Here is a 56313-nt window from a genome sequence, read left to right as displayed (position 1 = left end):
CTAATAATCCTCCTAAATATTGTCTGAAGCCGTTTTTTTGCGCTTCGTTTTTGAAGCAATTGTCAAACCGCCGACACCATCGGTCAAAGCATGGGGGCATCGCGGCTGGGGTTGTCTCTTTCATCGCTGATCTTTCAACGTAAAGTGCTTACTCTTTAACGATTATACTCGATTTGATCTTTATTTGGCGTTTAAGTCCCACTAAAGCCTTGAGTAACCCCGCAATGGCTGTTTCCGAGCCAATTTCACCCAAAGCGAAGGCTGCGTTGCTACGAACATCCTCATCAGAGTCTTCTAAAGCCTTGAGTAATCCCGGAATGGCTGTTTCTGAGCCAATTTCACCCAAAGCGAAGGCTGCGTTGCTACGAACATACTGATTAGAGTCTTCTAAAGCCTTGAGTAACCCCGCAATGGCTGTTTCCGAGCCAATTTCACCCAAAGCGAAGGCTGCGTTGCTACGAACATCCTCATCAGAGTCTTCTAAAGCCTTGAGTAATCCCGGAATGGCTGTTTCTGAGCCAATTTCACCCAAAGCGAAGGCTGCGTTGCTACGAACATACTGATTAGAGTCTTCTAAAGCCTTGAGTAATCCCGGAATGGCTGTTTCTGAACCAATCTTACCCAAAGCGAAGGCTGCGTTGCTACGAACATACTGATTAGAGTCTTCTAAAGCCTTGAGTAATCCCGGAATGGCTGTTTCTGAACCAATCTTACCCAAAGCGAAGGCTGCCTTCCTACGAACAAACACATCAGAGTCTTCTAAAGCCTTGAGTAATCCCGGAATGGCTGTTTCTGTGCCAATCTCAGCCAAAGCCTCGGCTGCCTCCCCACGAACATCATCATCAGAGTGTTCTAAAGCCTTGAGTAACTCCGGAATAGCTGTTTCTGAGCCAATCTTACCCAAAGCGAATGCTGCCTGGAAACGAACATCCCCATCAGAGTGTTCTAAAGCCTTGATTAATCCCGCAATGGCTGTTTCTGTGCCAATTTTACCCAAAGCCGCGGCGGCTCTCCTACGAACATACCTACTACGAACAAACCTATCAGAGTCTTCTAAAGCCTTGATTAATCCCGCAATGGCTGTTTCTGAGCCAATCTCAGCCAAAACCTCGGCTGCACTCCTACGAACATACCTATCAGAGTCTTTTAAAGCCTTGAGTAACCCCGGAATGGCTGTTTCTGAGCCAATCTCAGCCAAAGCCTCGGCTGCCTTCCTACGAACATCATCATCAGAGTCTTCTAAAGCCTTGATTAATCCCGGAATGGCTTTTTCCGAGCCAATTTCACCCAAAGCCTCGGCTGCGTTCCGACGAACATCCTCATCAGAGTCTTTTAAAGCTTGACTTAACTCATTAACAACTTCATTAGACTTTGTTAATCCCAATAACTCCACCTTAAACCGTTTTGGTACATCCAACCGCAGCACTAACCCCACTGTCTGCTTTTGAAACTTAAAGTTGACTTCTCCTGCTAACCTCGCTCCTAATTTTAAATCAATCTCTAACCCTAATTTAACCACCCGTTTTGCTTGGGTTTCATTATCCAATAACCCCAGCAGCAACGCCATAGGTTCCGTCCATTTGAGATAATTTAAATAGTCCCACTGTAACTGCTCATCCCTGAGATGGGGTAACTTTTTCTTTAATTCCTCAGCCGTGTAATATTCTTGAATCAGTTGGTGGCGAAAAGCAATTTTATCATTACCTTCTAGGTGAATTAGATGATATTTCAATAAATCTTCTAACCACTGCTTACTGTAATATTCTGGGAATCCTTTATTTTTTATAAATTTGCTTAATTCTTCCTCTGCTTCTGTTCGGGAAATAGCCACCTGAATCTCAGTTTTTGACTCCCCTTGGTTCATTTTCCAAGCTAACACTTGCAGCAATTCTCGCCACCAATCCCGCGATTCTTGGTAAGTAGGAACATCTGCTTTTAATTTCTTGTCATAAATTCCTGTAAAAATCTGGAAAACTAAGCCTAAATTAGCAGGAATTTTGTTCTGATTATTATCAAAAACTGAACAAAGCATCCACAAAAGCAGAGGAGTCTGGCCAAATTCCTTGAGACGATTTCCCAACTGTTTAAGCATTTCTTCGCCTTTTTCGGGCAAATAGACCTTGACAAAATCCCGCATCTGTGCTTCGCTCAGGGGGAGCATTTCCAGCTTTTTTTCAATATCTAAGTCGTCGCTGCCTAAATCCCTTGTGGTGAAAATCATCGAAATTTCTGCATACTGCTGGCGAAAGTTTTTTAAATTCTGTCGCGCAGCTTCCGAGGGCAATTCATTGATACCATCAAATAATAATAATGGTCTAAAATTCTGATTTTCTAACAGCCAACTTTCTAGGGTATTACTATCAATAATTAATTTATGGCGTTTCAGGAATTGTAAAATTAAATCAAGAATTGAGGTTTCATACAAGCGTAATTCGATGAGAATGGGAATTTGAATGATTTTAGCCTGATTTTGTTGATTTAGGCGCAAGCTTTGCACCGCTACGGATTCTTCTAATAATAATCTGGCTAAAGCGGTCGATTTTCCTGAACCGGGACGACCTTTTAAAAGAACGTGATTAGTTGCATACTTGCGTAAACCATCTAAAACCGTGAATCTTTCGGTTTTTTCTGGTCTTTCTGGTCTTTCTTGTCGGTTTTGTGGTTCTTTTTCAATCGTCTGTACCCACAAATCCCTTAGCAAAGGTGCAGTTTTCGCTGGGCGTGTTTTTCCCTCTACGTCCGTGAGGGTGTAAAATGTCTCCCACTGGGCGTACTTTTCCGAGTCCGAGATTGATTTGAGATAGGGAGTCCAGTCAATCATTGATGCTGTCAAGTATTTAAATTACCTGTTGAGACGAGGAAAAAGGCAACCCCCCAACCCCTAGCAGGGGTAGGGTTGATTCATGAATCAACCCTACTATGAATCAACCCTACCTTGCTTATTTTTAATTGTAGGCTAAGAAGATTTGGTCATGACTTACAAGATAGAATCGGAGTTTCTGCATCCCTCTCTCCTGTCAGACCGGGAAAACCCCATCCGAATATAAACACTCACGCTGCTGTCGTACCTTGTTCCAAGCACTTTAGCGTATATCTGGCACGAGTTTTAAGAATTGTTAATTGATCTGTTTTTGCCAACAACTCATCTAACTCAGCTACTTCATCAGCGCAGAGTAAAGATTCTGCATTTCTCGTCACTAAATCATCTAAACGGGTTTGCTCTACGAGGGACAATTGACAACTTGCCAGCGCTTTTAATTCATCCACACTCAAACCAATCAAACAATCTTCATCGAGTCCTAATGAATTGGCAAATCGAGAATAGGTGTTCCAGTCTAATAAAACCCCAACTCGTTCCCCTTGCTCATTTGTTAAGTATTCTACCGGCTTGGACATATTAGAAACACTCACAATACAATATAATCCTATTTTAGTAATTAATTCCAGAAAATGCCATCGATCGCCGATAAGGTTATCTTATTTTTGTTTTCCTAATTGTTGGGTTTTCTAAAAAGTTGAAAAAGTACGGGCGAAGCATTCGGATAGAAAATCTCTGGTTTCAGCGATAGGTTATTGTCCGAATGCTTCGCCCCTACAGGACGCAATTGCCGATAAGGTTATCTTATTTTTGTTTTCCTAATTGTTGGGCTTTATAAAAAGTTTCTAAACTGTGACTATCCCCGACAAAACGCCAGTGCCAGGGTTCATAATTAATACCCTGGAGATTATTTTCAGGGAAAGATAACTCGAAACTATACTGGGCAGCGTTATTTTGCAACCAACGAAAAGCGGCAGTATTAGCAAAACTGCTACTTAAATTTGTTGCGGGAGCGCGACCATCGCCAATATCGATCGCATAACCGGTATGATGTTCGCTGTAACCCGGAGGTGCGCTCACTTCTGCTCGTTTGCGGGTTTCCTGATTGCGTTGTTCTTTAACTTCAAAAAAGAGCTTGTCTTGGGTTGCTTTCGATCGAAATGCGGAAATCGGCATTAAAATCACCCCCGACCTCCTCGCGTCACTCTGCATCTGGATAAAAGCTTTGGCTGCCGGTTTCCTTAAACGCATAGCACCATCCCCAGTAATGGGGGCTAATTCCGTCTCTGGAGCCTCTTCATAGGGTAAATGACCTAGAATGTTCTCAATGGGGCTAGGAGTGGCTTTAATCAGGGGGGAGGGGTTAATAACCGGTTTTTTTACGGTAGCAGGGGGACGATTCAAGACTGCTAGGGCAATTATGCCGGTTCCCACCAGAGCGAGTAAACCGCTTGCGATCGCTATTAGACCATTAGGATTAGTAGTTTTTCTGTACTGGCTGTCCCGCAAAGCTTCGGGAATATCATCGATCGGTTTCACGGTTTACTTACCCTCCTGCAAGATAATTACATTATTCCCCGGCCACTCCATCTTGACGAGCAGCGTGTTGAACGGCGGCGGCCACAGCCGTAACTACACGACTATCAAAAACCGAGGGAATAATATTCTCTCGATTGAGATTAGCAGGAGTGATCAAAGAAGCGATCGCTTTGGCCGCTTCCAGATACATATTATCGGTGATTGCCCTAGCGCGACAGTCCAAGGCCCCGCGAAATAATCCGGGGAAAGCGAGAACATTATTGATCTGATTGGGATAATCGCTGCGTCCGGTAGCCACCACTGCCACCAAATCATTGATTAATTCCGGTTGAATTTCGGGAATCGGATTAGCCATGGCAAACACGATCGCATCTTTAGCCATTCCCTTGACCATTTCGGGAGTCAATACCCCCGGTACACTCACCCCCAGGAAGACATCAGCGCCTTTAAGAGCATCACCTAGCTTACCACTGGCGGCTACGGCCCAAGCTTGTTTTTCTGGGGTTAAATCGTCCCGTTTTTGGGAGAGGATACCAAGGGAATCACAGAGGATTATATTTGTAGCTCCTGCGGTTTTAAAGAGAGTAGCGATGGCGATTCCCGCTGCACCCGCACCATTAATGACGATTTTGACTGTATCAAGCGATTTTTTGACAAATTTGAGGGCATTAATCAGGGCAGCCAGGGAAACGATCGCTGTACCGTGTTGATCATCGTGGAAAACGGGAATATTTAATTCCGCTCGCAGACGTTTCTCGATTTCAAAACAGCGTGGAGCGCCGATATCCTCTAGGTTAATACCCCCAAAAACCGGAGCGATTCTTTTGACGGTTGCGATGATTTCTTCGGGGTCTTGGGTGGCTAAACAGATGGGAAAAGCATCAATTCCGGCGAATTCCTTGAATAACATTGCCTTCCCTTCCATTACTGGTAGGGCAGCCTCTGGCCCGAGATTTCCTAATCCTAATACCGCGCTACCATCGGTAACTACAGCGACGGTGTTGCCCTTGATGGTCAATGAGTACACTTGTTCGGGGTCGTGGGCGATAGCGGTGCAGATGCGACCAACTCCGGGGGTGTAGGCCATGGCCAGGTCATCTTGGGAGGTGAGGGGAATACGACTCTCAATGGAGATTTTACCCCGACGATGGAGATCGAAGGTGCGATCGGAAACTTTCAGGAGTTTAACATCCGGTAGAGCTTTAACCGCGGCGATAATCTGTTCCGCTTGGTCGGTACTAGCGGCATCAACCATCACTTCTCTGGTGCTAATCTTTAAATTGCGTTCGATCAGAGAAATTTGCCCTAAATTACCCCCGACATCGGCGATCGCATTGAGGACAGAAGCGAAGGTTCCCGCTTGATTGGGGATTTCTATCTTGAGACTTAAACTATAGCTAGGATTGGGCGTTAAATGAACCATGCTGAAGGCTTCCAATACTGATAAATATTGATTATCTTCTATCTGTGAAGGACTTTGGTATCTAATCGCGCAGTTTCTTTAGCTATTAGGGTCTCTCTGGGCCTAACACCAGGGGAGCGGGGTGTGGGGTGTGGGGAGAAGGTAGGAAGGCTGCATCTCACATTTGCAAAAATACCGACAATCAGCAATTATCAGTCACTCTCAAATGCGTACAAAAGTATTAACAACTACCTGTAAGCAGCCCACCGAAAAACTAATGCGCTCCGGGGTTTGGGGGCGGCGCCACGCCCCCAACGGGGGGTTTGGGTAGGGTTGATTCATGAATCAACCCTACTATGAATCAACCCTAGGGGTTTGGGGGGTAGAACCCCCCAAAAGCTTGGATTGAGCGATAAAATCGGAAGTAAAGCCCAATTTTAAAAGAGAGTTTTCCCTTAAAAATCCCAACTTAGTAGATTGACAAAAATGAGATGCACCCTAAATATTCCACATTTGTTGATAAGCAGTTTCTAAATCTCTGGTAAATTGTTTGGCATTCCAGAGGGGAGATGTATGACGAGATTGACGTAATTGATAACGGACTTCTTCCCTTAAATTTTCATCTAATCCTAACTTAATTCCCCACTGCACATATTCTTCATCACTCCAAGCTATACCCTGACTAATGCCGGCATTTTTCATAAAAGTATAGCTATTGCGGGCTGCAAATTGTTCACCAACCCTAGTGACTAAAGGAATCCCCATCCAGAGGGTTTCTAGGGTTGTGGTAGCACCACTATAGGGATAGGTATCGAGAACTATATCAGCAATTCCTAGATTAGCGCGATGGGTTTCCTCATTGAAATCATTGGGCAAAAATCTTAATCTATCTTGACTAATTCCCAATTCGTCGGCACTTTTGAGAAATAATTCTCGAATGGTTTCTTTGTCGGCAAAACCTTTGATTAAGATATAGCTATTAGGAACCTGTTGGAGAATCTGCAATTGCAGACAAATCATGTTTAAGGTGCGTTTTAATCCCGATTGCACGGTCAGATAAATAATAGCGTCATCGGGAATATTTAAATCAGTTCTTCTCCTAGTGGGAACACCCACTTCAAAACCATCCACGGATAAATAAGAGTTAGGAAGTCGGATGATTTTTTCTGAATAAATTTCTTCAGCATTTTCGGGTAAAACGTAGTTATCGGCAATAAAATAATCAATCGCAGGGATTCCCGACGCATCTAATCCTAACCAAGTTACCTGTATCGGTGCTGGTTTTAAGGCCATTACTAGATAAGTTGTATTATTGGTTAAGCTATCAATAGAACTCTTGCAAATTAATTATATGTTATAATGATGGGTTAACTAATTTTCCCCAAAAAATTAGTTAATCAGTACATTTGTCCTGAATGAAAACTTGAAGTTTAACTTTTAACTCAAAACTCTTTAGAGCTGCTTTAATTTGGTTATCAAAACCTCTTTATTTAAGCGGCACAAACTATCTCAATTATAAAAATTGAGAATAAATTCTCCTTGACTTGATTAATCTTTAGGCAACTTTTAAGAAGCTGCTATACCTATCCCTAACTCACAGTTATAAATAGCCGCCAACAAGTTAACTCTTAAACTATATCTTCGACGACGATTCCGATATTTACAGGATAAGATTTTAAAGATTTTGAGTTTCCTATTTATATGTTCAATGATAATCCTTTCTTTGGCTAAAGCCTTGTTATACTCTTTTTCTAACTCTGTTAATTTTCTATTTTTCGATTTCTTTTTCGGTGTATAACTATTACTATGGTATGCAGCTATTCCCTGATAACCACTGTCTTCTATGCTGGTAGTTAAAGGATGAAAACGAACTCGACTTTTTTTAAATAAACTAAAATCATGACCTCTACCTTTCCCACAAAAGACACAGATAATTTCCTTTGTATTTTGATCAGCTACTAATTGGGATTTTAAAGTATGATAACCTCTTTTACCCGAAAAAAAATCTTTCTGTTTCTTTTGGGGGCGTTCAATGGGAGTTTCCGTTACATCCATTACCGTTATGACCGGTATCTCTGCTTGATTGAGTAAAGCTTTTTTTCCTTTTAAACGGAAGTTTCCCGATTGTAAAAGCATTTTTTCCGTCTTATTTACAATCCGACATATAGTTGATTCTGATAGTTCCCAGCTTGTACCAATGTGAAAATATGTTCTATATTCTCGCCAATATTCTAACGTTACTAAAACTTGTTCTTCTATAGATAGTTTAGGTTTCGGTCCCCTTTTAGATGGTGAATTAGAGTCGGCTTCAACACTTTTTACTGATTCTACCATCTTTCTATAGGTTTGTTTATACACACCGAAACGGCGTTTGAATTGTTCATCTGATAAGTTTTGATAATCCATAATTTTGCTAATAAACATAGCAAAATTATAGATGATTTCCTGACCTAAGATCACATTTTATTCTTTTTTCCACTTCAATCTAAGAATTGAGAAAAAAGCAAAACCTTATATTATACCATAAAAAAATTATGCAAGAGGTCTAATATCCACTAAAATATCTAATTTGTCTTGACGAATTTGGGCAGTTATTTGTTCAATTTTTGCTGGCAAGTTATAGCTATAATCTGAGTTATTCTTAAACCATTTTTGAGTAATTTCGTCTGCTGCTTGGGTGACAAAATAGGTGTAAATTTCAAATTTATCTCGATTATGATAGTGAAATAACCAGCGACTTAACCAACCCACAGAATGACGACGGAGAGTATGGGCAATATAACCAATTTTTATTTTTCTTGCTGGAGATTTTGGATAATAAACAGGAGCAATATAGTTATAGCGGGTTCTTACATCTGCTTGAAAAATTTCCGCTAGTTTACTTTGTAAATAGCGATTAATTTTGGGATTATCTTGATAGTAGGGAAGACAGCTAGTAACTCCCAAAATAGAGTCGATAATAAAGGGAAGTGCATTAAATTGTTCGGCATTAATTTGTCCCTCGATTAGTTGTATTAATTCATCGATAAATTTAGGTAAATTTCCCCAGTCTCCCTTAGCTTGTAAAATACCAATCACTAGAGAAATTCCCAAGAGCTTTTCAGTAGTTGTCTGGCAATTTTTATAAAAATTTTCGGCAATTTCTAGAGATTTTTTATAGTCAACAGTGGTGGTTTTATAAAGATTAAACAAACTATTTTGTAAGTATAAATCCTCTGGTAGAAAGCGCAAACAAAGTTCTACTAAATTAATGGCAAATACACTTTGCTTTTGTTGATAAGCATAATTGACAATTGCTGAGATAACTTTGGCCGCAATTATTTCTGGATTATTGATATGTAAGGCTGCTAATTCTAAAAAGTGGATGGTATTAGTGCAGGGGTAGATTAAAACTTTTTCTGTCACTCCCAGCAGTAAATCAAGATTAATTGCTGCTGTAGCTGTATTCTCTAACAGTTCAAATACACACCAATCATTGCACTTTTCCATAGCAAAATTTTGGAATTGTATTTCTAATTCCATCAGATGCAGGAGATTATTTAAAAAACTAGGATTAAGGTTTTGTAGATGCAATCGAATTAGATAGCTTGTCTCTAGTCTTTGGGAATTTTCTTGTCTGGTTGCCTCTGCATCTAAGATTTGAGTTAAAGTTTCTATCCACCCCGATAATTCTGATTCGGCTGCTTGACTCAACACCAGTAACCAAGTAGCTTGCGCGTCTTCTTCTCTATCTTGTAAAAGATAGGCTAATCCTAGATAAAAATAATCCTCAATTGCTGGAGAATTGTTTTCAATTAATTGTTCATAAAACTGCACCACCAGTTGATAATTGTTGTCGTTTAAGTTGGTTTGTGTGTCTTGATGCCATTGCATAGTTTTTATCCGCTAAGATTGACAATAAATATTCCACATTTGCCGATAAGCAGTTTCTAAATCTCTGGTAAATTGTTTGGCATTCCAGAGGGGAGATGTATGACGAGACTTTCGGAGTTTCCAACGGACTTCTTCTCTTAAATTTCTATCCAATCCTAACTTAATTCCCCACTGCACATATTCCTCATCACTCCAAGATATACCCTCAGTTATTCCCGCATTCATCATTAAAGTATAACCGTTGCGTGATGACCATTGTTGCCCCACTTTAACCACCAGAGGAATTCCCATCCAGAGGGTTTCTAGGGTGGTTGTACCACCGTTAAAGGGATAGGTGTCCAAAACCACATCAGCGATGGCTAAATTTGCCCTGTAGGTTTCCGTCTGATAGAGAGGAAGCATCTTAATTCGATTAGTTTCTACCCCAACTTCTGCGGCAATTTGACAGAATAAATCCCAGAGGGAATTATCATCAGCAACTCCTTGAATCAGGAAATAACTATTAGGTACGGATTTGATGATTTGCATTTGTAAGCGAATCATCGCAGGATTACGCTTAATTGCCGTTTGAGAACTTAGATAAATAACCGCATCATTATTAATACCTAAATCTTCTCTTCGCAGGGTAGGAACGGCTATTTCAAAACCATCCACAGCAACAAAAGCATCAGGTAAACGCCAGATTTTTTCTTGATAATATTCTTGGGCATTTTCTGGTAGTACATAAGGATCCGCTAAAAGATAATCTACTGCGGGTAAACCGGAACCATCAAAACCTAACCAGTTAACTTGAATAGGAGCAGGTTTTAAGGCAATAACTTTGGCAACGATTGCCCCAGTACCACTATCTAAATCCACAAGAATATCGATGTTATCTTCTTTAATTTTGCGATAGGTTACTAAGGAATCAGCAGTAGCATGATAGATTTTATCTGCGGGATTAGAAAACCATTGTTTAGTGATTTCATCCACAGGTTGACTCACCATATAAAGGTGAATATCAAACTGCTCACGATTGTGATAATTAATAGTCCAACGACTCAATAAACCCACGGGATGACGTTTTAAGCTTTGGGCAATGTAACCAATTTTAAGTTTTTTATTGGCATTATCTTCTCTCGGTTTGTCAAAACTTTCCTCTTGAAAACCCAGCATTTCTTTGTAGGTTGTTTGAAAAAAACTGCCAATCTGACTTAAAAGCGGTCGATTCTCTTTCGGGTTATCTTCATAGTAGGAAATCGGATTCATAACTGTTAGTAAATTTTCTCTAACTAAGGGATGTATATCTTGGGGGTTTTGTTCTAGAAATTCTCTAATTAAGTGTTTATACTCTTGACAAATACTAGGAATGTCATTCCATTTTGAGGCTCGTAAAGAGCCATTAAAGAGGAGAGATTGACTAAACATTTTCAAATCAATTGTCTGACTTTTCTTTTTCAACTTATTTGCTAAATTTATTGCTTTGTCATAGTCATCTGAAGAGATATAAAACCAAAATAAATTAACTTGTAAGTACCAACTTTCGGGATAAAGTGGTAAAAAAGCTTCCGCCAAATCTACCGAATAAAGAGGTAGTTTTTTTTGAAACGCTACCTGACGAGTAATTTTTAAAATATGATCCAGAAGTTTTAAAGAATTCGACAGATAGGGTAAACTTAGCCGAACTAATTCTATGGTATATTTATGGGTGTAAGGTATGAGGGCAATTACTACCCGTTCCAATAATTGAGAGTTAACTGAACCCTGAGTAATTAATTCTAGTATTTGCCATTCTTGCAGTTGTTGAGGATCAAATCTATTTAATTTAATTTCAACGAGGGTTAAGTGCAGTAAATTATCGAGATAACTGGGATTAATTTCCTGTAGATGTTTACGAATTAACCAAGAGATTTCTAGATTTTTTAACTCTATTTGTCGGTTAGCTTCGGTAGTTAAAATATTGCTTAATTCTAGCAGCCATGACTCGGTTTCCTGTTCATCTCCTTGAGTGAAGACAAATAACCAAGTAGCTTGTGCTTCTTCTTCTCTTCCTTGCAAAAGATAGGATAATCCTAAATACCAATAATAACTAATTTCTGTGGTTTCTCTTTCTATCAGTTCTTCGTAAAACTGACTAACAATATCGTATTGATTGTTTTCTAAAGCGGTTTTAACTTCATTTTGCCAAGACATGGTTTAATTCTCCCTGATTAACTTTCACAATAGATTTGCCACATTTGACGATAGGCATTTTCCATATCTTTAGTAAACTGACGTGCATTCCAAATCGGGGAAGTTTGTCTAGATTCATCTAATTTAGCGATAACTTTGCGTCTCAGGTTTTCATCCTTACCTAACTTAATCCCCCAGTCGATATACTCCTCATCACTCCAAGCAATACCCTCACTAATTCCCGCATTAACCATTAAAGTATAACTATTTCTCGATGACCATTGTTGACCAACTTTTGTAACTAAAGGTATCCCCATCCACAGCACATCTAAAGTCGTCATTCCTCCCGTAAAAGGATAGGTATCTAAAACCACATCAGCTATCCTTAAATTTGCTCGATAAATTCCCGTGGGATAGAGAGGGAAGATTTTTAATCTCTCATAATTAATTCCTTCTTCCTCGGCAACTTTGAAAAATAATTTTTCTACTGATTTAGCATCACTTAACCCTTGAATACTCAAATAACTATGAGGAACTGCCTTTAAAACTTGTAGCTGAAGTCGAATAGTTTCAGGGTTACGTTTAACCCCCGTTTGTACGGTTAAGTAATTAATTGCATCCTCTGGAATCCCTAAATCATCTCTTCGGAGAGAGGGGTAAGCAACCTCGACACCATCCACACAAATATAGGAATTAGGTAAGCGCCAAATTTTTTCTCGGTAATATTCCTGTGCATCTGCTGGTAAAACGTAATTATCAGCAAGATAGTAATCAATTGCAGGAATTCCTGACGCATCAAAACCTAACCAAGTCACTTGTACTGGTGCGGGTTTTAGTGCCATGACTTGGCAAGTTGTGTTATTAGTGATACTGTCTAAATCTACCAAAATATCAATATTATCTTCACTAATTTTTTCAGCAATCATTTGAGGATCAATCGGTAAGTTATAGCAAGCATTTACCTGATTTTTAAAAAAATTTTCAGTGATATAATCTTCTTGTTGAGATACTAAGTATAAAGAGACATGAAACTCATTATAGTCATGATACTTCATTAACCACCTAGAAATTAATCCGATAGAATGATTATATAAAGTATGGGCAATATAGCCAATTTTTAGAACTTTATTGGTATCTTTAATGGTCGATTTGTGAAGAAAATTACCCTTATAATTATTGCAAACATATTCCTGAAAAAGTTGACCAACACAATTACTAATGTAACGGTTTTTTCGTGGGTTATCTTCTAGGTAAACTAGAGGGGATAAAATTGCTAGGGATGGTGCATCCAATAATCGTGGACATTCTCGATTAGTGATACTTTTTTGCAAGGATTCTGTATATTCTTCAACATCTGCCTTAATATCGACCCAATTACCACTAAATAATTTGACATAAAGAGCAAGAAAATCAGCTACAGCTTGAGAAGGCAACCCTTGACAACTTGTTTTTAATTGACTAGCTACTTGCATAGCAGCAGCAAAATCTCGATTATAAAAATAACATTGATACAGTTCAGCTAACAGATAAATTTGCCCTGGTTCTACTGCTAAACAAGTATTAATAATATCAATAGCCAATGGTATGGCTAGAGAAGGTAATTTAGCTTCTACTACTTTGATGAAAGTTTTTCGCTGACAGTTAGATTGAAATATTGCCTCTAAGTAAGGGACAGTTTCTGGTATCTGATAATCGAGAAATTTTTCTAAAACTTCTGCTAATAAACTTAACTCTAGACTCTGGAAATCATTGATTTTTAACACATCGACAAATAACCAAGTTTTTAACTGCTCTTTTTCAAAATAATTCAAATTAATTGCTAATAAAATAAACCGCAGTAAATTATCAATATTATCGGGACTAATCTCGCGAATATGTCCTCGAATTAACCAACTGGTTTCTAAATTGCCTAACTCTAATTGTCTGCGCGCTTCCCCATCCAAAATATTGACTAAATCTGCTGTCCACGCAGTCATTTCCCCTTCATCCCCTTGACTGAGGACGAATAACCATGTGGTTTGTGCTTCTTCTTCCCTAGCTTCTAAAAGATAGGCTAATCCTAAATACCAATAATGACTAATTTCTAGGGGTTCTCTTTCTATCAGTTCTTCGTAAAACTGGCTAACTTGCCAGAAATCCCCTTGGATAATTGCCGGTTCAACTTGGGAATGCCAAGACATAAGTATTTATCGTTAAGTGTCTCTACTAGCGTACCCAAATAGAAGCAAAATTTTTCTATATAAGTAAAATTTATCAGTCGCTCAGGGGTTGGGTTTTGGGGTGGTCACTGCGTGCGCGTTGCGGGGGGTGTTAGGGTGTTAGGGTTTTGGGGTTTTAGGGTTTTAGGGTTTTAGGGTTTTAGGGTTTTAGTTGAAATTCCCCATTCCCCCATTCCCCACTTCCCCACTTCCCCACTTCCCCACCCAGTTTCAATGGGTCTTAGCTTACCATCAATGTCAGCCAAGAGTCAGTCCCGATGAAAAAGTTTTCACCACCAGAGACGAAAGAGGTTTCCTTCCCTATACCCCACACCCTACACCCTACACCCTACACCCTCTTTCAAGTCAGTTTTTTGAAATATTTTCTAAATAAACCAATAAATCGGCCATAGCTTGAGTATCGGGCTGAAATTTCGGCATTGGTGGGGTTTTACCGCTAATTACCTGTTCAATCAGACTAATTCTCGATTTGCGATGGGAAACGTCCTCTAAACTCGGTCCGACGATGCCATCAGCAAACTGACCGTGACAAGCAGCACAGTTAATCTGAAAGATTTCGTAACCGCGACTGACATTACCTTGTAGGGATAACACCTCTTTAATGTAGGGATCCGACATCTTAGCCAGATGAAAGGTGATTAAATAGGTGCTAATCAGGAACAAAACCACGATTATAACCATTAAGAATCGATAAAGCCCGAATTTTGGTTTAAATAACTGACTATTCACGAAGGCCGCCGAAGGAAAGGTGAGTTTCTCTTTACATTTTGCAACTTTTTGCCCCAAAATTCCACCGCTCCTGCTAGAGATAGGCAAATGGAGAATAATATAAGACAAAACTGCATCTTTTTCTAACCCTCTAGCAATGAACCTATTAACCAGACTGGAAGATTGGCCCTATATTATCTTACCTATCACCATCATCCTCAGTTTCCTGCTGTTGGGATGGCTCGTAGAACAGCGCGTTGTCAGTCAACTTTTATCGATTGCCAGAGAAAAAAACCTGCGTTTCTCGGAAGGGGTTTTACGTTCCCTTCGTGGATTAAGCATACTTTGGTTCGGACTTTTGGGTTTAAATATTGCCCTCTCCCTTCCCAATCTTCCCCTCTTTCCCTCCCTCATTCTCCTGAGCAAAAAATTTCTGCTAGTGACTTTTTTAGCTTCAGCTACTTGGGTTGTTGCTCAATTATCCGTGGAAATATTACGAGTTTATACCACGGGAGATGATGGCATTTCTTCCCTAACTTCCCTATTTGAATTTCTCGCCAAAGTTCTGATTTTTAGCTGCGGTTTTTTGCTTATTTTAAGCTCGATTGGTATTTCGATCACTCCCATGCTTACTGCCTTGGGTATTGGGGGTGTTTCCCTCGGTTTAGCTCTCCAAAATACCCTAGCTAATTTAATGTCAGGGATTAATATTATCACTTCCAAAAAAGTTAGACCGGGAGATTATATTGAACTGAGAACGGGAGAAGCTGGTTATGTGCGAGATGTGGATTTAAGATGCACAGTCATCGAAGAAATTACCAATAATCTTTTGGTAATTCCCAATGCTCAGATCATTTCTTCTAGTTTCCGTAACTATAGTTTACCAGATCACTCCCTACTGGTTCCCGTGGAAGTGGGCATTAGTTACGATAGTGACTTAGAAAAAGTCGAAAAAGTTACCCTAGAAGTTATGCAAGAAATCGCCCAGTTATTGCAACCTCAACTCGGTGACTATCAACCCTTTATTCGTTATCATAAATTCGATTACTATAGCATTGTGCTGACGGTTTATCTCAAGGTGGTAGAAGAAGAATTTTTTCAACACCTCACCATTAAACACGAATTTATTAAACTCCTACACCGACGCTATCAGCAAGAAGGAATTAAAATTCCCTATCCGATTTTTTTTCCCTATCCCCCCACTAATCCCCCTAGTTAATCTCAATTCGCTATGGCAACAACAATTTGGTTCTTCGTTACTTGGTATGGTTCGATCAGGGGGCAGAAATCGGCTAAATCCTTATCTGGCAAGGGACTTAATTGATTAGCTCGTTCTAGATTGAAAACAATTGGCAAAAATCGCAGCCATGTCTTTCTATATAAGGGTTTCACCCCTTATAACTCCCGTCCATTGCATAACACAAACCGAAGAACCAACAATTTAAAGGCGCGGAAAACTTACAATTGATAATTCTCCTCAAAAAACTTACGAGTCATCGGTTGGGCCACTTCAATACCGTGGCCTTCTCCTAGTAATTCTAGGGGTTTTCCTTCCACTTGAATCCAGACTTTGGCATTGGAATCCTCGGTAGTAGTAGTATAGATGATTTGTGCCAAACGACCGATCAACATATCAGGGCCATCATCATTGCCAAACTCGCGCGAGAGATTAATCTTAATTCCCGTTTTATCTACTTTTAAATCAAGTAATTTAGTCCCGGCGGGAATAGTAGTCATATCCTGAGGATTACTTGGACCAGCTAATAGAGTTTGCAATACTGCTGTTAACTCTCCCTCGCCGCTATCCGCTTTTTGAACGGTAATTTCTTGGCTGACTAATTGATTACCCGTATCAGTCACTTTTAACCAATAAACCTGTCGAGTTTCCCTAACAGGAATAGCTGCAGGAGTTGCTGTTGGACTTGTCTCCACTGGACCGGGAGAAACCGGTTCAACAATTGGTGATTGACTTATCGGCGCTGGAGTGGGAGATTCAATCGGGTTTTCGCTGGTTTTCTGGGAGAAAGATAGGTGATGGACGGCAAACCAAGCAGTGGCCCCACCAGCAGTAAATAAAGCGAGGCCGATACCAATTATCCAAGGCAAAGAGATTTTATCACTAGAGCGAGAACTAGGCATAATTCAGTTATTAGTTATCAGTTATCAGTTATCAGTTTTAAGTTATCAGTTATCAGTTTTAAGTTTTAAGTTTTAAGTGAGCAGTTATCAGTTTTAAGTGAGCAGTCGAACGCTTTTATTCTCCCCCCGCAACGCGCACGAAGTGGTCTCCCCACTTCCCCACTTCCCCACCACCCCACTTCATAATTGATAATTCATAATTCCCACTTCCGATCTCCTGTTTTCCGACCGTTAAATTTAATTGGGGTTCCCCGATCGAGGTTCAATGCTGCCAAAGGCGGCTATACTCAGCTTATCATCGTCGATCTGCAATTGGAGAAGGCGGGCGATAATTCCTTGTTTCTCGAAGTTTTTTAAATCTAACTGGGTGGATATACCCTCGGCAAACCCCTTGAGAAGGCGCGAGGAGATGCGACGACCATTAAGAGTGGCTGTGGGGTCAATAAGCTCGATTTTTCGCCCCTGCACTAGCTTAAATCCCACTTCTAAGCTCAGATTGAGGGTGGCTGCTGGTTCGTCTGGCCGTTGTGTCTCTAGCTGCAGGCTGAGGGCGACTCGATTATTATTAAGAAAGTTAAAATTTGCTTGACTAAGTTGATATTTTGTGCTGCTCGATTCTTCCCTAGAGGGAATCAGATTATTAATCAGGGTCTGAATTTGTTCTTTGACCGCTGCCGATTGTAAAGCTTGATTAACATTAGTTTCCGTGAGGACAAGATGCAATGCCCCCGCAGCCGGTCGGCGCAAGGCGGCGGCTAAACTGCTGTTTTTTTGCTGTAATCGCCGCAAATCGAGGCTAATTGGCTCAGTTTCTAGCTCGATCTTCTCAATGCGAACATCAGCAAGGGGATAAATTCCCCGTGCAGAAATGCGAACTCGATCGATTTTGCCTTGCAGAGCCTGATAATTGGGAGTATTATCGACCCTGACGGCTAATTGTTCCACTTTTTGGACTTGGGAGCGAAGGGTATGGGCTAAAACCGTATCGATAATTGCCCCTGCGGGAGTTAACAGGGTCAAAACACCAGCGAGAGTGATTGTTAGCCATTCCATCGCTCAATTACACCCATTCAGCTAAATTTTGCCAAGCATTAGTCAAAAGCTGACTTAACCAACGTCGTTGCACTTGATCTAAAATCGGGTCTTCTGCGAGAATTTCTTCAGTCAGATCATCGAGAGATTGACCCTGGGCGCGGGCCATTCTAATGATTCCCGCAATCACGGCAGCGATCATCTCCTCGTCCACGGGGCGCTGTCGGAGGGCGGCAATTTCTTCGGGGGTAGTCGGGATGGGATAATTCATAATCAGATGGTCCTGGCTGTGTATTAATCTAGGTATGTAAAGTTTTTTAAACTTTTTTCAGAAAACTTTTTGTGTAGTCTAGCGTAATCAGACGATTTTTAGGTGTAATAGCTAAATCAAGATGAGAGAGATACTTTACAGAGAAATTCCGACTCCCGACTCGATCGCCGTTTGTCAGTGGTTACAATCCGATTGGCAACCCGCAAGCGGTGTCAAGACAAATACACCTAACGGGGTGAGATTGCGCTTATCGGAGGCGATCGAATTATCGATTTTTGTCTGGACGCTGCAACGGACTACTTATTTAAAAGTTTTCCGCTGGGGTGAGCGATCGCATTCTCAAGAAACATCCCTGACTCGGCAGCTCGATCGAGCTTTACAAAAGCGTTTTCCGCCGCAGTTTAGCACGATACCAAACATCGATCAAAAAAATCACTCAATTTTTACAGATTTAGAAGCGGACTATCCCCTAACGGTTCACTACTTCCGCAAAATGCCCCAAGGAGAGGCAGACTTAGAACGTTTGTACTGGTGGGAAAAACGTTGGCGCGACAGTGCCAAAAATCCCCAACAACCGCAGCCAGTAATTTTCTCTAGTAGTGAGGAAAATGATCATCCCATCACCTACGACTTAATTTATATTGGTGGTGCCTTGGGGGCAATTCACGCCGCACAGATGGCCAAATTAGGTTATCGAGTCCTCTTAGTAGAAAGACTACCTTTCGGACGAATGAATCGGGAATGGAATATCTCTCGATCGGAGTTTCAAAGTTTAATTAATTTAGGCTTATTTACTGCCGAAGAATTCGAGGAATTAATCTTCCAAGAATACATCGATGGCTTTAATAAGTTTTTTGATGGCAATAATCCCCCCCATCTGAAAGCCGAAATTCTCCATACTCCCACGGTTTTAAATATCGCCATTAATTCCGATAAATTGCTGCAATCCTGCGGTAAAAAAATACAGGATCATGGCGGTAAAATTCTCGATCAAACGGAATTTATCAAGGCTGATATTACTGCCAATAGTGTTACTGTCACCCTTAATCATAGCGGGGAAATTCAACAGATAAAATGCCGTTTATTGATTGATGCCATGGGTTCAGCCTCTGCCATTGCCTGGCAATTAAATGGAGTGCGTGCCTTTGATAGTGTCTGTCCGACGGTGGGGGCAGTAGTAGAAGGATTCGATCCGGTGGTGTGGGATTCTCACTATGGCGATGTCTTAAATTCCCATGGCGATATTTCTAAAGGTAGGCAATTAATTTGGGAATTATTTCCGGGGGAAGGAAAAGAATTAACCTTTTATCTATTTCACTATCATCAAGTCCATCCCGATAACCCCGGTTCTTTGTTGGAAATGTACGAAGATTTCTTTACTATTTTGCCCGAATATCGACAGTGTGACCCAGAAAAATTAACTTGGAAAAAACCCACCTTTGGTTATATACCGGGGCATTTTAGCACAGGGAAAAAAGATCGAATTGTCTCCTTTGATCGCATTTTAGCCATCGGTGATGCCGCCTCCCTGCAATCACCCTTAATTTTTACTGGGTTCGGTTCTTTGGTGCGTAATTTAGAGCGCTTAACCCATCTTTTGGATCTGGCCTTGAAACACGATTTACTAACAGCTAAAGACCTAGAAAACGTGCGGGCCTATCAAAGTAATGTGGCGGTAACTTGGTTATTTTCTAAAGGAATGATGGTTCCCACGGGAAAAACCTTACCACCCCAAAGAATTAACGCCATGTTAAACACATTTTTCGGTTTATTGGCCGACGAACCGCCGGAGATTTCCGAAACTTTTATTAAGGATAAAACCGATTGGTTGACCTTTAGCCGTTTAGCAATTAAAGCGGCCAGAAAAAACCCCGCTTTACTGTTATGGATAGCAGAAATGGCTGGCAGTCAGGATTTAATTCGTTGGTTGGGTTCCTATCTCGATTTTAGCCTTGATGGAGTCAAAAATCTGCTTTTCGGTCCCTGGTTTTCCCAATGGTTAAAAAACTCCCAAAGCTGGCTAGAAAAAGACAATCCTCGCCTATGGTTAAAGTTATTGAGTTTTAATTATGGCCTAAGAAATTAATTAGAGTTTGCTGAAAAAGTAGGGGCGAAGCATTCGGGCATAACCTATCGCTGAAACCGTAGATTTCCTATCCGAAATGCTTCGCCCCGAAGATGCAAGGTTTTGAACCACGATTCTCTCAAAATCTTGCACCTGTGGGAGCGAAACAGGCATCTAAAACCCTTACCTCGTCTATATTTCACATTTATTCAGCCAACCCTAAGTAGGAGACTCCCAGACAGCTATCGGGGATCAGATTTGAGTTTTTACACTAAATCCAGTTATTAAAGACTGATTATTTATTTCCACTTTTGCCTTTTGCATGAGTGCCTTTTGCCTGTCTTCATAAGTAGCCTATACTCAACGGATTTAGAACGTAGGTTGGGTTGAAGCATGAAACCCAACGCCCGCATGGGTTACGCTACCGCTAACCCATCCTACAAATAATTGTGCCTACCTACTTAAGTAGCCTATACTCAACGGATTTAGTATTAGTTCACTGTTGGTGGAGTTAAGAAACTGTTGAAAAAGTTCAAGAATGCGCTTACCTAAAGGTTCTAACTGCGATGCTGATGTAAAATAGCCATCATCTTTTGGGCCACCGCTGCTGTTTGTTCCAGCATAGCAAAATGACCACAATCGGATAACTCAATGACGTTGCTGCCAGTTTCAAACAAAGGATGAAAACTGGCCAGATGGTTAACGTACTTAACTTCCATAATCGTATCCTCTTTCCCCGCCAGAAAATAGACCGGTTGCGGGAGACGGGAGACAATCTGGGGTAAAAGATGAACTTCGCTGATAGTGGTGGTTTCCAAAAGTGACCCTAGGGCCGCTTGGTAATCGGCCCGGACAAAATCAATCACGCGCTGTTTGCCCCATTTTTTACCTAGGGTTTGCTTGACCATCATCCGCGAGAATAAAACATCAATAAAGGGAACACGGGGCAACCAAGGCGGTCTTCTCTCTAAAATCTGTCTTCCGGCTTCCCGAAATCGCTCAAATTCCTCCTTTAGATAGATGCCACCGCCGGCATTCATACAGATTACCCCTTTAATCCGTTCAGGGCAGCTATCTGCGGCCCACAAAGCAACACTACCACCGAGGGAATGACCAACTAACCAAGCAGCATCGAGGTTTAAGCGGTTAAGAAGGGTAATAACGTCTTGGGAGTAGGATTCAAGGTTATAACTGCTAGGAGGACTGTTAGAGGTGATTTTTTGGGAGTCGCCAAAGCCCCGGAGATCATAGACTAGACAGGGATAATCCGAGGAGAGAATATCTACCAAAGGCTGCCAGTAGTGACGACTCAGCAGCCAACCGTGTATAAAGACTAAAACCGGTTTATCTGCTCGGGGCGAAAATAACTCGTAACTGTGGGATACTCCCGATATGTCGATGGTAGGCATATAATCAATCTCAACCTAAATTAAACCGTTGATAGGGGTTACTAGGGAAACTTCTAGAGAAAAAAAGGTGTATTTAGCCTTGTTTATAGAGCAAAATCAGGGAAGCTTAGGATCTTCCCCCGATAGCTGATGACTCACCGCTATAGACAATTTCAAAAGCTTCTACTCAAGTATAAAACATTGGAGATACCTTCCTAAAATAGGATGAACACCCTAGACCAGGATTTATTTATGAAATGCGATCGCTTTTTAACTCTTTCCCTCGTCTTCAGTCTGGGATTAGCTTTTCCCTCCTCTCTACCCGCTCAAAATCCCCCCGCTACCACCTTTCAACCCGGTCCTTGGCAGCCTGTTGCTAGGGTGAATACGAGTCGTCCCGTGGAGATTAAAATCATCAATCAAACCGATATTGACCTCAATTATGACTTATCGGCCAATATTAATTCCTCTCCCCAATTATTATCTCCAGGTACGGAGACAAACCTAAGAGGTTTGGTAATTCCAGCATATATTCTGATTAATCGGGCTAATGCCGCCGCAGATCCCTATTCTTCTAGTTTAATCTATGCCGTAGAGGTCAATGATGATAATTTAGTCACGATTACTGTCACCAAAGTTCCGGGGAGTACCCCCGGTTATACCACCTTTAACATCAATCAACAGGGTGCTATTTATATTTACTAGCTCTAGCTTAAGCTGTTATGGAGCCACCTCGATTGTTAATTAAGTTTACGGCTCTTTCTACCTCCTTTGGCTTCAGGATTTTAAAATTCGTCTTCTTGGGCAAGAATTGTCTTAAGAGTCCCTTATTATGCTCGTTTAATCCCCCTCTACCAAGAATGATAAGGAGTAGCAAAAAAAAAATCTGCCCCGATTTTCTGAGAGGGCATCTCAGTTTTGCAGAAATACTGAAAACAGGATATAAAGGAAGAAGAAATTGATCAACAGAGGCAAGGACAATGACCAGATTAAATGATGCTGACCGAGAAAAAATCGGAATCGAAGGTTAAAATTCGTTTGATTTTTAAATTCTCAGCCGTTACGACTAAAGTCGCATCAGCTAAATCCATTGGGCGATCTTTATATTTTTCCATCAGTGACAGTAATCGAGGATAATCTTTTTCTTCGATCGAGGCTAACCGTACCATTTTCTTCAATAGCAATTTACCGAGTTGAGCTTGCATCGACCATCCCCCACGTTGCAAGCAGAGATACATGGATTCGGTAAAACAAGCCCAAGTTGTTATTAGATAAGAGGACTCATTCTCGATAAAAATTTTAACTGCTTGATGTCGTGGCTGAGATTTATCTACCGAACAGAATAAAGGGGCAGTATCGCACAGGATCATAGGATCAATCCCTGTTGTTTATATTTATCCATCAAAAGATTTTCCTAGTCCTTTTCACTAATTTCAGAGGCAGGAAATTCCATTTCTTCAACTTCTTGAAACCATTTAGCCCATTTTTCTTTTAAGCCCTCTCTTCGGTACGCTTCAATTTCTTCGGCGATCTCTTCTTCGGTAATATCCTGAACGCCGGGTAAGGATTGAGTTTTATCGAAGAGTTCTTTAACTTTTTTGCTTAAAGCCTGACGGTTTTGTTTGTCCGCTAAATTTAACAAAGCGTCTTTCAATAAATCTTCAACGCTATTATATTTCCCTGTCGATAATTGAGAGTTAATTAACTGTTCTAATTCGGGATTTAAGGTAATATTCATGGTAAAATATGCTCCTGTGTAATATCGAATTTGGGACGATTGAAAACAGTGATCAATTCTAACAAAGTAGATTCGGACATTAAAAGCTTGCCGATATTTTGGGCTTTGTCTAATGCCTGACGAGCTTTGCCGTTTTTCGACAGAAGCGCGCTTACTAAAACGTTGGTATCGAGAATAAAAGAATATTCAAGGCTCATTTAGTAAAGATTCTAAAATTTCGGGGGTTAATCCTCTAGCTTCCGCCTCATCACTAATTTCGTCCATTAGTTTTCTCAAGAAATCGATATCGCTGTTAACTGGCTTTCTAATTAGCAAATCGACAAGAACCCGGACGCGTTCTTGTTCCTCCGGGGATGCGGATTGATAGACTTCTGCCGCTTCGGGACTGACTTCGATCGAAATTTTGCTCATATTATTAAGGCTCATTCTTGCTATGCTTCGGGGAGTTGTTTGAATAAGTCGATAACTTGTTCGTTGCTTAAGGTTAAGTTCGGCATAGGTCAATTCTAGACACCAGCATGATTAATCAGTTTAACACCGGTCCTTAATGGAGAAGGTTTTCGGTTCGCCTACACCTTCCGGGCTTCGATCGGTTAGAATCGAGAAATTATCGGCCTAGAAAGTCCTTTCATCTTCGCGCTTGCCGTAAAATTATGATTGTCTCTCTCCAAGAAGCTCAAGCCAAACTGCCCGAACTGATATACAATCTCAAACCGGGGGAAGAATTGTTGATTACCGATAATAATCTCCCACTAGCCAAATTAATCGGGCAAACCCCCACATCTCCCCAACGTCCGGGGCCTGGCCTATGTAAAGGAATGATTACCATCGTGGCCGATGATGAAGAACACTTACAAGACTTCGCGGAGTATCTGCATTGAAATGTCTAATCGATACCCATACTCTGCTTTGGTACACACTCAACGAATCCCCACTAAGTAGCGCCGCCCATCAACTAATTATGGTTCTTCGGTTTGTCTTATGCAACGGACAGGGTTACAAGGAATGAAACTCTTATATAGAAAGACATTCGGGGATTTATGTCAATTGTTTTCGATCTAGAGCGAACTAATCAATTAAGTCTCTTGCCAGATAAGGATTTAGTCGATTTATGCCCCCCTATTGAACCATACCAAGTAACGAAGAACCCTAATTATTAACCAAAATAACGAAATATTAATCAGCCCAGCATCCTATTGGGAAATCGCCATCAAAATCAGTATCGGTAAACTCATTTTACATCAATCTTACAAAGATTTTATCGACGTATGCCTTAATCAATATCAATTTAATATCCTTGCCATCACACCAGAACATACGGATGCGCTGATCACCCTTCCTTTTTATCATAAAGACCCCTTTGATCGCCTTCTGGTAGCTCAAGCCATTGTTGAAAATATTCCGATTATTAGTGTAGATACTATAGACCTCTTGCATAAATCCGAAAACAAACGATAGAAACAATAATGGGAAGGACTTTCAGTTAATTATTTATTAGTAGTTGATAATCTTCAAAAATGTTGCTGTACAAGGATCGACTTAAGACTTTTGCAAGAGGTCTTATTTTAGATCGGTACGGTATTCAACGTCTTTGGTAGGGCGATCGTTTTTCTCAACCTATCGGAAAACTCGACACTATAACCCCTTTCTAATCCCTCGATTTGATGTTTTTCTACCAAGGTTCCCACGTCTCCTGCGGATAATCTTGCTTCGCGAATATCTTTTAATAAAATCCCATTGAGTAAAGTTCATAATTGATGGTTATTATTTTGATCTAAAAAGTCCAGAAAATCTTTTGCTTTCACGATCTGAATATTTTGATATTCAACCAGTGAAAGAAGATGTTTGTCCCCCGTGATAATATGGGTAGCCTTGCCAACAATCGCACATTCTATGATCATATCGTCATCGGGATCGTTGGGAACCGCTCTCAGTTGTCTTGTTATCGGAACAAGGCTAGAAAATTGACGAATTTCCGCGATATATTCTCTAAGTCCCCGTTCAGATATTTGAAATTTCTGCTGGAGTTTTTCGGATAATTCGTCTAAAATCTCTTGGCAAGTTACTGAAGATACCGATCCCGTCTTCGCTAACGATAAACAGGAAAATGTAGGGCTGTTTTTAGACAGCCAAGCAGAGATTAATATATTTGTATCAAAAACAACTACATAGGTCACTATTTTTCGTGAACGATTTCATCGATAAATTCTTCTCTCTCGTCTTCCGTCATGGTATCCCAATCATAGCCGCGTTCTTTGGCTACGATTCTAGCTCTTTCTGCTCCTTCATTAAATACTGGTTCCAACTGTCTCCACTGACTGAGAATGAGAATTTTATAAACTTCCCGTTTCTGGTCTTCGGGGAGTTGTTTGAATAAGTCGATAACTTGTTCATTGCTTAAGGTTAAGTTCGGCATAGGTCGCTTCTAGACAATAGCATGATTAACGATTTTAACACGGGTCCTTAATGGAGAGGGTTTTCGGTTCGCCTACACCTTCCGGGCTTCGATCGGTTAGAATCGAGAAATTATCGGCCTAGAAAGTCCTTTCATCTTCGCGCTTGCCGTAAAATTATATCTTTAACTAAATGGTGATCGCTAATTAATTATCGTAGTAAAGCTTGAAAACCTGCTTGAATAAAATGAACATCTGAAGTTAAAGCGTCGGTAATTTGATTTTCTTCCATAACAATAAAAGAAAAACAATCTACTAATCCCCAGCTTTTATCAGCTCTTGATTCGTAGAGCTTTAAGCCTTTTTGAAAAAGAGTAGAAGTGATAGTAACAACGAATAAATTATCGGTTTGATAGCATTGCTTGATAAAGGCAGAAACCTTAGGACGATTGTAATGACTAAGAGCATTACCAACCTCCATAAAAATGGCTTCAGTAACCCAAACTGCTGTTGCATTTTTTACATAGGGGAGGAACTGCATAGCAATTTGATGATATTGATCATGAGGATTGAGAATTGCTTGGATAAAGACCGTATCTAAAAAAAGTTTGGACTTATTCATCGCTTATATTTCTTTTGGGAGTATCATATAAATAATGATCGTGTTCCCTTGACCAATCTTCTGGAGCTTCATAGGTGCCAGCCATTTCTTCTAACAGTTCCCAAGCATTTTTATGGTTATTTTCTAGTGGATCTTCCCGAGAAATAATTTGGATGATGTAATGGGTATTGGGTTCTAATTCAATCTTTTCTTCGGGACGGAAAACCATTCCATCATAACTAACTCGTAGATTTTTTATCATAATGGATTGTTGAGAAGTAATTCGATTACGGCCTACACAGTGCCTTAAGGCTAGTGTAACACACCCTCTCAACTATAACTGCCGTGCGATCGCACCCTCTTCTAGATGCCGATATTCTGCTAAAGATGGGAAAATATCAGTCCTGTAGGGTCAAGGTCGATCCTCGTGGGTGGGGAAACGGAGGGAATTTTCGGCCATGGTGACAACAGTAATCGTTTTTCCCAACCTATCGGAAAACTCGACACTATCATCCCTTTTGAGTTTTTATAGCACAAGTCGTCTTTTCAATTTTTATTCGACTTTTTTAATATATTTTAAATATTGATTTTTAAATATTCAGACAATTAGATGTAAAAAATTATTTGGGTTTATTTGTGTAAAGATAGATATAATACAGGCGAAACCGCTGCCATTTTATTAAAATATTACTAAATATTGTCAATCGTTGTCGTTTTATGGTATAATTGCCATGCAAGCATTACATAGATTAGCATGAGTCAATGAAACTACCAGAGTTTGATCGTGTCATTTACGAGTACAATCCATTATTCGAGGTGGTTTGTCAATTGACCTTTCCACCTATATTAAAAATATCTCATCAAGAACCTGTTGAATTTCAAGATGAGATCAGATTTCAATATCCACTTTTTGAACGTACTCAACCACAGATACCTCCTGAAATTGCCAAGGTCGTTCAACAATTTAATTTGCCGCTACCTAACAATAGTGCCTATATTTTTAAATCAGAAGATCAAAAATGGAAGTTAGCTGTTGATAAAGATTTGATTGCGCTCACGACATCTGCATACGAAAGATACGAATATTTCAGGGAAAAATTGGAGTTCGCAGTTACAATTTTTGAAAGAATATATAAACCATCTTTTTACACAAGAGTTGGATTGAGATATCGAGATTTAATTGTACGTTCCGAACTACAATTAGAGAGTAAAAAGTGGTCAGAGCTAATCACAAGAAGAATTGCTTCAGAACTTTACGATTCTGATTTTTCTGCATCTATTCAATCGATAAACAAGAGTTTGGTTTTGAAAGTAGATAATGGACAGGTGAATTTTAATCATGGATTAGTATATGTTGAAAATACTAAAGCAAATGATGAAGAGGAAGCCTATCTATTAGATGCAGATTTTTACACAGAAAGAAAAATAGCGAGGGATGAAAATGTCTGGAACATACTCGATAGCTTCAACAAATCCGCCAGAAAGCTCTTCCGGTGCAGTATTAGCGAAACTCTCCACGACGCATTACGACCGACCAATGTCGATCCGTCCTAACAAAAGTCAAACCTCAACTGGTGATTTTCTAGTAAATTTGTTAATTGATAGAAAAGCTGGTAGAACGATAACTGGAAACTATCCTAGTTTCGATCTCACGATGTCTGACTCTTCCTTGTCTTTAACAACTCATTGGAGAGAATTTCCTCAAGACAAATTAATTGCACTTATTAAATGTCTGTTAATATTACAGTCTCTTCCTGAAGATGCGTTAGATGAATCGGTAACACAACTGGAAGACATTGCGAGTTTTTATTCTAATCTTAGTCCTGAGAAAATTGTACCTGTAATTCCAGCCAGTAGTATTAGAGGTAAATTGAGAGCGATACAGATTAGACAACCTATTATTTTAGAACCATAATTTGTTAGTCTGGATGTTTTATGGCCGATCACATCATTTATAAAAAATCGATTGAAGGAAGTGCGTTGAGACAAGGAGAAATACTTACTGATGTAATTCAATATAATCCAGTTGCCAGTGATCTATCTCAAGAATCAGAAGATGTTGCTTTTGATCCTATTTTACATCCTTTTGTCATTGTAGTCTCTCAAGATTGTGATTTAGATTGGGATTACCAAGCTAGACAACCTGATATTAATCAGCCTCATAAGTTACTAAACTCTATAATCTTTTGTGAGATATCGTCAGCACAAGAAATTAAAGATATAGTTAGGAAGACTGACGCGTGGAACTTAATAAAAACTCAGCGAGATGAAAGATATTATTTTTTTGAAAAAATTCCTAATAACTGTGATCTACAAAATGAAGGGGTTCAAGAACTAACGGCTGACTTTAAAAAGGTTTTTGGGCTAGATTCTAAAACAATATATCGTCAACTAGAAATTGGTATGGCGAAACGAAGAACGATATTAAGTAGTCCTTATCTAGAACATTTTTCTAAAAGATTTTATAATTTTCATGGCAGAATTGCTTTACCTTTTCAATACCAAAGCGAAAAGGAAGGTTGAATACTAACAATTTATCAGAATAACCACAGGAATAAACAAGGGGGCTGAATAAGCCCCCATGAAACTCTAACTGCCGCCAATCCTTGCCACATCGCGGGCGTTGGCTTCAAAAGCCGCATCGAGGGCAGAATCGCCGGTTAAACCGGAATCTAACGCCTCTTTAATACACTGCAACATCCGCTTATAATCCTTGGGCATTACTTTAACAAACTTGGGCAACATTTCCGACCAATTTGCTAAAACCAATGCCGCTTTTTGACTTTGGGTGTAATCAGCATGGCGTTGAATTAACTCGCGTAAATCGTCGATTTCTTCCGCTTCTAGCGCCTCTAAAGCCACCATTTGGGTATTGCAACGAGTGGCGAAATCCCCCGACTCGTCGAGGACGTAGGCGACACCACCACTCATCCCGGCGGCGAAATTGCGACCGGTGGGCCCTAAAACAACGACTTTACCCCCAGTCATATACTCGCAAGCGTGGTCGCCAACGGACTCAACCACCGTAGTCACCCCAGAGTTACGCACCCCAAAACGTTCCCCAGCAACCCCAGAAATATACACCTCACCACTGGTCGCGCCGTATAAAGCCACGTTACCGATGATAATATTCTCCTCGGCCACAAAAGTGGAACCTTTGGGCGGATAAACGATGATTTTGCCACCACTTAAACCCTTACCCACATAATCATTAGCATCCCCTTCTAACTCCAGTGTCACCCCTTTGGGAACAAAAGCACCGAAACTCTGCCCCGCGCTGCCCTGAAAATGGAGATGTACGGTATCTTCGGGTAAACCCCCCCAGTGACGTTTAGTGATTTCGTTGCCTAAAATCGTCCCCACCACGCGGTTAATATTTTTAATCGGTAGTGTCGCCTTGACTTTTTCGCCTTTTTCAATGGCATCTTTGCATAAATCCAGTAAAACGGTTATATCCAAGGACTTATCTAAACCGTGGTCCTGGGGAATCTGGCAATAGCGTCCTACCTCTGGAGCTACCTCCGGTTGATAGAGAATCGGAGTTAGGTCAATTCCTTTCGCTTTCCAATGTTCTACAGCCTGTTTCGGCTCTAATACATCAGTTCGCCCCACCATTTCATTTAAGGTGCGGAATCCCAATTCGGCCATAATTTCCCGCACTTCCTGGGCGATAAATTTCATGAAATTCACCGTATATTCAGGATCCCCGATGAAATTCTTCCGTAATAACGGATCCTGGGTCGCTACCCCCGCCGGACAGGTATTAAGATGACAAACCCGCATCATAATACAGCCTAACGTTACCAGTGGCGCGGTGGAAAAACCGAATTCTTCGGCCCCCAATAGGGTCGCCACCACCACATCGCGGCCGGTTTTCATCTGGCCATCGGTTTCCACCGCAATGCGACTGCGAAGATTATTTAACACCAATGTTTGATGGGTTTCTGCTAGTCCCAACTCCCAGGGTAAACCCGCGTGTTTAATCGAGGTTTGCGGTGAGGCACCGGTCCCACCATCGAAACCAGAGATTAAAACCACGTCGGCGTGAGCTTTAGCGACTCCGGCGGCGATTGTGCCAACTCCCACCTCAGAAACCAGTTTTACGCTCACTCTCGCCGCGCGATTGGCATTTTTTAGGTCATGAATCAACTCCGCGAGGTCTTCAATCGAGTAGATATCGTGGTGGGGTGGGGGAGAGATTAAACCGACTCCGGGGGTGGAGTGACGGACTTTGGCAATCCAAGGATAGACTTTTTTACCCGGTAATTGACCGCCTTCGCCCGGTTTTGCCCCCTGGGCCATTTTTATCTGCAATTCTCGCGCTTGGGAGAGGTAAAGACTGGTGACACCAAAACGGCCGGAAGCCACCTGTTTAATGGCACTATTTTTCGAGTCTCCCTGTTCATTTGTCCAAGTGTAGCGCTCGGAATCTTCGCCCCCTTCCCCGGTGTTCGACTTGCCACCGATACGATTCATGGCAATAGCGAGGGATTCGTGGGCCTCTTTGGAAATAGACCCGTAACTCATGGCCCCGGTTTTAAAGCGTTTCATAATCGCTTCAATCGGTTCCACTTCTTCGATGGGGATACTTTCCCGGTTTTTAAAGGTTAATAATCCCCGCAGGGTGAAGAATTTTTGATTTTGTTGGTTGACCAGTTGGGAATATTTCTTAAAGAGGTCGTATTTGCCCAATTTTACCGCTTGTTGCAGGGTGTGAATGGTTTCTGGGCTAAAAAGATGGGCTTCCCCGTCCTTACGCCATTGATATTCACCGCCAATATCGAGGGTATGCACATTCACGTCCCGGTCGGGGAAAGCGTGGCCGTGTCTGAGTAGGGATTCTTTGGCAATAATTTCTAAATCGGCCCCTTCAATGCGGGAAGCTGTCCAAGTAAAATAGCGATCGACTACCGATCGATTTAAGCCAATAGCCTCGAATATTTGCGCCCCACGGTAGCTTTGCAGGGTAGAAATGCCAATTTTAGAGGCCACTTTAATTACGCCCTTGGTGGCGGCTTTTATGTAGTTTTTACAGGCACTCTGGTGGTCAACTCCTACCAATAAACCTTCCTCGATCATACTGCCGAGGGTGGCAAAGGCTAGATAGGGATTAATCGCACCGCAACCATAACCGAGTAAAAGGGCGTAGTGATGCACTTCCCGGGGTTCGCCGGATTCCAGGACAAGACCGACTCTGGTACGGGTTCCCTGCCGGATGAGGTGGTGGTGTAAACCAGCAACCGCCAGCAGTGAGGGAATCGGGGCGTGATTTTTATCGATACCTCGATCGCTTAAAATAATAATGCTCGCGCCCGCTAAAATTGCCTCGTCCACCTCTTGACAAATTGCCTCAATTGTGCTACGCATTCCCTCGACTCCCGAAGTGGGATCAAAGAGAATGGGAATAGTCACGGTTTTAAATTCGCTATTGCCCTGTAAACGCGCTAATTGGGCGTTGGTGAGGATGGGAGAGTTAAGTTTAATCAGGTGACAGCTTTCTGGCTGCGGATCCAGGAGATTTCTCTCCGCGCCGATAGTGGTGATGGGAGAGGTGATAATTTCTTCGCGAATCGAGTCAATCGGGGGGTTAGTGACTTGGGCGAATAACTGCTGAAAGTAATCATAAAGCAGTTTTGGGCGATCGGACAAGACGGCTAGGGGTGTATCGGAACCCATGGAACCCACTGCTTCCACTCCATCCCGGCCCATGGGAGCTAATAAAAGACGTAATTCCTCAAAAGTGTAACCGAAAGCGGTTTGCTGTTGAATTAGGGAAACAGCAGTTTCCGGTGGCGCAGTTTCAACGGCCAGTAAATCATCTAAATTGACTAAATTTTCGTTTAACCACTGGCGATAGGGATGAGCTTTGGCAATACCTTCTTTTATCTCCTCATCGGCCACGATACGACCTTCTTTCATATCCACAAGGAACATCCGGCCGGGTTGCAGACGACCTTTAAAAGCGACGCGTTCTGGTTCAATGGGTAAAACTCCCGCTTCCGATGCCATGATTACTAGGTCATCTTTGGTGACGTAGTAACGGGAAGGACGTAAACCATTGCGGTCTAACACTGCTCCCATCATCGTACCATCGGTAAAAGCGATCGAGGCCGGACCATCCCAGGGTTCCATCAAACAGGAATGGTATTCATAAAAGGCTTTTTTCTCGTCACTCATCGATTCGTGGGCCGCCCAGGGTTCAGGAATCATCATCATGACAGCGTGAGGGAGAGAACGCCCCGATAAAACCATTAATTCTAGGGCATTATCAAAAATTAAGGAGTCACTACCCTCGATATTAATAACCGGCTGGATTTTTTTGATGTCTTCCCCGAACAAGGGTGAGGCAAACATCGACTGACGGGCGTGCATCCAGTTAATATTACCTCGCAGGGTATTAATTTCGCCATTGTGGGCAATATAACGGTAGGGGTGGGCGCGTTCCCAACTGGGGAAGGTATTGGTACTAAAACGGGAATGGACTAATCCTAAAGCACTTTGAAAGTCGGGGTCGTGTAAATCAGGAAAATAGTCACCCACCTGTACCGGCATTAATTGCCCTTTATAGACAATGGTACGACTAGAAATACTGCAAGGATACCAGTAACGATTAAAGGATTGACGACTGAGGTGGGAACGTTTGCGAATAACGTATAATTTGCGTTCAAAGGCCAGATCATCGCTTAAATTGGCATCGCGTTCGATGAAAACCTGTTCGATAAAGGGTTCGGTAGATTTGGCCGAATTGCCTAAACTGGAGTTATCCGTGGGAACATCACGCCAACCGAGAACTTTTAACCCCTCTTCGGCGGCGATTTTCTCGAATTCCTGGCGACTTTTCCCGCGAATTTCGGCATCAGGGGCCGTGTAGAGCATTCCTACCCCGTATTGTCCCGCTGCCGGTAAGGTAAAACCTAGATTACTGGTCACTTTCCGGAAAAATAGGTCGGGGATTTGGCATAAAATACCCGCCCCATCTCCCGTATTTTTTTCCGCACCGCACGCGCCACGGTGATCGAGGTTTAGTAAAATTGTTAAGGCTTGTTCAACAATATCGTGGGACTTTTTACCCGTTTTATGAACGATAAAACCGACACCACAAGCATCATGTTCAAATCGGGGATCGTATAGTCCTTGTTTCCGTGGAGTTTGATTGTTATTCATCTTGTCTAATAGCCTAGCAGTCTGGAAGGGAATGGCCTAGAGGGTGAGCCAGAGTAGCGATTCTAGGTATATCAATTTTGTATCCAGACTGGACCTTCGGTCTTATATCTTAAGGAAATGTTTCGATGTGACAAGGGTTCCTTTACACCGAATCCAACTTCCGACCATTCTAGAACCTAAAAATGGGTCACGGCGATTTTTCTTGGCGATTAAATATATCGAACTTGGTTTCGCATTTCGTCCGCAGTCACTCGATCAAGAATAACCAGTAAACGGGTTGCGATCTCTCGCGGAGGGCGACGGACGGCGAAAATCACCCCGTAATGGGTTCGATTGGCATCGAAGTAATCGCGAACCAGTTCTTCAAAATCGGTTCGGTTGTGAGTGACTAAGGTTCTCCCCTGACTCACCGCGTGAGCGAGTTGTGCTTTATCTGTGGCGTTAAGTTGTCCCGCATCCCTCGCAGTAATCGCGTCAAACCCCCTCGCTCTCAACAACTCGGCGATTAAAACGTTAACATCTTCATCTAGATAGAGACGGATAAAGAGATTATTCACGAATTTTTTAGCAGCGGATCGATTAAGTCGTCGGGAACGCGGTTATGCTCGATATAAGCGTTAATTTCCTCTAGATGGTCGCTGTAATAGGTCAACGCACTGAAAATCTGACTTAACGTCAGATGGGGCATTCCTAGGGGTATTTCTTCGGGAGCGACCCCCAGACGCCAAGTTTCGACGATGGCGCGGACGGGTGTACGCGTTCCTTTGATAATTGGTTCCCCGTGTAAAATCTCGTCGTCTCGAACGATATAGAGATATTCGGTCGCTTGAACCATCGCGGTTTTCTGGAGTGGATATCGTTTAGTTTATCGTATCGATCGAACCCCCGACTATTCCCCATAAATATCGGTTCGGTTACTTCAGCCACCCGATCTCACTTGCGGCGATTGTTTCGCTCTTTCTCGCCATTTTTTTGAATTTTCTGTAATTACCTCGCACATCGATCGGGCTTTTTCCGCCGCATCCCGTGCCATTTTCAGAATTTCCTCTAGTTCCCGTTCATTTAGTCCTGTTTCTTTTTCGTCCATCACCTTAAACCCTGCAAGCGATTTTTAACCTTATTCTAGTTTCTAAAATACGTCCGAGCTATGATAGCTTGACTCTAGAGCTAAAGTAGAGATAGGGTTTAATTGGAGCTATGTATGGAAGCGATCGAATTTAGGACGGTTATTCATAACGGTCAGGTGAGCGTTCCCCCCCGATATTCTTCTCGATGGGAAGGTAAGATGATGCGGGTGATTGTTTTGGATGACTCGGAAATCGTCCCCGATCCGAGCCAGAAAACTGAAAAAACGATGTTCGAGGCGATTTCTTTAAATACACGGGGATTTAGATTCGATCGGGACGAGGCTAATGCCCGATAAAGTTTTTATCGATACTAATGTCTTAATTTACGCGTATTCTGAGGATGAGCCGGATAAACGACAGCGAGCGATTGATTGTGTTCGATCGGGTGAGGCTTGGATTAGTACACAGGTTTTAAATGAAACGATAAATGTATTAAAACGGAAATTTTCCCTAAGCTATTCGCAAATTCGAGACGCTGTACAAGAGCTTTCCGAGGGATTCCCAATCGTCCTCGTTTCTGTTAATACGATAGAGATGGCATTGAATCTAGCGGAACGTTATCAATATAGTTACTTTGATAGTTTAATACTGGCCAGCGCTCTGGAAGCGGGCTGTCAAATTCTCTACAGTGAAGATTTACAAGATGGTCAGCGAATCGAGAATCAATTGATGATCGTTAATCCCTTTAGTTAAGTAGGTAGGTGTTAAAAGTTGTCAGACACCCCCCTTGATAAGTAGGGTTGATTCATGAATCAACCCTACTATTGGGACTTAGACAAAAAACAAATCGAGAAAAGCCTCAACTCCAATCCCCGCTTGGGATTTACTTCGAGAAGCCCAAAATCGCTGAAACCCAGATATATCAAGGAAAATCATAAATCGAGGTTAACCCTTTGTCCCGTAATGGTTTGAGCCTTTTTTGCTGACCGAAAACGCCTAAGTCCCACTATGAATCAACCCTACTATAGGGTTTGCTGAATAAATCTAAAAACCTTACAGGAAAGGGCTTTTAGCTTGATTGAGAGCTTCCCAAATGCACTTAAATCTGCTAGAATCTCTTAAAACCCTTGCATCACCCTTGCATCTTCTCTAATTAGTGCTAATGTACCGTAAAAGCGAGTTACCCTCAACCCCACCAGAAAACTTCGAGCTGCCCTTTGAGGGGAAATTATCCCAAGATAATCGTTGGGTAATTATGGCCAACCTCATTCCCTGGTCAGAATTTGAAGCGGAATACGCATCACTTTTTTCAGAAGAAATGGGCGCACCCGCCAAAACATTTAGGACAGCACTAGGAGCATTAATTATTAAAGAAAAATTAGGAACAAGCGATAGAGAAACGGTAGAACAAATCAAAGAAAATCCTTATTTACAATACTTCTTGGGGTTTTCATCCTACAGCAATGAACCCCGGTTTGAAGCGTCAATGTTGGTTCACTTTCGAGAAAGAATCACTCGGGAACTAATTAATAAAGTGAATCGCTTTATGGTCAAAAATTCGAGAGAAATAAAAGAAGAAGAAAACACCGAAAAAAAGTTAGAGAGCGAAACCCAAAGTCAACCAGAAAATCGAGGTAAATTAATTTTAGATGCCAGTTGTGCGCCCGCAGATATTAGTTATCCTACGGATTTAAACCTGTTAAATCAAGGAAGAAAACAAACCGAAAAAATTATTGATATTCTCTAGGAAACTTTAAAAGGAAAACTTGTTCAAAAACCGAGAACCTATCGTCTTCTAGCCAGAAAAAGTTATTTAGAAGTAGCGAAAAAAAGAAAACCTACCGTCAAACAAAGACGAAAAGCCCTGAAAAAACAGCTGCAATATCTGAAAAGAAATCTCGACCATATTGAACAACTTTTAGCAGAAGGAGCCTCTCTACAAAGCTTGAAAAAAAGAGACTATAAACTGTTGTTAGTAGTCACAGAAGTTTATCGTCAACAACTCTGGATGTACCAAAATAACAAACAGAGTATTGAAGACAGAATTGTCAGCTTAACTCAACCCCACATCCGTCCGATAGTCAGAGGAAAAGCTGGAAAACCCGTAGAATTTGGGGCCAAATTCTCAGCAAGCTGTATAGATGGTTACATATTTTTAGACCGGATTAGTTGGGATAACTTTAATGAATCGGGAGATTTAAAAGCACAAATAGAAGCTTATTATGACTATACAGGATACTATCCAGAATCAGTTCATGTGGACAAAATTTATCGAACCAGAGAAAACCGAGCTTGGTGTAAAGAAAGGGGAATCAGAATCAGTGGTCCCCCATTAGGAAGACCAGCCAAAAATGTTAGTAAAGAACAAAAGAAACAAGCTACTGATGATGAGAGGATTCGGAATTGTATAGAGGGCAAATTTGGACAAGGGAAAAGAAGATTTAGCTTAGGTAAAGTGATGGCTAAACTTCCTCATACTTCCTTTTCAGCGATTGCTATTACTTTTTTAGTCATGAATCTTTCTAACCTGTTGAGGCAGGTTTTTTGGGCTTTTTTATGTCTGAAATGGAAAAACAGCACTTTTTCTCGGTCAATGATTAGGATAAGTTATAACTTAAAAATTAATCAACAACTAAAGCTTATGCTTGTAGCTAAGTGAAATCATTGATTAAGAGACCTGTACTTTTCAATGACTTTTTCAGCAAACCCTACTATAGACCTCTTGCATAAATCCGAAAACAAACGATAGAAACAATAATGGGAAGGACTTTCAGTTAATTATTTATTAGTAGTTGATAATCTTCAAAAATGTTGCTGTACAAGGATCGACTTAAGACTTTTGCAAGAGGTCTTATGAGTCAACCCCACCTTGATAAGGAGGGCAGGGGGATCAGTCGGTCAAAATTACTTTTCTATACTTTAGACGTTCATAATCTGAGATTTATTAAACTTCTGAAATCGTAGAGTCAGCAAGGAATCCAGTTCTTTTTTATGTTTCAAATGGGCATCATTCAAACATTCATAAATGGCTGAAGAAAAGTCAGAAAAGTTTTCATAATATTTACCATATAAACATTTCTTTTTGACAAATTTCCACCGCCTTTCAATTAAATTTAGATTAGGTGAATAAGACGGCAGATAGAGCAGTTCTATTGACAAAGAAAGAGCTAATTCTTCAACAATTTGACATTTTTGATAGCGGGCATTATCTAAGACTAGAGTGATGGGAATCATTAGTCCTAAAGCAGCTATTTTTGACCGGAGTTCACAGACTTGAGTTGCCGTAATATAAGTGTCATTCGTAACCAGAATAACTTCATGAGTTATTGCATTTAATGCTCCTAAAACATTGAAGCGTTTACGCCCGCTCGGTGACTTAACAAAAAGTCTCTCAAAACACCAAACAAAACCGAGAAATGCTCCCATGACGAAGTGAGCGGCATCAACAAAAAAAACAGCCCTTTTTCCTTCTTTAGCCTCATTTAGTCTGGGTTCTAGCTTTTTTTCTTTGTATTCTTCTTGTTCATCTGGGTCAGCTTTAGAAGGAAGAGAACCTATTTTTAAACATTTCATTCCCAAGGATTTTAAGAATTTTCTCACTTGGGTAGGACTTCGTTTTATTCCTGTCAATTCTTCTCTTCTATATACAGCTTCATTTATTGTGGCTGGTGGATTTTTCTCGAAATATTTTTTGAGCGTTTCTCTTTGAGACTCTAATTCACTTTTAGGGCGATAGAAGTTGATTTCTTTTAATTTTTCTATTCCGCCCTCTTGATAATCTCGAAGATAGGTTAATAAGGTATTTGGCGAGATTCCTGCTAACTGACAAATTTTTTGGTGCGGTATCTTTTGGCTTTTTAACCAGAGAACTTCCATCTTCAGTTGAACCCGGGGATGGGGATGATGAAATCTTTCATAATACAGTGAGTTCTTTTCTTCTTCCGTGAATTCTAGGTTAATCATGTTTTTAATGAGTGCTTTGCTTCTAATTATGACTCTTAAACTATATTATTGTCCTTGAGTAAAAAATGCAAGTTGTAGCCGTGCAAAGTATAGTTTCCGGCCTTTGCACAATAAACCCACCCCGGCAACAGAGAGTAAACCGAGAACCGTCGCTGGTTCGGGAACCGGGGTCAGGGAATAATTGGTGATAACGAAGCGTTCGCCAGCACTAAGACTACCGTAGCCACCGATGGAAGCGAACGTGCTGGCTAAAAAGCCGAATCCATTATTATTACACAACGTCGTGTCACAAGCGGCAAAATCTAGTCCCGATCCGTCTAAGGATAGCACCGCCTGACCCGTTACAGAACCACTAGAGATGACACCGGCAAAAGAACCTACGAACGGAAGAGCGGGGGCGGGAGAGCCGTTAAAGGTGGTATTACTGATAGAACTGACGAATACCGTGTTGTTATCTGGTTGCAGGGTTCCGTCAACCGTCGCAGTGATGGTTCCTGCGCTGGAGGTGTAGGAAAAGTTAAAAGTTGCGGCGCTGGCAACTGGTGCGAGGGTGGCGGTGGCTACCGTGGCGAGGGCGACGGAATAGCAAAAGGAACTTTTAAGTGGCATAGAATACATTGTTTAGCTAAATTCCCACGAATTTTACCACCCCCCCCCGATTTTGTCAAGGTTTTTGTTATTTATATTTTTTATGCTTCATCTAGCTATTGATTACTCGATTGGGGATTTAGGGCGATCTCCCAAGAGAGCGGCGAAGTGGTGCGCTTTTCTGGGGTGCGGGGAGCGATCGGTAAAATTGGCATACACTATAATTATTAGAGCGATCGATGTTTAAGTAGGGTTTGCGGCAAAAAGTTTTTCCTGGGGGCAGGGTGTGGGGTGTGGGGTGTGGGGTGTGGGGTTTTACCAGTTTTGAGGTGGCCAATTACCTAATTTTCAGGGAAAAAGTGCCTAAATTTCCCCCCGATCACTCCCATATCCATTACTTTTTGATTGACAAAAGGTCTAAAAGTCTTACCCAACAAGGTTTTTAGATTTATTCAGCAAGCCCTAAGTAGGTAGGCGTTAAAAGTTGTCAGACACCCCCCTTATCAAGGGGGATCCCCCCGCCTATCGGCACCCCCCTTATCAAGGGGGGCAGGGGGGATCGGCACCCCCCTTATTAAGGGGGATCCCCCCGCCTATCGGCACCCCCCTTATCAAGCTATCCATTAGTCGGATCTTTCTTAACAAAAAGAGAAGAAACTTAAAAAAAGGGGAAACGATTGATAGGTATAGTTTTGAAAGAAGGAATTAAGGTGGAGGTAAGCAAAAAAATGGAGAAATGGGCAGCCCAAGAATTACAGTATGCAGACCTAGGGGACACCAGAAGAAAGAAAAGGTTAATCAGTATCGTGGAAAACTTGGCCAGTCAACCTAGTACAAGTGTGCCACAAGCTTCAGGAAATCTAGCCGCAGCGAGTGCCACCTACGACTTTTGGAATTCCCCCTATTTTCACCCCTCAGATATAATTGCCGCCCAGGCCAAAAGTACAGTAGAAAGAATCAAAGAACATCCAATAGTTTTGGCAGTGCAAGACACAACAAGTTTAGACTTTACGACGCAAAAAGCCAAAAAAGGCATGGGTTATCTAGATTATAAAAAATCCTTTGGTCTCAAAGTTCATACCACCTTAGGAGTGTCCCCAGTCGGAATACCTTTAGGACTGATTAATCAATATGTCTGGGCAAGAGAAGAAAAGAATTTAGGGATTGCCAAGCAACGCAAAAAAAGAGAAACCCAAGAAAAAGAAAGTCAAAGATGGTTAGATTCTTTGTCAGAAACACAACAACAGATACCCGAAGATATTCAAGTAGTAACAATCGGAGATTGTGAGGCAGACATATTTGATTTATTTGCCCAATCAAGAAGTCCTAACTCTCATTTATTAATTCGAGGAACTCATAACCGAAAAGTTAACTATCTCGAAGACAAGCAAAGGTCAGGGCATTCAGAGCCTAAATATTTACATCAATCCATCAGAGAAATAAAAGCCTGTGGGACCTTAGATGTGCAAGTAAAACGCAATCCTAATCACGAGGCTAGACTAGCTAAACTAACAGTTAGATTTGCCAGTTTTGAAATACAAGTACCTAGCCATCACTCCAAGGCGACCCCTCGTCAACCGGTCAAATTACAGGTAATTTTAGCTGAAGAAGAAAATCCGCATAGCGGAGTTAATCCTATCAGTTGGCTGCTCTTAACTAGCCTAGACATTAGTAGCTTTGAATCAGCGATAACCTGTGTGCGCTGGTATAGTTATCGCTGGTTAATAGAACGCTATCATTTTGTTTTAAAAAGTGGTTGTGGATTAGAAAAACTGCAATTAGAAACGGGTAGGAGAATTGAGATGGCCTTAGCTACCTATTCAATTGTAGCTTGGAGATTACTTTGGTTAACCTATCAAGCACGCTTACACGGAGAGGAGAGTTGTGAAAGTTTTTTGGAAGAACATGAATGGCAATCTTTGTGTGCCACTATTCATAAAAAGAGTCCGCCACCTGAAAAGCCGCCCTCCTTTCGAGAAGCGGTCAGAATGATTGCTTCTCTTGGGGGGTTTTTAGGTAGAAAAGGTGACGGTGAACCTGGTGTTAAAACTATTTGGTTGGGACTGCGAAGGTTACATGATATCAGCCAGACTTGGAAACTATCTCATCAAATTAGTCCCCCTATAGAACCCCCTTGAGCCATCTGGCACACTTTTCTCTTTTTGTCAAATTTTATGTTAAGAAAGATGTGACTAATGGATAGCTTATCAAGGGGGGCAGGGGGGATCGAACCTAAAATCCATTTTTAATTTAATTATAACCAGCTACTTATCTAAGTTAAAAACAACAATAAAACTAGCGATCGATGGGCGTGATCAGTGGGAGCATCTCACCTTTGCAATAAGTAGAAATGCTTAATGATCTCAATAAAAAAGTTAAAAAAGGCAACCATTTAGATAAGCACAGCGATGACGAAGGACTTGCGGTACATTACCAGATTCCCAACTTGCACCAGTAATTTTAAGACGATGAGCAATTTGTTTAATTTTTGATTCGACGGAGCCAGAGCCAATGGAAATCCCCTCTGCCTGCAAATAACCATAATTGACAATTCGATGTTTATGCTTGTTTAAATAAGTAATAAAATTCTCAACTTGCGGCTCTGACCATCCTTCACAACAAGAGATAGCCGCCTCCACTTCCCCCTTCCAGAGAAAACATTTTACCTCCTCAATTCGCTGGAATGACCCGCCAACTTTATAGAGGTTTTCGATTAAATGATACCAATCCAATATTTCAATTCTTTCCTGTTTCTCTCCTATCTCACGAAATAAATTCCAGATACCATCATGTCCATCTCCTAAACAAATTAAAGGCTTGGCCAAAACTTGAGAATTAACCAAATCTAATAAAGCTGAGTTATAGTTATTTCAAATAAGAACGAGACACTAGGCGACACAATAAGTACGAATAATTTCATCAAGGGGTGTCCCCACAGGAGCATACATTCTTGCCCTCTTTAATGCACTAAAATCATGTTCGATATCATTTAAATCAGGAGAGTATTTTGGCAAAAACACGACCTGATGACCTGCTTCCTCTACCAGTTGTTTAATGACTGTCTTCCGATGAATTGGTGCATTATCCATAATTAATACTGATGTTATGGTTAGAGAGGGCAACAAATATAAAGATAACCACCCTTCAAAACCTTCGGCATTCAGGCTTCTCGTAAATACCATCGGTGCAATAAAGTCTTTTTTTCCCTTTCTTCTACCAGCGACAAGGTTCTCTCTTTTTCCTCGTTTTCCTTGTCTATCTCCAAAGACTTTCTTCCCTTTTTTTGACCAAGCATAAAAACAGGCTTGAAATTCTTCAAACCCTGACTCATCAATAAATACAAGGCTTTCACTTCCATATATTTTAATCAATTCTCTCAGCACTCTGTAGTATTTCATTCTTTCTTCTCGGTTTCTTTCTCTATAACGAAGTTCCTTCTTTTTTCTGGTAACTTTCATGTTTTTTAAGGCATAGCAAATGGCACTTGGTCTCACTCCAAATTTCTCGGCTCTGTCTCTTAATCTTGCCTCGGGATTTTCTTGGACATCTTTTGACAGTGCTTTCCAGTCCAGCTTTCTCTGACGGTGTTTTACCTTTGTTGCTTCCAGTTTTTCCCTACCTAGCCATCTATATATCGTCGCTCTTCCTATATTAAATAGAGCGGCGGCTTTGGTTATGCTTCCCCCATTCTCTACATAATCGATTACTTTTTTTCTCAAGTCTAGGCTATAAGACATTTTTCTGTATGGGTTGCTCGTTTCTCTTGATTTTACCTTATTTTTCCCTCGTCTCACACTTATTTGAAATGACTATATCTTGAAAAAAAGCCGCTACCCCCAGTTGATGAAAACTCACTGCTTTATAATCACGCCAAATTAAGGCTTTTCCCTTGGCAGTTCTTAGTCGTACCTTACCGCCATCTAGGCTCATTTCTTCCACTTCCACTTCTGGGTTAGACGGTAATTCTTCAAAAGCATAGCGATGTACGAGGCGTTGTTGGGTACTGTGAGAAACAGCAATCCCTGTCAATGATTTGATTTTCTGCGCCGATTTCTCGTAGGATTCATCGCCACTTAATAGCAAACAGTTCTTCTCTAACATTGGACTCATCTGAGTCCGAGACTTTATTTCTAATTTTTTCGCTTGTTTTTCTGTAATTGGTAATTCCCCCAAAATACTTTTCACTTTTCTTGTCCGACCAGCTGTTTCTCCTGTGCTTGTTTTGACAAAAAAATACCGATTTCTGGGTTGACATACTGAATCATTAAATCTCTGACTGTCTCCTCTATCTCTCCCAAGTTATTAAATTTATTAATTGGGGATTGCTCATAGAGACATTGCCCTAACTCTTGACATAACTCTTTAATTCTTTTTTCATTTTCTGATAACATTGAATTATTCCTCCCATCGAGAGCTATTCTGAATTGTAAGTTATAACTATTATAATCTCATTTCTCTTTGTGATCAAGTTGAAGATTTTCTAGTTGTTGACGGCTATAAGTATTAATACTCATTGCATAAGTGAGATGCTCCCTGATCAGTAAAGTCAAATTAGGAGAGTTTTGGGAACGCCACTCGGACGCAGAAGACGCTCTTAGGGATTGGTATAACTTCGCTAGTAAGGCTAACTGGAAAAATTTAGTAGAGGTTCAAGGTCGCTACCCGAAGGCGGAGGCGGTGGGAAATTTTACAGTTTTTAATATCAAGGGAAACAAATACCGTTTAATCGCTGACATCAATTATTCTCGTCAAACCATTTTCGTTAAATATATTCTAAGTCACGCTGAATACAATAAGGAGAACTGGAAAAATGATCCCTACTTCTAATCCATTAACCTATGGTGATTTACTCTTGCAGTATCAACCGAAACCGATTAATAACTCCCAAGAATACGAGCGATTTTTAAGCATAATTGAAGGGATGATGTCACGGGAGTTAAGCAATGACGAAGGACTATTATTCGATTTATTGGTGTTATTAGTGGAAGAATACGAGCGGAAACATTATCCGATCGCCCGAACAAATCCTACCGCTACCTTAGAATCTTTACTTGATGAATTCGATATCGATAGGGAGTGTCTTGTCGATATTTTCGGCGATCGGGATAGAGTAGAATCGGTGATAGGGGGGAAACAGGCGATCGCTCCTTCTCAAGCCGAGTCTCTAGCCGAATTTTTTAATCGTTTAAGTGCGAAACTGGCGTTAAGCGCCCGTGATTTTCTCTTGTAGCCTCGCTTTCCCTCGGGGACTGGGGGGGAAGACCATATAACAAATCCTTACTTTCTTCATAACTTTAGATTAATTAAGATAATGTTACAAAACTTTATGAAAAAGCCGTAGTATGATAATTTACGCCAGTAAAGCGAACACAATAAGGAGCAACACCCATAATGCAGTCGGCCGAGATGTTGCTGACAGTCCCCAAAGAGTATTTAAAAGCACCGGGGGGCTTCAACCCAAACGTTACCATGTTTTTTAGTGCCTTGAGCCTAATAACCCTATCTACCTGTGGCTATTGGCTATGGTCCTGGCCCGACTGGATTTGTTTTAGTGCTAATGTCCTCGCTTTACATTTATCGGGGACAGTTATCCACGATGCCTCTCATAATTCTGCCCATAGCAATCGGCTATTTAATGCTATTTTAGGTCATGGCAGTGCTTTAATGCTCGGTTTTGCCTTTCCGGTCTTCACTAGAGTCCATTTACAGCACCACGCTCACGTTAACGATCCCGAAAATGATCCAGATCATTTTGTCTCCACTGGCGGCCCTTTGTGGATGATTGCGGCCAGATTTTTTTATCATGAAATCTTCTTTTTTAAGCGGCAACTCTGGCGGAAATACGAACTGCTGGAATGGTTCCTCAGTCGTCTTTTTGTTGCTACCATAGTCATCTTCGCCTGTCAATACGGTTTTATCAGCTATGTGATGAATTTTTGGTTTGTTCCCGCTTTAGTGGTGGGAATTGCCCTCGGTTTATTTTTCGATTATCTCCCCCATCGTCCTTTCCAAGAGCGCAATCGTTGGAAAAATGCCCGAGTTTACCCCAGTCCCCTCTTAAATCTGCTGATTTTAGGACAGAATTATCATCTAGTGCATCATCTTTGGCCGTCGATTCCCTGGTACAAATACCAACCGGCATACTATGCCACTAAACCGCTTTTAGATGCGAAAGATTGTGAACAGTCTTTAGGTTTACTGCAAGGTAAGAATTTCTGGAGTTTCCTCTACGATGTCTTCTTGGGGATTCGCTTTCACTCCCATTCTTCTAAATCTAGCTCATAGCAGTTATCGTAATGGTGAGGTACAAGGTTTTCGTTTTGGGGAGTCGGTGGTCGATTTTATGAGAAACTCTGTATCTGTACTGGTTTCGTTGTCAACTTGATTTTTTGAAGGAGGATTTTATGGGTCAGCATTGGGGAAAAGCCTTAATTTTAACAACAACTTTCTTGACAATTAACATCGATTATGCTAAGTCTTTAACCTTTGGTGAGGCCGTGGGTATTGGAGCGGGGGCCTTGTTAATCAACCGGGCGGTACAGGATAATAGACAACGTTATCGATTTGTGCCACCAGAGCAAGAATTTCAGCGCGGACTAGAGGACGGGTTTAACTTTGCCCGCTATGATAATCCGCGCAATTCTAGAGACTATGATGACGGTTTTATCGAGGGAAGAAGACGGCGGGAGTCGGGTTGGTCTAGTCCCAACCGGAGAGGTTGATTATTTTTTTGGTCTGCGTCCCACTTCGGCGGTTTCTTGAATGGAAAATATCCTCAATTTGCCGTCGATGGGAGCGACTTTAGCCACCGCTTCCGATGCAACTATATAGTTATCACCCTCGGTGTTGGTAATATTGACTACTCGCTCGCGAGTGACAATCGCCATCTCGTTATTAGCAAGAATATCCACGTCCCAATTCTCAGAAAGAACCTCTATACTTTTAATATTTTTGTAGGATTCCTCTAAAAATATTTTATGTTCCGTGATGCCATCTAACTCAAAAATTTCGGTACTAGCATCGGTTTTAATGGTCAATTGCGAGGAAATAAACGGGGCATAGTGTTTGAGGATTAGGGCGATATTTTTATCTTTAATAGCGGTTTGAATGTCTTCAATCATTGCTTTAATTTCCGCTTCGCTGATTTTTTGTCCCCAATCGCGATTACTCGATTGTTTCACTGGCACTATCGAGGGATTAGCATGGACAAAAGCGGGGGAGATGCCGGGGAGAAGGGATAAACCGAGCAATAGAACAATTAATTGGGGAGAACGCATAATTTAATAAACTTGGTAAATTCAACCCGAATCATAGCATTTTCTCGTTGCCGAATAAATCCTCAAGGTGAAAGTCCCTGGTTAGGGAAGCTAAGAGAGCAAAATTCTGGCTGTGCAAAGTCTAGGTTGATCCTTTAGCTATTTTTGGCTTGATATTTCCAGAATAACAGGGGTATGATCGCTAGGTTTTTCTTGTTTTCTGGGTTCTCGATCGATCAGACAATTAACGGCTTTTTCGTATAGCTGAGGAGTTAAATAAAGATGATCGATTCGCCAACCTCGGTTACGAGCAAAACCACCGCTGCGATAATCCCACCAACTATAATGTCCCGCTGCCGAGGTGAATTTTCTAAAGGCATCTTGTAAGCCAATTTCTAACACCTTTTCTAAAGCTTCTCTTTCTTTAGCTGAAGACATAATATGATTTTCTTTGCCCTTGGGATCATAAATATCTTTATCTTCTAAGGCAATATTAAAATCCCCACAGATACATAATTCTTCTGGTTGAGAATTAATAATTTTATCTAGATATTTCCTGAGAGTTTCTAACCATTTAAGCTTATAAATATACTTGTCACTATCTAGGGAAGAACCATTAGGAACGTAGAGATTGATAATCCGAATATCGCCGATTACTCCAGTAATTACCCGTTTCTGTTCGTCTAGTTCTCCTGTTAAATTTTCGCCGATAATGGGACTAAATCCCACAGTGATATCGTCCAGGGGTTTTCGGCTAAAAATCGCCACACCATTATAGGATTTTTGTCCAGAAATATAGAGATGATAACCCAAAGATTCAAAAGCTTCTCTGGGAAAATCTCGATCGATTACCTTAGTTTCTTGCAAGCATAAAACCTCAACGGGATTGAGTTGTAACCAATTAATTACCTGCTCTTGTCGGCTGCGAATCGAGTTGACATTCCATGTGGCGATTTTCATAGCTAAAAACCGATAATTTTTCTCACACTTCCTCAGCAAAACTGGTGCGACGCACAAACTCAAAAGGACCGGCGATCGAACCCCAGACTAATTGATCGGTTTCGGGATCTAAACCGCGATCAACGCTAATTAATCCCCGTTCACTAATTTCAAAACTATTATCTAAATAAGTCATTCTATCTTTGCGAAAGACTAAACATTGTTTACCCGGTTTCACCACCCCTTTAAAACTGTTACCTGTCCAAGTGACATTCATATCACAACCCAGCATCGGTTCTAACAAGTCTAAGGTGAGATTTTTGAGACGCTGGGGTTCTCTAGAAGCACCAAAAAAGTTAGCTTCCTCTTTAACTTTAAAGTTTTCTAGTTCAATATGATCATCGACTAACGATAATTTAAATACTCGCAAACGATAGGGAGTATTGAGCATAAAATCGTAGGCCTGCTCTAAAAATAAGCTGGTTCCATTCAGTAATTCATCGGGCAAAGGGCGCATACACACGCGAATATGGGCAAAAAAAGGCGGATTAGCAAAAGCTTGTTCTTGATTACTAAAATCCGCCGCCATCCAGCGCGCTAGGGTTTTTATATCCGTGGGATGAGTCATAGTTTTTGAGATGTGAATGGCTATTAGCTAGCAGCCATCAGCTAGTTAATCGCTCTGATAAATTTTCACTGATTACTGATAACTATGCCCCGATAATTGTTATTGTGCGATTACTTTAATTTCGATATCGGCACTAACTTCGGGATGGAGTTTGACTTGTACTTTATAGACTCCCAATTGACCGATATCGGGGACGGTAATACCACGGCGATCGATTTCTAATTTAGCATTTTCTAGAATAACCGTAGCCACATCTTGACTGGTGACAGTACCGAAAATGGCCTCGTTTTCACCCACCTGTTTAGGGATGCTGTAGGGACTGAGTTTTTCGATCGCAGTTTTTCTGGTTTCCGCTTCTTGTTTTTCAGCGAGGAGACGTTGACGCTCTTTTTCTTTCCTAAATTCTGCCTGTTTAATCGCGCCCTTGGTGGCTAAAACGGCCACACCTTGGGGGATAAGGTAATTGCGCGCATAACCGGGGGCCACTTCCACCACATCGCCATTTTCACCTAATTTGCTGACTTTTTGATTGAGGATAACCTGCATTCGTTTCGCCATGATCTTGACCTAAAACAATAGTTCCAAAACCCCTATCATACCATGCAATCGTTTTTATCTGTCCTCCCATCCGGACTGTCAGTTAGCTATGGAAAAACTACTTGGGGTTTGCTGAATAAATCTAACAACCTTGTTGGATAAGGTTTTTAGACTTTTTTTCCCTCAAAAACTGCCGACCATTGGAGTGATTGGGGGGAAAATTCCTGGACTTTTTCCCTGAAAATGGGTAAAACCCCACACCCCACACCCCACACCCCACACCCTACCCCCACGAAAAACTTTTTGCCGCAAACCCTACTTGAACAATCCGAGTCTCCCCAAAAGGAAAACTTCGTACCTCACCATTAAGATAACTGCTGTATTCAGTTTTCTTACCCAGTGTCCGTCAACTGGGAGGAATGCCGATAGCTGGTTAAAACCAGTAAGACAGGGCGGCGAGAGTAACTAAAGACTATTTTTTTGGTAAGATCAAAGCTAAACTAACCATCACGCCCTCTTGAGGAAAGATTTATTTATGAGCGATATAGGGTTTATTTTGACGATAATCAACAATTTCCTGCAAATTTACTCGGTAATCCTAATTGTTAGGGTTTTACTGACTTGGTTCCAAAATGCCGGTTGGGCCTATCAGATTATGTCTTTTCTCAGTCCGATTACCGATCCCTATTTAAACCTCTTTCGCTCGATTATCCCACCCCTAGGCGGGATGGACTTGTCCCCGATCCTCGCTTTCCTGCTGCTCAACGTTGTTCAGAGTGTCGTAGCCACAGGGGCCAGCAGTCTGGTCAGTAGCAGTTTCTAAATCCGCGGATCCACGCTGCTGGTAAAACCGGAAGCTTTGAATTTTTCCAGTCGCAAGGGGGTTGGTTGATTGGTAGAAACAGAAATTCTGATCTCGAAATCACTAATCCCCGGTGGCACTTCGGGAATTGCCCCGACTCGGCTACGATTTTGTAAAGCCGGTTCCCCGTTAGCATCGTAAATCCGACCAAAAACATCGGCATCATAGACGGTTTTTCCAGAATTATTTTTAGCTTTGCCGGTGATTAAAAAACAATTAGCCGGAAAACTGGTTCCTCCACTGGTGACACTCCCCTCGGCTAATTCGGGGGGACAGTCTTTGTAAGATACATCTAATAGTTGAATTGGGGTCAAAGCTTGAGCAATAGGGATGATAAGCCAGCTAGACAGCCAGAAGAGAGCAGAAAGCAGTAAAACGGTGAGCGAGCGTGGTGTCATAGATGAGTGATTTTACGGTATGATTTCCCCAATACTTAGATTATCGTGGATCGTCACCCTTTGAAATCAGCTTTTTTAGGACTCTCATGGGAATGGATTCCCACAGACGCTCCCGATAGTTGCGACGGGTTTACCTGTGAGGTAATAGGTGTAGGGCTAATTCATGAATTAGCCCTACAATAGGCGTTGTCAAATTGAAAGATGCTCCGAATCAGCACCGGAACTGAAATTACTTTGATAGCAAGGATTGCATTGCATCTTTACCTATTCTGATCTGACAACGCCGTAAATGAAAGTGAGGATGATTCTCGCCCTGTTAGTTGCCGTATTCGCTTTCAAAACGGTGAAGAATGGGAAATACAAGCAATATATCAGTGGAATCGCCCTAATTGGCGTTTTCTGACCTGAAGGAAGATCACTGCTCGGTTATCGGCTAAAATTTAAGATATGTAAAGAAGGGAGATAAATTTTATGGCCGCTAATGTTGAGATCTATACTTGGAGTTCCTGTCCTTTCTGTATCCGCGCTAAGGCATTACTCAAGAAAAAAGGGGTGGAGTTTACCGAATATTGTATCGATGGTGATGAAAGAGCGCGGGCCAAAATGTCCGATCGAGCTAATGGTCGTACAAGTGTACCACAAATCTTTATAAACGATCAACACATCGGGGGCTGCGATGACATCTATGCTTTAGATAGAAGTGGTGGTTTAGCTCCCCTGTTGCAGAATTAAGGATAAAAACTATTAATGAAACTAGCCTTTATTATCGATCCGATCGAGTATTTAGATCCGGGCCATGATACCAGTGTAGCTATCATGGAAGCGTCGCAATTATTAGGACATGAAGTCTGGATGACTTCCATCACTGATCTCAGTGCGATTGCGGGAAAAGCTTGGGCAAAACTAACTAAAATTGAACTGGTTCCCGTGGAGTTAAAAGATAATCATTGGGAGGCTGTATCTCAATGGTATCAGAGACAAGAGACAGTTTTTACCTGCCTAGAAAACTTCGATTTTGTCTGGATGCGAAAAGACCCACCCGTGACAATTGCCTATCTTTATGCCACCTATTTATTAGACCTGATCGACCCCCAAAAAACCCAAGTAATTAACTCAACTAGGGGTTTACGCCATGCCAACGAAAAGTTATATACTATTCACTTTGCTCAGGTAATGCCCGCCACAATTGTTTCCCAAGATAAAGCGACGATTAGGGAATTTGTCAACCAAAAAGGGGCGGCAGTTATGAAACCTTTGGGTGGCAAAGCAGGGGAGGGAATTTTATTTCTTAGTCCCGAAGATCGCAATCTCAATTCAATGATTGAAATTAGCACAAAATGGGGACAAGAACCGGTAATGATTCAAGATTATTTACCAGCTGCCAAAGAAGGAGATAAACGCATTATTGTCCTCAATGGTGAACCGATCGGGGCAGTTAATCGCATTCCCACCGGTTCAGAATTTCGCGGTAATATGGCCGTGGGTGGACGAGTAGCAAAAACAGAAATCAGCGATCAAGAATTAGAAATCTGTGCCACTTTAGCCCCAAAATTACGAGAAGATGGCCTATATTTTGTCGGATTGGATGTGATTGGTGGCTATCTGACGGAAGTTAATGTCACCAGTCCCACCGGCATTCGCGAGATCGATCGATTAAACAATGTTAGTTTAGGTCAACAGGTGATTAAATGGCTAGAAAATTTTGCTTGTGCCAAGGCTCTGTCTTGACACACAATATTTAAGGCTCTGTATTAAAATATCCTTCAGGTAGAACCTGAACAAAGGGTTCCCAGGTTCTACCTGGGAACGAGATAAGAACTCAAATCTGATAACTGATAACTGATAACTTACCCACTGATAACTGATAACTGATAACTGTAAAAAAATGAATGCTTTATCAATACCGACGTGGATAGTTCATGTATCGAGTGTCGTAGAATGGATAGCGGCAATCTGGTTAGTCTGGACCTATGGCGACATCAGTAGCGATCGATCGTGGCGAATGTTATCTTGGGGAATGTTACCCGCTTTAATTGGGGCCATGTGTGCCTGTACATGGCATTTTTTTGATAATATCAGTGCCTTATCCTGGTTAGTCACCCTACAGGCAGCCATGACTGTCTTAGGAAATTTTACCCTCTGTGCTGCCGGTTGGTGGCTGTGGCGTTCCAGTAAAATTAGCGTTAACAATGAATAAAGAGAGTTTATTTGCCATTTCCCTGTTTCCCTATCTGGGGTTTCTTTGGTTTGTCACTCGTTCGGGAAAAATGCCTCTTTTAGCCCTAATTGGCTTTTATGTGCTGTTAATCTTCGTTTTTATCACCATTCCTGCCGGTATCTACGCCAAAATCCACTATGGTCAAGAATTAGCCAACGTCGATTGGTTACACGGCAGCGCCGAACTTTTCCTCACCCTCTCCAATATTCTCGTCGTCTTAGGTTTTCGTCAGGCAATTTTAGCCAAAAAGGAAACAGAGAAAGGGGAGAAAATCATAAGTCCGAAATAATTAAGTGTTTATACTCATTGTCAATCTCGATGACTCTGATTACAATTCAGAAATAAAATTTATATTTTGTCAGTGCTATTGAACATAATATGTACGGAAATATATAAGTTCATAACAAATAAGACGAGGAAAAGCAAAATGATTTGAGGTTTGGGGCTAAATACTAGCGCAGTTTATCGATTTATTTTTTCTACCATCGTTCCTTGTCAGAACTCATAAAATTAGGCTCTAGGGCAATTTACAGCAGATTTAAATCGAGTTTATATATACCCTTATAGTTTTAAATCCAGGAGGTAATATTTGAATATCTTCACAGCCCCCTTATCGGAAAGGTACAGAAAGTACGTATCTTTTAATACTTATGTTCCTAATGTTGCCATAAGCAATGTACTTCTGTGGAGTGCTATTATTATTTCCTATTGTATAGTTAATGCTCCTAAGGATAAATTATCAGGGGCTTTAACTAAGTTATTGAGTATTTTCAAAGAATATCTGAATGTAACATCCCTGCAAAATACTATCCTGTATCAAATTTTAATTCCTCTGAAAGGGTTACTATTTTCTGTCTCATTTTTGATAATAATATCACCATTAATTATCGATTTATTTAATTCTAAATCGGTTTGGAAAAAGATAAAAATTAGATATTTAGCTTGCGTGGCATTAATTATATTTATTATTTTGTCTCTGCTAGTAAGTAGTCGTGCAAAATTAATTTCTTGGTTAGGATAGGCAAAAGGCAAGAGGCAAAAGGCAAAAGCTTGATCGAAATGTGTAATTAATTTTGCTTAGGTACTTATTTCCTTACTCTTATCCCGAAGGATTAAATTCAAATGTATATGGGCTATCGGGAATGGGAATAGAATATGGCAGAATGACTAGAGACCCTTTTTTGGAAAATACAGGCTGGTAAGCTTAGACGCATTTAAGTTTCCTACTCGTATCCCTATCTACAAGGCGTTCCAGGATATTAAAGTGCAATGTAAGTGCGTCTAAGCTTATTATCGCAGAATTTTAAAACCTTTCATTGCTTACTTTTTACAATTCAGAGGTTTTTTTCTTTACTATATTTTCTCTTTGGTCAACACCTACCTACTTATCTGGATAACTTTAATATTTTTTGAAGCTAGAAAATATTTTCGTTACCTTGATAATCCCCAAAAACAGTGGACTGCATCTTCTCTATCACCAACTCAGAAGTTCTTATTCTACTTATCCCTAGCTACCAGTAGCTATATAATGGTTGATTTTATCTGGGTTGGTTATGTGGATCAAATAAGTTTTATTTTAATCCTTTTAATGGCGATTATTCCCATGAGTAGTCAAGGAAGAATGTCAGTCATTGCTCTTTGTTTACTTAATCATGAATCTAGCCTATTTGCCCTTGTGCCACTAATTATTTTTTGTTTTCCTAAAAAAGAAATTTTTCAAGCTTTACTTGCCATCCTATTTTATCTTCTAATTTGGTTTGCTACACGCGGAAGTATGGCTAATGCCTTAGCAACTCATTCAGAAGTATCTGTGTTCAAAATATTTTTGGAAAATTGGCAACTGGGAATGATGGGGATTTTTTTCTCCTATAAGTTGTTATGGTTAGTTTTTGCTCTGTTAAGCTATTTTCTTCTGATAAAGAAAGAGAATATGCTATTCCTAAGCCTTCTGAGTATGATCGTGTGATCAGTGGGAGCATCTCACCTTTGCAATGAGCATAAATACTTAGTGGAAAAATAGGCTTTTCGAGGGTAATTCTTGTTTTAATTCTCCATGTACGCAGTCTTTAAAAGCCTCTATTTCGTTCCAAGACACGATTAAGAGTGGCTTTTAGGCTAAGTATAATTACTTATCGCGTAAGTGAGATGCTCCCGGCCGATTTAAAAGGAGCTAATCTAGAAGGAGCCAATTTAGAAAAAGTGTATTTATGCGGTGCCGATCTACAAGGGGCTAATCTGCAAGGGGCAAACTTAGAAGGAGCTTTAATCGATGGTGCCAACTTAACGGGAGCTAATCTTAGTCATTCTATCCTGAAAAATAGTCGATTAATTGCAGCTAATTTTCAAGGGGCAAATTTAAAATATGCTAATCTAGAAAATGCCCTTGTTGATCATGCTAATCTCGGTTATATTAATTGACAATATACCACTTTAATTAGGGCTTACTGAATAAATGTTAAATATAGACGAGGTAAGGGTTCTGTCGCTTTTTTGTGCGAAATATGTCCAAGGTTTTGAGAGAATCTTGGTTCAAAACCTTGCATCTGCATCGGCGATTGCGTCCTTTAGGGGCGAAGCATTCGGATAGGAAATCTACGGTTTCAGCGATAGGTTATTGCCCGAATGCTTCGCCCCTACTTTTTCAGCAAGCCCTAATTAATGCTAAATTTTGCCTCGCTCGTTTACATAATTCTAATCGGCAAGGGGGCAATCTGGCAGGGACTGATTTAGGCGGTGCTCTCTGGGAGCAAGTCAGTTTTGTCAGAACATAAATACTATTCAATAGCTAAAGACTGTTATTTAGGTAAGCACAGCGGTGTTTAAGCACTTGAGGGATATTTTCTTCATTCCACTGGGCTCCAGAAATTTTCAGTCGTCGGTCAATCTGTTTAACCGTGGATTCAACGGCTCCCGAAGCAATAGAGCAAATCTCTTCGGTTCTTCGGTTTGTGTTATGCAATGGACGGGAGTTATAAGGGATGAAACCCTTATATAGAAAGACATTGCTTCGATTTTTGCCAATTGTTTTCAATCTAGAACGAGCTAATCAATTAAGTCTCTTGCCAGATAAGGATTTAGCCTATTTATGCCCCCTGATCGAACCATACCAACCCACATTCCGCACCCTAAGTGTCACAACGTCTCAAAAGAGGAAGGGGCGTGAGTCAAAATACTTATCTAGAGGAGTGAGTTGGCGGCAAGCTGCCGGCAACTAAGCCGAAAATTTCAGAGTTCCCCCGGTCATTCTCAATAAACAGTGCTTGTTGAGAATGACTAGGCAATCAGACTTAACATCTAGGGGGAGATGTTCCAGTTGCTCGCTTTGTTTTGTCACCCCTTGAAGTCAATCCATCTGGTCAAGATAAGAGATAATATTCCTGGCAAGGTTTGGGAAAAAATCTCAAAATGTTGCGCCTCTCATCCGTTAAGTTGCTAATCTTTTGATTGTCTTGAATACGGACGAGATGAATCCCTTGAAAGCCCTGAAATATCCAGCGTAACGTCGGTCGGTCAGTTAACTTACCCAACGGATTTTTCAGTCCCGTCTCCTGCTGTTTTAAACTTAAACGAAGTTGTCTTTGACCAATAGTATAAACCAGCAGGCACAAGCCCATGAGCATGGCCATGACCTCGATTCTATGGGGAGATTTGAGAAAGACACTGTGGGCAAAAAAGCAGGGGTCTTTGAGAAAAGAAAATCCTCTTTCCGGAGCTTGTTGCCCTTTATATTTTTTGAGTATATCCTCACTGCTTAATCGTTGTTTCTCCAAATCGTTAGTTGCTAAAACGAATCGTCCTGCTCGTTTCTTTAGCCTCTCAATGGCGGTCAAATTCAACTCTAATTCGGCTTGAACTTGATAGCTTTGAGAGGGTAAATCGTCTTTTGATTTGAGTTTTGACCCCTGGGACTCAGGCGGAATGAGATTGACTTTAATCTCCGTTAACTGATGAGATTTTAAGGAGTCAGATAATCCTTTGGCTATCGCCAACGCCACCGCTCTATTCTCAAATTCTCTTCGGGATAGTTGCCGGATTTTTTCTTGGGCAGAATTCTTTTCCTGCTCGATTTTTTTCTCTAATTTTTTCAAGTCTGATTCTTGTCTAGCTTGACTTTCAACTAGCAACCATCTTTGTTCTATCCCCCCATAGTTAGAGATGGTTTCCCGCCAGGAATAACCCGGTATTTCTGAATCGGTTAACTCTTTTTCTGAGATGCTATCAACCAACTCTTGAGCCTCTTTAATGCTTAATGGTACTCGAGACAACCAACGCATTTCTTTCATTAGTTTTAAATTCTCTTTGCTATAGAGGGCGCTATCGCCGACTATTAAACTGTCAAAGTCAACTTGTTTTTTA

The 56313-nt window shown here is 41.1% G+C and carries 63 protein-coding genes and 7 pseudogenes (2 of these 70 running past the window's edge); 27 read left to right on the top strand and 43 right to left on the bottom strand.

The window, feature by feature from the left end:
• The 11 genes and pseudogenes from MAE_RS03520 to MAE_RS03470 all read right to left on the bottom strand — a co-directional run.
• On the bottom strand, positions 1–124 hold the 5' end (the start) of the coding sequence (locus MAE_RS03520; RefSeq protein ID WP_012264345.1) for an IS701-like element ISMae34 family transposase. Its footprint begins 1145 nt before the window's first position; the window shows 124 of its 1269 coding nt (coding positions 1–124); its start codon is at positions 122–124; the stop codon falls past the left edge of the window.
• Positions 125–148: 24 nt separating this feature from the next.
• Positions 149–2821 (bottom strand): HEAT repeat domain-containing protein, encoded by a 2673-nt coding sequence (locus MAE_RS03515; RefSeq protein ID WP_012264344.1) that lies wholly within the window; start codon positions 2819–2821, stop codon positions 149–151.
• 230 nt (positions 2822–3051) lie between these two features.
• Complete coding sequence (locus MAE_RS03510) at positions 3052–3396, bottom strand: hypothetical protein (RefSeq protein WP_002754005.1); 345 nt, start codon at positions 3394–3396, stop codon at positions 3052–3054.
• A gap of 226 nt (positions 3397–3622) precedes the next feature.
• Positions 3623–4357: a M15 family metallopeptidase gene (locus MAE_RS03505; RefSeq protein WP_012264343.1), complete on the bottom strand. Its 735-nt coding sequence runs from the start codon at positions 4355–4357 to the stop codon at positions 3623–3625.
• A gap of 31 nt (positions 4358–4388) precedes the next feature.
• Positions 4389–5780 carry an NAD-dependent malic enzyme gene (locus MAE_RS03500; protein WP_012264342.1) on the bottom strand — a complete coding sequence of 464 codons (1392 nt, stop codon included), beginning with the start codon at positions 5778–5780 and terminating at the stop codon, positions 4389–4391.
• A gap of 477 nt (positions 5781–6257) precedes the next feature.
• A pseudogene (locus MAE_RS03495) lies at positions 6258–7088 on the bottom strand (O-linked N-acetylglucosamine transferase, SPINDLY family protein); the annotation flags it as partial.
• Between the two features lie 237 nt (positions 7089–7325).
• Positions 7326–8183, bottom strand: coding sequence for an IS5-like element ISMae4 family transposase (locus tag MAE_RS03490; RefSeq protein WP_012264339.1), 858 nt, complete (start codon positions 8181–8183; stop codon positions 7326–7328).
• Positions 8184–8297: 114 nt separating this feature from the next.
• A pseudogene (locus MAE_RS03485) lies at positions 8298–9632 on the bottom strand (O-linked N-acetylglucosamine transferase, SPINDLY family protein); the annotation flags it as partial.
• A gap of 12 nt (positions 9633–9644) precedes the next feature.
• On the bottom strand, positions 9645–11804 hold the full coding sequence (locus MAE_RS03480) for a hypothetical protein (RefSeq protein ID WP_012264337.1): 2160 nt from the start codon (positions 11802–11804) through the stop codon (positions 9645–9647).
• Positions 11805–11821: 17 nt separating this feature from the next.
• Positions 11822–13963, bottom strand: coding sequence for a hypothetical protein (locus tag MAE_RS03475; RefSeq protein ID WP_012264336.1), 2142 nt, complete (start codon positions 13961–13963; stop codon positions 11822–11824).
• Between the two features lie 384 nt (positions 13964–14347).
• On the bottom strand, positions 14348–14839 hold the full coding sequence (locus MAE_RS03470; protein ID WP_041803763.1) for a c-type cytochrome: 492 nt from the start codon (positions 14837–14839) through the stop codon (positions 14348–14350).
• 28 nt (positions 14840–14867) lie between these two features.
• On the opposite strand from MAE_RS03470, the gene MAE_RS03465 reads away from it, so the two are divergent.
• A complete protein-coding gene (locus tag MAE_RS03465; RefSeq protein WP_012264334.1) occupies positions 14868–15929 on the top strand; it encodes a mechanosensitive ion channel family protein in 1062 nt (353 codons plus the stop codon).
• 2 nt (positions 15930–15931) lie between these two features.
• Here MAE_RS03465 and MAE_RS35580 read toward each other — a convergent pair whose 3' ends face one another.
• From MAE_RS35580 to MAE_RS03445, 4 genes are all read right to left on the bottom strand, one after another.
• Positions 15932–16066, bottom strand: coding sequence for a hypothetical protein (locus tag MAE_RS35580; protein WP_269453962.1), 135 nt, complete (start codon positions 16064–16066; stop codon positions 15932–15934).
• 102 nt (positions 16067–16168) lie between these two features.
• Positions 16169–16849, bottom strand: a complete 681-nt coding sequence (locus tag MAE_RS03455) for a GerMN domain-containing protein (RefSeq protein WP_012264332.1) — start codon at positions 16847–16849, stop codon at positions 16169–16171.
• 237 nt (positions 16850–17086) lie between these two features.
• Positions 17087–17902, bottom strand: a complete 816-nt coding sequence (locus tag MAE_RS03450) for an LmeA family phospholipid-binding protein (RefSeq protein ID WP_012264331.1) — start codon at positions 17900–17902, stop codon at positions 17087–17089.
• A 7-nt stretch (positions 17903–17909) separates the two neighbouring features.
• A complete protein-coding gene (locus MAE_RS03445) occupies positions 17910–18152 on the bottom strand; it encodes a hypothetical protein (RefSeq protein ID WP_002800028.1) in 243 nt (80 codons plus the stop codon).
• 121 nt (positions 18153–18273) lie between these two features.
• On the opposite strand from MAE_RS03445, the gene MAE_RS03440 reads away from it, so the two are divergent.
• Complete coding sequence (locus MAE_RS03440) at positions 18274–20238, top strand: hypothetical protein (protein ID WP_012264330.1); 1965 nt, start codon at positions 18274–18276, stop codon at positions 20236–20238.
• 536 nt (positions 20239–20774) lie between these two features.
• On the opposite strand, the gene MAE_RS03435 is transcribed toward MAE_RS03440, so the two are convergent.
• Positions 20775–21626 carry an alpha/beta fold hydrolase gene (locus tag MAE_RS03435; RefSeq protein WP_012264328.1) on the bottom strand — a complete coding sequence of 284 codons (852 nt, stop codon included), beginning with the start codon at positions 21624–21626 and terminating at the stop codon, positions 20775–20777.
• A 231-nt stretch (positions 21627–21857) separates the two neighbouring features.
• On the opposite strand from MAE_RS03435, the gene MAE_RS03430 reads away from it, so the two are divergent.
• Complete coding sequence (locus MAE_RS03430) at positions 21858–22310, top strand: hypothetical protein (protein WP_004163247.1); 453 nt, start codon at positions 21858–21860, stop codon at positions 22308–22310.
• A 28-nt stretch (positions 22311–22338) separates the two neighbouring features.
• Here MAE_RS03430 and MAE_RS31495 read toward each other — a convergent pair.
• The 5 genes and pseudogenes from MAE_RS31495 to MAE_RS03410 form a co-directional block, all read right to left on the bottom strand.
• Positions 22339–22513 (bottom strand): annotated as a pseudogene (locus tag MAE_RS31495) (IS30 family transposase); the annotation flags it as partial.
• 81 nt (positions 22514–22594) lie between these two features.
• Positions 22595–22975 (bottom strand): type II toxin-antitoxin system VapC family toxin, encoded by a 381-nt coding sequence (locus tag MAE_RS03425; protein ID WP_004163248.1) that lies wholly within the window; start codon positions 22973–22975, stop codon positions 22595–22597.
• A gap of 44 nt (positions 22976–23019) precedes the next feature.
• A complete protein-coding gene (locus MAE_RS03420) occupies positions 23020–23343 on the bottom strand; it encodes a ribbon-helix-helix domain-containing protein (RefSeq protein ID WP_012264326.1) in 324 nt (107 codons plus the stop codon).
• Positions 23340–23540: a PIN domain-containing protein gene (locus MAE_RS03415; RefSeq protein ID WP_004163250.1), complete on the bottom strand. Its 201-nt coding sequence runs from the start codon at positions 23538–23540 to the stop codon at positions 23340–23342. Before MAE_RS03415 ends, MAE_RS03420 begins: the two co-directional genes overlap by 4 nt.
• Positions 23530–23754 carry a hypothetical protein gene (locus MAE_RS03410; RefSeq protein WP_002748889.1) on the bottom strand — a complete coding sequence of 75 codons (225 nt, stop codon included), beginning with the start codon at positions 23752–23754 and terminating at the stop codon, positions 23530–23532. The genes MAE_RS03415 and MAE_RS03410 overlap by 11 nt, the downstream gene beginning before the upstream one ends.
• A gap of 242 nt (positions 23755–23996) precedes the next feature.
• Between MAE_RS03410 and MAE_RS03405 the strand changes: the two genes are divergently transcribed.
• Positions 23997–24224: a type II toxin-antitoxin system Phd/YefM family antitoxin gene (locus MAE_RS03405; RefSeq protein WP_002763578.1), complete on the top strand. Its 228-nt coding sequence runs from the start codon at positions 23997–23999 to the stop codon at positions 24222–24224.
• Positions 24225–24495: 271 nt separating this feature from the next.
• Positions 24496–24801 carry a type II toxin-antitoxin system VapC family toxin gene (locus tag MAE_RS28385; RefSeq protein ID WP_331448714.1) on the top strand — a complete coding sequence of 102 codons (306 nt, stop codon included), beginning with the start codon at positions 24496–24498 and terminating at the stop codon, positions 24799–24801.
• Between the two features lie 107 nt (positions 24802–24908).
• Here the strand turns inward: MAE_RS28385 and MAE_RS28380 are convergent, their stop codons facing one another.
• From MAE_RS28380 to MAE_RS03380, 5 genes are all read right to left on the bottom strand, one after another.
• The gene (locus MAE_RS28380) at positions 24909–25076 is read right to left on the bottom strand and encodes a DUF4926 domain-containing protein (protein WP_071823554.1); all 168 of its coding nucleotides are present in this window, start codon (positions 25074–25076) and stop codon (positions 24909–24911) included.
• Positions 25077–25091: 15 nt separating this feature from the next.
• Positions 25092–25520, bottom strand: coding sequence for a putative toxin-antitoxin system toxin component, PIN family (locus MAE_RS03395; RefSeq protein WP_012264324.1), 429 nt, complete (start codon positions 25518–25520; stop codon positions 25092–25094).
• Positions 25520–25759, bottom strand: coding sequence for a hypothetical protein (locus MAE_RS03390; protein WP_012264323.1), 240 nt, complete (start codon positions 25757–25759; stop codon positions 25520–25522). Before MAE_RS03390 ends, MAE_RS03395 begins: the two co-directional genes overlap by 1 nt.
• A 188-nt stretch (positions 25760–25947) precedes the next feature.
• Positions 25948–26358, bottom strand: coding sequence for a type II toxin-antitoxin system VapC family toxin (locus MAE_RS03385; RefSeq protein WP_002777101.1), 411 nt, complete (start codon positions 26356–26358; stop codon positions 25948–25950).
• Entirely contained in the window at positions 26351–26599 is a 249-nt protein-coding gene (locus MAE_RS03380) for a hypothetical protein (RefSeq protein WP_002738017.1), read from the bottom strand. Before MAE_RS03380 ends, MAE_RS03385 begins: the two co-directional genes overlap by 8 nt.
• A gap of 500 nt (positions 26600–27099) precedes the next feature.
• Between MAE_RS03380 and MAE_RS03375 the strand changes: the two genes are divergently transcribed.
• Genes MAE_RS03375 through MAE_RS03365 form a run of 3 tightly spaced genes read left to right on the top strand, consistent with a single transcriptional unit; the run spans position 27100 to position 28860 of the window.
• Positions 27100–27891 carry a TIGR04255 family protein gene (locus MAE_RS03375; RefSeq protein ID WP_012264322.1) on the top strand — a complete coding sequence of 264 codons (792 nt, stop codon included), beginning with the start codon at positions 27100–27102 and terminating at the stop codon, positions 27889–27891.
• The gene (locus MAE_RS03370) at positions 27875–28252 is read left to right on the top strand and encodes a hypothetical protein (protein ID WP_012264321.1); all 378 of its coding nucleotides are present in this window, start codon (positions 27875–27877) and stop codon (positions 28250–28252) included. Before MAE_RS03375 ends, MAE_RS03370 begins: the two co-directional genes overlap by 17 nt.
• Before the next feature lie 20 nt (positions 28253–28272).
• Positions 28273–28860: a hypothetical protein gene (locus tag MAE_RS03365; protein WP_012264320.1), complete on the top strand. Its 588-nt coding sequence runs from the start codon at positions 28273–28275 to the stop codon at positions 28858–28860.
• 66 nt (positions 28861–28926) lie between these two features.
• Here MAE_RS03365 and gltB read toward each other — a convergent pair whose 3' ends face one another.
• The 4 genes from gltB to MAE_RS33940 form a co-directional block, all read right to left on the bottom strand.
• Positions 28927–33501 carry a glutamate synthase large subunit gene (gltB, locus tag MAE_RS03360; RefSeq protein WP_012264319.1) on the bottom strand — a complete coding sequence of 1525 codons (4575 nt, stop codon included), beginning with the start codon at positions 33499–33501 and terminating at the stop codon, positions 28927–28929.
• Positions 33502–33710: 209 nt separating this feature from the next.
• Positions 33711–34058: a DUF5615 family PIN-like protein gene (locus tag MAE_RS03355; RefSeq protein ID WP_012264318.1), complete on the bottom strand. Its 348-nt coding sequence runs from the start codon at positions 34056–34058 to the stop codon at positions 33711–33713.
• A complete protein-coding gene (locus tag MAE_RS03350; RefSeq protein ID WP_002750657.1) occupies positions 34055–34336 on the bottom strand; it encodes a DUF433 domain-containing protein in 282 nt (93 codons plus the stop codon). Before MAE_RS03350 ends, MAE_RS03355 begins: the two co-directional genes overlap by 4 nt.
• A gap of 84 nt (positions 34337–34420) precedes the next feature.
• The gene (locus MAE_RS33940; RefSeq protein WP_012264316.1) at positions 34421–34588 is read right to left on the bottom strand and encodes a hypothetical protein; all 168 of its coding nucleotides are present in this window, start codon (positions 34586–34588) and stop codon (positions 34421–34423) included.
• 114 nt (positions 34589–34702) lie between these two features.
• Here MAE_RS33940 and MAE_RS03345 point away from each other — a divergent pair, with 114 nt between their 5' ends.
• The 3 genes and pseudogenes from MAE_RS03345 to MAE_RS03335 all read left to right on the top strand — a co-directional run bounded on the left by MAE_RS03345 (position 34703) and on the right by MAE_RS03335 (position 37227).
• Positions 34703–34924, top strand: coding sequence for a hypothetical protein (locus MAE_RS03345; protein ID WP_041803755.1), 222 nt, complete (start codon positions 34703–34705; stop codon positions 34922–34924).
• A complete protein-coding gene (locus MAE_RS03340) occupies positions 34914–35321 on the top strand; it encodes a PIN domain-containing protein (RefSeq protein WP_012264315.1) in 408 nt (135 codons plus the stop codon). The genes MAE_RS03345 and MAE_RS03340 overlap by 11 nt, the downstream gene beginning before the upstream one ends.
• Positions 35322–35730: 409 nt before the next feature.
• Positions 35731–37227, top strand: a pseudogene (locus tag MAE_RS03335) (IS5-like element ISMae6 family transposase).
• Between the two features lie 260 nt (positions 37228–37487).
• Here the strand turns inward: MAE_RS03335 and MAE_RS03330 are convergent.
• Together MAE_RS03330 and MAE_RS03325 are read right to left on the bottom strand one after the other, a co-directional pair.
• A complete protein-coding gene (locus MAE_RS03330; RefSeq protein ID WP_012264312.1) occupies positions 37488–38531 on the bottom strand; it encodes an IS630-like element ISMae22 family transposase in 1044 nt (347 codons plus the stop codon).
• Positions 38532–38576: 45 nt separating this feature from the next.
• Complete coding sequence (locus MAE_RS03325; protein WP_050766269.1) at positions 38577–39140, bottom strand: PEP-CTERM sorting domain-containing protein; 564 nt, start codon at positions 39138–39140, stop codon at positions 38577–38579.
• Between the two features lie 233 nt (positions 39141–39373).
• On the opposite strand from MAE_RS03325, the gene MAE_RS31480 reads away from it, so the two are divergent.
• Positions 39374–39565, top strand: a complete 192-nt coding sequence (locus MAE_RS31480; RefSeq protein WP_148204722.1) for a hypothetical protein — start codon at positions 39374–39376, stop codon at positions 39563–39565.
• A 282-nt stretch (positions 39566–39847) separates the two neighbouring features.
• Entirely contained in the window at positions 39848–41257 is a 1410-nt protein-coding gene (locus tag MAE_RS03315) for an IS4 family transposase (RefSeq protein ID WP_012263965.1), read from the top strand.
• A 237-nt stretch (positions 41258–41494) separates the two neighbouring features.
• On the opposite strand, the pseudogene MAE_RS03310 reads toward MAE_RS03315, so the two are convergent.
• From MAE_RS03310 to MAE_RS28365, 3 genes and pseudogenes are all read right to left on the bottom strand, one after another.
• Positions 41495–41980: pseudogene (locus MAE_RS03310) on the bottom strand (ISKra4-like element ISMae43 family transposase); the annotation flags it as partial.
• Between the two features lie 27 nt (positions 41981–42007).
• Positions 42008–42856: an IS630-like element ISMae21 family transposase gene (locus MAE_RS28370; protein ID WP_012264307.1), complete on the bottom strand. Its 849-nt coding sequence runs from the start codon at positions 42854–42856 to the stop codon at positions 42008–42010.
• Between the two features lie 76 nt (positions 42857–42932).
• Positions 42933–43510, bottom strand: a pseudogene (locus MAE_RS28365) (ISKra4-like element ISMae43 family transposase); the annotation flags it as partial.
• Between the two features lie 142 nt (positions 43511–43652).
• Here MAE_RS28365 and MAE_RS03290 point away from each other — a divergent pair.
• The 4 genes from MAE_RS03290 (at position 43653) to MAE_RS03275 (ending at position 45841) form a co-directional block, all read left to right on the top strand.
• On the top strand, positions 43653–43946 hold the full coding sequence (locus tag MAE_RS03290; protein WP_148204780.1) for a type II toxin-antitoxin system HigB family toxin: 294 nt from the start codon (positions 43653–43655) through the stop codon (positions 43944–43946).
• A complete protein-coding gene (locus MAE_RS03285; RefSeq protein ID WP_004163265.1) occupies positions 43930–44349 on the top strand; it encodes a helix-turn-helix domain-containing protein in 420 nt (139 codons plus the stop codon). The genes MAE_RS03290 and MAE_RS03285 overlap by 17 nt, the downstream gene beginning before the upstream one ends.
• A gap of 161 nt (positions 44350–44510) precedes the next feature.
• Positions 44511–45404: a beta-carotene hydroxylase gene (gene crtR, locus MAE_RS03280; protein ID WP_012264304.1), complete on the top strand. Its 894-nt coding sequence runs from the start codon at positions 44511–44513 to the stop codon at positions 45402–45404.
• A 119-nt stretch (positions 45405–45523) separates the two neighbouring features.
• Positions 45524–45841, top strand: a complete 318-nt coding sequence (locus tag MAE_RS03275) for a hypothetical protein (protein WP_002763627.1) — start codon at positions 45524–45526, stop codon at positions 45839–45841.
• On the opposite strand, the gene MAE_RS03270 is transcribed toward MAE_RS03275, so the two are convergent.
• The 5 genes from MAE_RS03270 to MAE_RS35575 all read right to left on the bottom strand — a co-directional run bounded on the left by MAE_RS03270 (position 45842) and on the right by MAE_RS35575 (position 48791).
• A complete protein-coding gene (locus MAE_RS03270; RefSeq protein ID WP_041803751.1) occupies positions 45842–46396 on the bottom strand; it encodes a hypothetical protein in 555 nt (184 codons plus the stop codon).
• Positions 46397–46534: 138 nt separating this feature from the next.
• Positions 46535–47335, bottom strand: a complete 801-nt coding sequence (xth, locus tag MAE_RS03265) for an exodeoxyribonuclease III (protein WP_004163269.1) — start codon at positions 47333–47335, stop codon at positions 46535–46537.
• Positions 47336–47357: 22 nt separating this feature from the next.
• A complete protein-coding gene (locus MAE_RS03260; RefSeq protein ID WP_012264301.1) occupies positions 47358–47942 on the bottom strand; it encodes a chromophore lyase CpcT/CpeT in 585 nt (194 codons plus the stop codon).
• 99 nt (positions 47943–48041) lie between these two features.
• Positions 48042–48500 (bottom strand): 50S ribosomal protein L9, encoded by a 459-nt coding sequence (gene rplI / locus MAE_RS03255; RefSeq protein ID WP_012264300.1) that lies wholly within the window; start codon positions 48498–48500, stop codon positions 48042–48044.
• Between the two features lie 162 nt (positions 48501–48662).
• A complete protein-coding gene (locus tag MAE_RS35575; protein WP_269453961.1) occupies positions 48663–48791 on the bottom strand; it encodes a hypothetical protein in 129 nt (42 codons plus the stop codon).
• Positions 48792–49014: 223 nt separating this feature from the next.
• On the opposite strand from MAE_RS35575, the gene MAE_RS03250 reads away from it, so the two are divergent.
• The gene (locus MAE_RS03250; protein WP_002763635.1) at positions 49015–49302 is read left to right on the top strand and encodes a YggT family protein; all 288 of its coding nucleotides are present in this window, start codon (positions 49015–49017) and stop codon (positions 49300–49302) included.
• On the opposite strand, the gene MAE_RS03245 is transcribed toward MAE_RS03250, so the two are convergent.
• Positions 49299–49739: a hypothetical protein gene (locus tag MAE_RS03245; RefSeq protein ID WP_041803750.1), complete on the bottom strand. Its 441-nt coding sequence runs from the start codon at positions 49737–49739 to the stop codon at positions 49299–49301. The genes MAE_RS03250 and MAE_RS03245 overlap by 4 nt on opposite strands.
• Positions 49740–50210: 471 nt before the next feature.
• Here MAE_RS03245 and grxC point away from each other — a divergent pair, with 471 nt between their 5' ends.
• The 8 genes from grxC (at position 50211) to MAE_RS03205 (ending at position 54728) form a co-directional block, all read left to right on the top strand.
• Positions 50211–50471 carry a glutaredoxin 3 gene (gene grxC / locus MAE_RS03240; protein ID WP_002803525.1) on the top strand — a complete coding sequence of 87 codons (261 nt, stop codon included), beginning with the start codon at positions 50211–50213 and terminating at the stop codon, positions 50469–50471.
• 15 nt (positions 50472–50486) lie between these two features.
• Positions 50487–51467 (top strand): glutathione synthase, encoded by a 981-nt coding sequence (gshB, locus tag MAE_RS03235; RefSeq protein ID WP_012264298.1) that lies wholly within the window; start codon positions 50487–50489, stop codon positions 51465–51467.
• A gap of 157 nt (positions 51468–51624) precedes the next feature.
• Positions 51625–51936 carry a DUF2499 domain-containing protein gene (locus tag MAE_RS03230; protein ID WP_002734463.1) on the top strand — a complete coding sequence of 104 codons (312 nt, stop codon included), beginning with the start codon at positions 51625–51627 and terminating at the stop codon, positions 51934–51936.
• Positions 51929–52246: a DUF3593 domain-containing protein gene (locus MAE_RS03225; RefSeq protein WP_012264297.1), complete on the top strand. Its 318-nt coding sequence runs from the start codon at positions 51929–51931 to the stop codon at positions 52244–52246. Before MAE_RS03230 ends, MAE_RS03225 begins: the two co-directional genes overlap by 8 nt.
• A 300-nt stretch (positions 52247–52546) precedes the next feature.
• Complete coding sequence (locus MAE_RS31475; RefSeq protein WP_012264296.1) at positions 52547–52978, top strand: hypothetical protein; 432 nt, start codon at positions 52547–52549, stop codon at positions 52976–52978.
• A gap of 345 nt (positions 52979–53323) precedes the next feature.
• Positions 53324–53923, top strand: a complete 600-nt coding sequence (locus MAE_RS03215; protein WP_148204721.1) for a hypothetical protein — start codon at positions 53324–53326, stop codon at positions 53921–53923.
• A gap of 179 nt (positions 53924–54102) precedes the next feature.
• On the top strand, positions 54103–54375 hold the full coding sequence (locus MAE_RS03210; protein WP_050766268.1) for a pentapeptide repeat-containing protein: 273 nt from the start codon (positions 54103–54105) through the stop codon (positions 54373–54375).
• 83 nt (positions 54376–54458) lie between these two features.
• Positions 54459–54728 carry a hypothetical protein gene (locus MAE_RS03205; RefSeq protein ID WP_012264294.1) on the top strand — a complete coding sequence of 90 codons (270 nt, stop codon included), beginning with the start codon at positions 54459–54461 and terminating at the stop codon, positions 54726–54728.
• 14 nt (positions 54729–54742) lie between these two features.
• Here MAE_RS03205 and MAE_RS31470 read toward each other — a convergent pair.
• Positions 54743–54892: pseudogene (locus MAE_RS31470) on the bottom strand (ISKra4 family transposase); the annotation flags it as partial.
• Positions 54893–54971: 79 nt separating this feature from the next.
• Here MAE_RS31470 and MAE_RS31465 point away from each other — a divergent pair.
• Positions 54972–55172, top strand: a complete 201-nt coding sequence (locus tag MAE_RS31465) for a hypothetical protein (protein WP_162467753.1) — start codon at positions 54972–54974, stop codon at positions 55170–55172.
• 141 nt (positions 55173–55313) lie between these two features.
• Here MAE_RS31465 and MAE_RS03200 read toward each other — a convergent pair whose 3' ends face one another.
• Positions 55314–56313, bottom strand: the 3' portion of a protein-coding gene (locus MAE_RS03200; RefSeq protein ID WP_012264292.1) for an IS1634 family transposase. The gene runs 659 nt beyond the window's last position; only the last 1000 of its 1659 coding nucleotides appear in the window; the start codon falls outside the window, past its right edge — the gene reads right to left on this strand; it ends in the stop codon at positions 55314–55316.

This window comes from Microcystis aeruginosa NIES-843, assembly GCF_000010625.1.
GTDB classification, from domain to species: Bacteria; Cyanobacteriota; Cyanobacteriia; order Cyanobacteriales; family Microcystaceae; genus Microcystis; species Microcystis aeruginosa.
Note: the sequence above shows the minus strand (reverse complement) of the source record. Positions and strands in the feature narration are given on the sequence as shown.

What these genes read in the sequence shown, in the direction of transcription:
- MAE_RS03205 (WP_012264294.1), top strand. Translation starts at nt 54,459, where the DNA reads ATGTCCAAGGTTTTGAGAGAATCTTGGTTCAAAACCTTGCATCTGCAT.
- crtR (WP_012264304.1), top strand. Translation starts at nt 44,511, where the DNA reads ATGCAGTCGGCCGAGATGTTGCTGACAGTCCCCAAAGAGTATTTAAAA.
- MAE_RS03325 (WP_050766269.1), bottom strand. Translation starts at nt 39,140, where the DNA reads ATGCCACTTAAAAGTTCCTTTTGCTATTCCGTCGCCCTCGCCACGGTA.
- MAE_RS03350 (WP_002750657.1), bottom strand. Translation starts at nt 34,336, where the DNA reads ATGGTTCAAGCGACCGAATATCTCTATATCGTTCGAGACGACGAGATT.
- MAE_RS33940 (WP_012264316.1), bottom strand. Translation starts at nt 34,588, where the DNA reads ATGGACGAAAAAGAAACAGGACTAAATGAACGGGAACTAGAGGAAATT.
- MAE_RS03455 (WP_012264332.1), bottom strand. Translation starts at nt 16,849, where the DNA reads ATGCCTAGTTCTCGCTCTAGTGATAAAATCTCTTTGCCTTGGATAATT.
- MAE_RS03490 (WP_012264339.1), bottom strand. Translation starts at nt 8,183, where the DNA reads ATGTTTATTAGCAAAATTATGGATTATCAAAACTTATCAGATGAACAA.
- MAE_RS03420 (WP_012264326.1), bottom strand. Translation starts at nt 23,343, where the DNA reads ATGAATATTACCTTAAATCCCGAATTAGAACAGTTAATTAACTCTCAA.
- MAE_RS03285 (WP_004163265.1), top strand. Translation starts at nt 43,930, where the DNA reads ATGATCCCTACTTCTAATCCATTAACCTATGGTGATTTACTCTTGCAG.
- MAE_RS03345 (WP_041803755.1), top strand. Translation starts at nt 34,703, where the DNA reads ATGGAAGCGATCGAATTTAGGACGGTTATTCATAACGGTCAGGTGAGC.
- MAE_RS03480 (WP_012264337.1), bottom strand. Translation starts at nt 11,804, where the DNA reads ATGTCTTGGCAAAATGAAGTTAAAACCGCTTTAGAAAACAATCAATAC.
- MAE_RS03375 (WP_012264322.1), top strand. Translation starts at nt 27,100, where the DNA reads ATGAAACTACCAGAGTTTGATCGTGTCATTTACGAGTACAATCCATTA.
- MAE_RS03510 (WP_002754005.1), bottom strand. Translation starts at nt 3,396, where the DNA reads ATGTCCAAGCCGGTAGAATACTTAACAAATGAGCAAGGGGAACGAGTT.
- MAE_RS03415 (WP_004163250.1), bottom strand. Translation starts at nt 23,540, where the DNA reads ATGAGCCTTGAATATTCTTTTATTCTCGATACCAACGTTTTAGTAAGC.
- MAE_RS03225 (WP_012264297.1), top strand. Translation starts at nt 51,929, where the DNA reads ATGAATAAAGAGAGTTTATTTGCCATTTCCCTGTTTCCCTATCTGGGG.
- xth (WP_004163269.1), bottom strand. Translation starts at nt 47,335, where the DNA reads ATGAAAATCGCCACATGGAATGTCAACTCGATTCGCAGCCGACAAGAG.
- MAE_RS03500 (WP_012264342.1), bottom strand. Translation starts at nt 5,780, where the DNA reads ATGGTTCATTTAACGCCCAATCCTAGCTATAGTTTAAGTCTCAAGATA.
- MAE_RS03270 (WP_041803751.1), bottom strand. Translation starts at nt 46,396, where the DNA reads ATGCGTTCTCCCCAATTAATTGTTCTATTGCTCGGTTTATCCCTTCTC.
- rplI (WP_012264300.1), bottom strand. Translation starts at nt 48,500, where the DNA reads ATGGCGAAACGAATGCAGGTTATCCTCAATCAAAAAGTCAGCAAATTA.
- MAE_RS03380 (WP_002738017.1), bottom strand. Translation starts at nt 26,599, where the DNA reads ATGATAAAAAATCTACGAGTTAGTTATGATGGAATGGTTTTCCGTCCC.
- MAE_RS03515 (WP_012264344.1), bottom strand. Translation starts at nt 2,821, where the DNA reads ATGATTGACTGGACTCCCTATCTCAAATCAATCTCGGACTCGGAAAAG.
- MAE_RS03405 (WP_002763578.1), top strand. Translation starts at nt 23,997, where the DNA reads ATGATTGTCTCTCTCCAAGAAGCTCAAGCCAAACTGCCCGAACTGATA.
- gltB (WP_012264319.1), bottom strand. Translation starts at nt 33,501, where the DNA reads ATGAATAACAATCAAACTCCACGGAAACAAGGACTATACGATCCCCGA.
- MAE_RS03430 (WP_004163247.1), top strand. Translation starts at nt 21,858, where the DNA reads ATGAAATGCGATCGCTTTTTAACTCTTTCCCTCGTCTTCAGTCTGGGA.
- MAE_RS03260 (WP_012264301.1), bottom strand. Translation starts at nt 47,942, where the DNA reads ATGACTCATCCCACGGATATAAAAACCCTAGCGCGCTGGATGGCGGCG.
- MAE_RS03365 (WP_012264320.1), top strand. Translation starts at nt 28,273, where the DNA reads ATGGCCGATCACATCATTTATAAAAAATCGATTGAAGGAAGTGCGTTG.
- gshB (WP_012264298.1), top strand. Translation starts at nt 50,487, where the DNA reads ATGAAACTAGCCTTTATTATCGATCCGATCGAGTATTTAGATCCGGGC.
- MAE_RS28370 (WP_012264307.1), bottom strand. Translation starts at nt 42,856, where the DNA reads ATGTCTTATAGCCTAGACTTGAGAAAAAAAGTAATCGATTATGTAGAG.
- MAE_RS03465 (WP_012264334.1), top strand. Translation starts at nt 14,868, where the DNA reads ATGAACCTATTAACCAGACTGGAAGATTGGCCCTATATTATCTTACCT.
- MAE_RS03370 (WP_012264321.1), top strand. Translation starts at nt 27,875, where the DNA reads ATGTCGATCCGTCCTAACAAAAGTCAAACCTCAACTGGTGATTTTCTA.
- MAE_RS03445 (WP_002800028.1), bottom strand. Translation starts at nt 18,152, where the DNA reads ATGAATTATCCCATCCCGACTACCCCCGAAGAAATTGCCGCCCTCCGA.
- MAE_RS03330 (WP_012264312.1), bottom strand. Translation starts at nt 38,531, where the DNA reads ATGATTAACCTAGAATTCACGGAAGAAGAAAAGAACTCACTGTATTAT.
- MAE_RS03230 (WP_002734463.1), top strand. Translation starts at nt 51,625, where the DNA reads ATGAATGCTTTATCAATACCGACGTGGATAGTTCATGTATCGAGTGTC.
- MAE_RS03450 (WP_012264331.1), bottom strand. Translation starts at nt 17,902, where the DNA reads ATGGAATGGCTAACAATCACTCTCGCTGGTGTTTTGACCCTGTTAACT.
- MAE_RS03275 (WP_002763627.1), top strand. Translation starts at nt 45,524, where the DNA reads ATGGGTCAGCATTGGGGAAAAGCCTTAATTTTAACAACAACTTTCTTG.
- MAE_RS03440 (WP_012264330.1), top strand. Translation starts at nt 18,274, where the DNA reads ATGAGAGAGATACTTTACAGAGAAATTCCGACTCCCGACTCGATCGCC.
- MAE_RS03340 (WP_012264315.1), top strand. Translation starts at nt 34,914, where the DNA reads ATGCCCGATAAAGTTTTTATCGATACTAATGTCTTAATTTACGCGTAT.
- MAE_RS03385 (WP_002777101.1), bottom strand. Translation starts at nt 26,358, where the DNA reads ATGAATAAGTCCAAACTTTTTTTAGATACGGTCTTTATCCAAGCAATT.
- grxC (WP_002803525.1), top strand. Translation starts at nt 50,211, where the DNA reads ATGGCCGCTAATGTTGAGATCTATACTTGGAGTTCCTGTCCTTTCTGT.
- MAE_RS03475 (WP_012264336.1), bottom strand. Translation starts at nt 13,963, where the DNA reads ATGTCTTGGCATTCCCAAGTTGAACCGGCAATTATCCAAGGGGATTTC.
- MAE_RS03315 (WP_012263965.1), top strand. Translation starts at nt 39,848, where the DNA reads ATGGAGAAATGGGCAGCCCAAGAATTACAGTATGCAGACCTAGGGGAC.
- MAE_RS03425 (WP_004163248.1), bottom strand. Translation starts at nt 22,975, where the DNA reads ATGATCCTGTGCGATACTGCCCCTTTATTCTGTTCGGTAGATAAATCT.
- MAE_RS03435 (WP_012264328.1), bottom strand. Translation starts at nt 21,626, where the DNA reads ATGCCTACCATCGACATATCGGGAGTATCCCACAGTTACGAGTTATTT.
- MAE_RS03245 (WP_041803750.1), bottom strand. Translation starts at nt 49,739, where the DNA reads ATGACACCACGCTCGCTCACCGTTTTACTGCTTTCTGCTCTCTTCTGG.
- MAE_RS03390 (WP_012264323.1), bottom strand. Translation starts at nt 25,759, where the DNA reads ATGCCGAACTTAACCTTAAGCAATGAACAAGTTATCGACTTATTCAAA.
- MAE_RS03210 (WP_050766268.1), top strand. Translation starts at nt 54,103, where the DNA reads ATGCTCCCGGCCGATTTAAAAGGAGCTAATCTAGAAGGAGCCAATTTA.
- MAE_RS03410 (WP_002748889.1), bottom strand. Translation starts at nt 23,754, where the DNA reads ATGAGCAAAATTTCGATCGAAGTCAGTCCCGAAGCGGCAGAAGTCTAT.
- MAE_RS03250 (WP_002763635.1), top strand. Translation starts at nt 49,015, where the DNA reads ATGAGCGATATAGGGTTTATTTTGACGATAATCAACAATTTCCTGCAA.